This window comes from Chryseobacterium subflavum (assembly GCF_055762745.1).
Window position 1 is genome coordinate 115,344 of record NZ_JBVTMR010000003.1, and the last position, 57,671, is coordinate 173,014.

55 protein-coding genes and 1 riboswitch (1 of these 56 only partly in view) are annotated in these 57,671 nt (G+C 35.1%); of the genes, 18 read left to right on the plus strand and 37 right to left on the minus strand.

What is annotated here, in order from left to right:
- The first annotated feature begins 408 nt into the window (after positions 1-408).
- The 3 genes from AC0INN_RS14040 (at position 409) to AC0INN_RS14050 (ending at position 1,132) form a co-directional block, all read left to right on the plus strand.
- Positions 409-552: a transposase gene (locus AC0INN_RS14040; protein ID WP_373428021.1), complete on the plus strand. Its 144-nt coding sequence runs from the start codon at positions 409-411 to the stop codon at positions 550-552.
- Between the two features lie 214 nt (positions 553-766).
- A complete protein-coding gene (locus AC0INN_RS14045; protein WP_373428022.1) occupies positions 767-943 on the plus strand; it encodes a DDE-type integrase/transposase/recombinase in 177 nt (58 codons plus the stop codon).
- Positions 944-955: 12 nt separating this feature from the next.
- Positions 956-1,132, plus strand: coding sequence for an integrase core domain-containing protein (locus AC0INN_RS14050; protein ID WP_373428023.1), 177 nt, complete (start codon positions 956-958; stop codon positions 1,130-1,132).
- A 1,842-nt stretch (positions 1,133-2,974) separates the two neighbouring features.
- Here the strand turns inward: AC0INN_RS14050 and AC0INN_RS14055 are convergent.
- From AC0INN_RS14055 to AC0INN_RS14090, 8 genes are all read right to left on the minus strand, one after another.
- The gene (locus AC0INN_RS14055) at positions 2,975-3,367 is read right to left on the minus strand and encodes a helix-turn-helix domain-containing protein (RefSeq protein ID WP_306613749.1); all 393 of its coding nucleotides are present in this window, start codon (positions 3,365-3,367) and stop codon (positions 2,975-2,977) included.
- 100 nt (positions 3,368-3,467) lie between these two features.
- Positions 3,468-4,613: a site-specific integrase gene (locus AC0INN_RS14060; protein ID WP_306613751.1), complete on the minus strand. Its 1,146-nt coding sequence runs from the start codon at positions 4,611-4,613 to the stop codon at positions 3,468-3,470.
- Positions 4,614-4,722: 109 nt separating this feature from the next.
- Positions 4,723-5,346, minus strand: a complete 624-nt coding sequence (locus AC0INN_RS14065; protein WP_306613752.1) for a helix-turn-helix domain-containing protein — start codon at positions 5,344-5,346, stop codon at positions 4,723-4,725.
- A 261-nt stretch (positions 5,347-5,607) separates the two neighbouring features.
- The gene (gene mnmE, locus AC0INN_RS14070; protein ID WP_172279482.1) at positions 5,608-6,993 is read right to left on the minus strand and encodes a tRNA uridine-5-carboxymethylaminomethyl(34) synthesis GTPase MnmE; all 1,386 of its coding nucleotides are present in this window, start codon (positions 6,991-6,993) and stop codon (positions 5,608-5,610) included.
- 100 nt (positions 6,994-7,093) lie between these two features.
- Positions 7,094-8,020 (minus strand): DUF4421 family protein, encoded by a 927-nt coding sequence (locus AC0INN_RS14075; protein WP_306613754.1) that lies wholly within the window; start codon positions 8,018-8,020, stop codon positions 7,094-7,096.
- A 133-nt stretch (positions 8,021-8,153) separates the two neighbouring features.
- Complete coding sequence (locus tag AC0INN_RS14080) at positions 8,154-8,621, minus strand: NAD(P)H-dependent oxidoreductase (RefSeq protein WP_306613756.1); 468 nt, start codon at positions 8,619-8,621, stop codon at positions 8,154-8,156.
- Positions 8,618-9,637, minus strand: coding sequence for a saccharopine dehydrogenase family protein (locus AC0INN_RS14085; protein WP_306613758.1), 1,020 nt, complete (start codon positions 9,635-9,637; stop codon positions 8,618-8,620). The genes AC0INN_RS14080 and AC0INN_RS14085 overlap by 4 nt, the downstream gene beginning before the upstream one ends.
- 56 nt (positions 9,638-9,693) lie before the next feature.
- Positions 9,694-10,260, minus strand: coding sequence for a Crp/Fnr family transcriptional regulator (locus AC0INN_RS14090; RefSeq protein WP_306613760.1), 567 nt, complete (start codon positions 10,258-10,260; stop codon positions 9,694-9,696).
- 426 nt (positions 10,261-10,686) lie between these two features.
- Between AC0INN_RS14090 and AC0INN_RS14095 the strand changes: the two genes are divergently transcribed.
- Positions 10,687-10,863, plus strand: a complete 177-nt coding sequence (locus AC0INN_RS14095; protein WP_306613761.1) for a hypothetical protein — start codon at positions 10,687-10,689, stop codon at positions 10,861-10,863.
- Between the two features lie 38 nt (positions 10,864-10,901).
- On the opposite strand, the gene AC0INN_RS14100 is transcribed toward AC0INN_RS14095, so the two are convergent.
- Positions 10,902-12,671, minus strand: a complete 1,770-nt coding sequence (locus tag AC0INN_RS14100) for an aminopeptidase P family protein (RefSeq protein WP_172279494.1) — start codon at positions 12,669-12,671, stop codon at positions 10,902-10,904.
- Between the two features lie 326 nt (positions 12,672-12,997).
- Between AC0INN_RS14100 and AC0INN_RS14105 the strand changes: the two genes are divergently transcribed.
- Both AC0INN_RS14105 and AC0INN_RS14110 read left to right on the plus strand, forming a co-directional pair.
- Positions 12,998-13,435, plus strand: a complete 438-nt coding sequence (locus AC0INN_RS14105) for a DUF6526 family protein (protein WP_273648622.1) — start codon at positions 12,998-13,000, stop codon at positions 13,433-13,435.
- 202 nt (positions 13,436-13,637) lie between these two features.
- Complete coding sequence (locus tag AC0INN_RS14110) at positions 13,638-14,741, plus strand: DNA topoisomerase IB (RefSeq protein ID WP_172279495.1); 1,104 nt, start codon at positions 13,638-13,640, stop codon at positions 14,739-14,741.
- Positions 14,742-14,745: 4 nt separating this feature from the next.
- On the opposite strand, the gene AC0INN_RS14115 is transcribed toward AC0INN_RS14110, so the two are convergent.
- Positions 14,746-15,231, minus strand: coding sequence for a hypothetical protein (locus AC0INN_RS14115; protein ID WP_273648624.1), 486 nt, complete (start codon positions 15,229-15,231; stop codon positions 14,746-14,748).
- A 343-nt stretch (positions 15,232-15,574) separates the two neighbouring features.
- Between AC0INN_RS14115 and pruA the strand changes: the two genes are divergently transcribed.
- Positions 15,575-17,200: an L-glutamate gamma-semialdehyde dehydrogenase gene (gene pruA, locus AC0INN_RS14120; protein WP_172279497.1), complete on the plus strand. Its 1,626-nt coding sequence runs from the start codon at positions 15,575-15,577 to the stop codon at positions 17,198-17,200.
- A 73-nt stretch (positions 17,201-17,273) separates the two neighbouring features.
- Here the strand turns inward: pruA and AC0INN_RS14125 are convergent, their stop codons facing one another.
- The 10 genes from AC0INN_RS14125 to AC0INN_RS14170 form a co-directional block, all read right to left on the minus strand.
- The gene (locus AC0INN_RS14125) at positions 17,274-18,332 is read right to left on the minus strand and encodes a diphosphomevalonate decarboxylase (RefSeq protein WP_273648625.1); all 1,059 of its coding nucleotides are present in this window, start codon (positions 18,330-18,332) and stop codon (positions 17,274-17,276) included.
- Positions 18,333-18,425: 93 nt separating this feature from the next.
- On the minus strand, positions 18,426-20,189 hold the full coding sequence (locus tag AC0INN_RS14130; protein WP_273648626.1) for an AMP-dependent synthetase/ligase: 1,764 nt from the start codon (positions 20,187-20,189) through the stop codon (positions 18,426-18,428).
- The gene (locus tag AC0INN_RS14135; RefSeq protein WP_273648627.1) at positions 20,190-21,203 is read right to left on the minus strand and encodes an NAD-dependent epimerase/dehydratase family protein; all 1,014 of its coding nucleotides are present in this window, start codon (positions 21,201-21,203) and stop codon (positions 20,190-20,192) included. It lies immediately after the preceding gene.
- 311 nt (positions 21,204-21,514) lie between these two features.
- Positions 21,515-22,522 carry an MvdC/MvdD family ATP grasp protein gene (locus tag AC0INN_RS14140; protein ID WP_273648628.1) on the minus strand — a complete coding sequence of 336 codons (1,008 nt, stop codon included), beginning with the start codon at positions 22,520-22,522 and terminating at the stop codon, positions 21,515-21,517.
- Positions 22,515-23,471, minus strand: a complete 957-nt coding sequence (locus tag AC0INN_RS14145; RefSeq protein WP_273648629.1) for an MvdC/MvdD family ATP grasp protein — start codon at positions 23,469-23,471, stop codon at positions 22,515-22,517. The genes AC0INN_RS14140 and AC0INN_RS14145 overlap by 8 nt, the downstream gene beginning before the upstream one ends.
- Positions 23,472-23,558: 87 nt before the next feature.
- Positions 23,559-23,762 carry a microviridin/marinostatin family tricyclic proteinase inhibitor gene (locus AC0INN_RS14150; protein WP_273648630.1) on the minus strand — a complete coding sequence of 68 codons (204 nt, stop codon included), beginning with the start codon at positions 23,760-23,762 and terminating at the stop codon, positions 23,559-23,561.
- A 76-nt stretch (positions 23,763-23,838) separates the two neighbouring features.
- The gene (locus AC0INN_RS14155) at positions 23,839-24,090 is read right to left on the minus strand and encodes a microviridin/marinostatin family tricyclic proteinase inhibitor (RefSeq protein WP_306613767.1); all 252 of its coding nucleotides are present in this window, start codon (positions 24,088-24,090) and stop codon (positions 23,839-23,841) included.
- 113 nt (positions 24,091-24,203) lie between these two features.
- Positions 24,204-24,983 (minus strand): alpha/beta fold hydrolase, encoded by a 780-nt coding sequence (locus AC0INN_RS14160; RefSeq protein WP_273648631.1) that lies wholly within the window; start codon positions 24,981-24,983, stop codon positions 24,204-24,206.
- Between the two features lie 79 nt (positions 24,984-25,062).
- Positions 25,063-25,782 (minus strand): pyridoxine 5'-phosphate synthase, encoded by a 720-nt coding sequence (locus AC0INN_RS14165; RefSeq protein ID WP_172279506.1) that lies wholly within the window; start codon positions 25,780-25,782, stop codon positions 25,063-25,065.
- Positions 25,783-25,869: 87 nt separating this feature from the next.
- Positions 25,870-27,132: a mechanosensitive ion channel family protein gene (locus AC0INN_RS14170; protein WP_273648632.1), complete on the minus strand. Its 1,263-nt coding sequence runs from the start codon at positions 27,130-27,132 to the stop codon at positions 25,870-25,872.
- 274 nt (positions 27,133-27,406) lie between these two features.
- Between AC0INN_RS14170 and AC0INN_RS14175 the strand changes: the two genes are divergently transcribed.
- From AC0INN_RS14175 to AC0INN_RS14185, 3 genes are all read left to right on the plus strand, one after another.
- Positions 27,407-28,594, plus strand: coding sequence for a carboxypeptidase-like regulatory domain-containing protein (locus tag AC0INN_RS14175; RefSeq protein WP_273648633.1), 1,188 nt, complete (start codon positions 27,407-27,409; stop codon positions 28,592-28,594).
- Between the two features lie 73 nt (positions 28,595-28,667).
- Entirely contained in the window at positions 28,668-29,159 is a 492-nt protein-coding gene (locus AC0INN_RS14180) for a DUF456 domain-containing protein (protein WP_273648634.1), read from the plus strand.
- A gap of 12 nt (positions 29,160-29,171) precedes the next feature.
- Entirely contained in the window at positions 29,172-29,657 is a 486-nt protein-coding gene (locus AC0INN_RS14185) for a hypothetical protein (RefSeq protein WP_172279511.1), read from the plus strand.
- On the opposite strand, the gene AC0INN_RS14190 is transcribed toward AC0INN_RS14185, so the two are convergent.
- A complete protein-coding gene (locus AC0INN_RS14190) occupies positions 29,644-30,285 on the minus strand; it encodes a uracil-DNA glycosylase (RefSeq protein ID WP_172279513.1) in 642 nt (213 codons plus the stop codon). The two genes, AC0INN_RS14185 and AC0INN_RS14190, sit on opposite strands and share 14 nt — an antisense overlap.
- 78 nt (positions 30,286-30,363) lie before the next feature.
- The gene (locus tag AC0INN_RS14195; protein ID WP_273648635.1) at positions 30,364-30,867 is read right to left on the minus strand and encodes a GNAT family N-acetyltransferase; all 504 of its coding nucleotides are present in this window, start codon (positions 30,865-30,867) and stop codon (positions 30,364-30,366) included.
- 116 nt (positions 30,868-30,983) lie between these two features.
- On the opposite strand from AC0INN_RS14195, the gene AC0INN_RS14200 reads away from it, so the two are divergent.
- The 3 genes from AC0INN_RS14200 (at position 30,984) to AC0INN_RS14210 (ending at position 34,898) form a co-directional block, all read left to right on the plus strand.
- Complete coding sequence (locus tag AC0INN_RS14200) at positions 30,984-33,131, plus strand: endonuclease MutS2 (RefSeq protein WP_273648637.1); 2,148 nt, start codon at positions 30,984-30,986, stop codon at positions 33,129-33,131.
- 236 nt (positions 33,132-33,367) lie between these two features.
- Positions 33,368-34,168 carry a hypothetical protein gene (locus AC0INN_RS14205; RefSeq protein WP_273648638.1) on the plus strand — a complete coding sequence of 267 codons (801 nt, stop codon included), beginning with the start codon at positions 33,368-33,370 and terminating at the stop codon, positions 34,166-34,168.
- Positions 34,169-34,223: 55 nt separating this feature from the next.
- A riboswitch (cobalamin riboswitch) is annotated at positions 34,224-34,401 on the plus strand.
- Positions 34,402-34,514: 113 nt separating this feature from the next.
- The gene (locus tag AC0INN_RS14210; protein ID WP_089027276.1) at positions 34,515-34,898 is read left to right on the plus strand and encodes an acyl-CoA thioesterase; all 384 of its coding nucleotides are present in this window, start codon (positions 34,515-34,517) and stop codon (positions 34,896-34,898) included.
- A 36-nt stretch (positions 34,899-34,934) separates the two neighbouring features.
- Here AC0INN_RS14210 and AC0INN_RS14215 read toward each other — a convergent pair whose 3' ends face one another.
- Both AC0INN_RS14215 and AC0INN_RS14220 read right to left on the minus strand, forming a co-directional pair.
- Positions 34,935-35,525, minus strand: a complete 591-nt coding sequence (locus AC0INN_RS14215; protein ID WP_273648639.1) for an HD domain-containing protein — start codon at positions 35,523-35,525, stop codon at positions 34,935-34,937.
- A gap of 5 nt (positions 35,526-35,530) precedes the next feature.
- Entirely contained in the window at positions 35,531-36,217 is a 687-nt protein-coding gene (locus AC0INN_RS14220; protein ID WP_306613774.1) for an FG-GAP repeat protein, read from the minus strand.
- Between the two features lie 294 nt (positions 36,218-36,511).
- On the opposite strand from AC0INN_RS14220, the gene AC0INN_RS14225 reads away from it, so the two are divergent.
- The 5 genes from AC0INN_RS14225 to AC0INN_RS14245 all read left to right on the plus strand — a co-directional run bounded on the left by AC0INN_RS14225 (position 36,512) and on the right by AC0INN_RS14245 (position 41,079).
- The gene (locus tag AC0INN_RS14225) at positions 36,512-36,841 is read left to right on the plus strand and encodes a PadR family transcriptional regulator (protein WP_089027279.1); all 330 of its coding nucleotides are present in this window, start codon (positions 36,512-36,514) and stop codon (positions 36,839-36,841) included.
- Between the two features lie 11 nt (positions 36,842-36,852).
- Positions 36,853-38,568, plus strand: coding sequence for a PspC domain-containing protein (locus tag AC0INN_RS14230; protein WP_273648644.1), 1,716 nt, complete (start codon positions 36,853-36,855; stop codon positions 38,566-38,568).
- 310 nt (positions 38,569-38,878) lie between these two features.
- Positions 38,879-39,475 (plus strand): 1-acyl-sn-glycerol-3-phosphate acyltransferase, encoded by a 597-nt coding sequence (locus AC0INN_RS14235; RefSeq protein ID WP_306613777.1) that lies wholly within the window; start codon positions 38,879-38,881, stop codon positions 39,473-39,475.
- A 15-nt stretch (positions 39,476-39,490) separates the two neighbouring features.
- Entirely contained in the window at positions 39,491-39,919 is a 429-nt protein-coding gene (locus AC0INN_RS14240; RefSeq protein ID WP_172279531.1) for a PaaI family thioesterase, read from the plus strand.
- 185 nt (positions 39,920-40,104) lie between these two features.
- Positions 40,105-41,079: a chorismate-binding protein gene (locus AC0INN_RS14245; RefSeq protein WP_306613779.1), complete on the plus strand. Its 975-nt coding sequence runs from the start codon at positions 40,105-40,107 to the stop codon at positions 41,077-41,079.
- 814 nt (positions 41,080-41,893) lie between these two features.
- Here AC0INN_RS14245 and AC0INN_RS14250 read toward each other — a convergent pair.
- The 13 genes from AC0INN_RS14250 to AC0INN_RS14310 form a co-directional block, all read right to left on the minus strand.
- Entirely contained in the window at positions 41,894-42,088 is a 195-nt protein-coding gene (locus tag AC0INN_RS14250) for a hypothetical protein (RefSeq protein ID WP_172279535.1), read from the minus strand.
- A gap of 5 nt (positions 42,089-42,093) precedes the next feature.
- Entirely contained in the window at positions 42,094-42,696 is a 603-nt protein-coding gene (locus tag AC0INN_RS14255) for a MarC family protein (RefSeq protein ID WP_172279537.1), read from the minus strand.
- A 43-nt stretch (positions 42,697-42,739) separates the two neighbouring features.
- Complete coding sequence (locus tag AC0INN_RS14260) at positions 42,740-44,440, minus strand: BatD family protein (RefSeq protein ID WP_306613782.1); 1,701 nt, start codon at positions 44,438-44,440, stop codon at positions 42,740-42,742.
- 32 nt (positions 44,441-44,472) lie between these two features.
- Positions 44,473-45,222, minus strand: a complete 750-nt coding sequence (locus AC0INN_RS14265; protein WP_228456973.1) for a tetratricopeptide repeat protein — start codon at positions 45,220-45,222, stop codon at positions 44,473-44,475.
- A 96-nt stretch (positions 45,223-45,318) separates the two neighbouring features.
- A complete protein-coding gene (locus AC0INN_RS14270) occupies positions 45,319-46,326 on the minus strand; it encodes a vWA domain-containing protein (protein WP_172279541.1) in 1,008 nt (335 codons plus the stop codon).
- Positions 46,326-47,318 (minus strand): VWA domain-containing protein, encoded by a 993-nt coding sequence (locus AC0INN_RS14275; RefSeq protein WP_306613784.1) that lies wholly within the window; start codon positions 47,316-47,318, stop codon positions 46,326-46,328. The genes AC0INN_RS14270 and AC0INN_RS14275 overlap by 1 nt, the downstream gene beginning before the upstream one ends.
- The gene (locus AC0INN_RS14280) at positions 47,311-48,207 is read right to left on the minus strand and encodes a hypothetical protein (RefSeq protein WP_373428024.1); all 897 of its coding nucleotides are present in this window, start codon (positions 48,205-48,207) and stop codon (positions 47,311-47,313) included. The genes AC0INN_RS14275 and AC0INN_RS14280 overlap by 8 nt, the downstream gene beginning before the upstream one ends.
- A gap of 38 nt (positions 48,208-48,245) precedes the next feature.
- On the minus strand, positions 48,246-49,109 hold the full coding sequence (locus AC0INN_RS14285; RefSeq protein ID WP_273648649.1) for a DUF58 domain-containing protein: 864 nt from the start codon (positions 49,107-49,109) through the stop codon (positions 48,246-48,248).
- A 57-nt stretch (positions 49,110-49,166) separates the two neighbouring features.
- The gene (locus AC0INN_RS14290) at positions 49,167-49,646 is read right to left on the minus strand and encodes a GNAT family N-acetyltransferase (protein WP_306613787.1); all 480 of its coding nucleotides are present in this window, start codon (positions 49,644-49,646) and stop codon (positions 49,167-49,169) included.
- Positions 49,647-49,663: 17 nt separating this feature from the next.
- Positions 49,664-50,668, minus strand: a complete 1,005-nt coding sequence (locus AC0INN_RS14295) for an AAA family ATPase (protein ID WP_306613789.1) — start codon at positions 50,666-50,668, stop codon at positions 49,664-49,666.
- 206 nt (positions 50,669-50,874) lie between these two features.
- A complete protein-coding gene (locus AC0INN_RS14300; protein WP_273648653.1) occupies positions 50,875-51,417 on the minus strand; it encodes a hypothetical protein in 543 nt (180 codons plus the stop codon).
- A 4-nt stretch (positions 51,418-51,421) separates the two neighbouring features.
- Positions 51,422-54,895, minus strand: coding sequence for a DUF6443 domain-containing protein (locus AC0INN_RS14305; protein WP_273648655.1), 3,474 nt, complete (start codon positions 54,893-54,895; stop codon positions 51,422-51,424).
- A 6-nt stretch (positions 54,896-54,901) separates the two neighbouring features.
- Positions 54,902-57,671, minus strand: partial view of a hypothetical protein gene (locus AC0INN_RS14310; RefSeq protein WP_273648657.1) — the 3' portion only. Its footprint extends 227 nt past the window's final position; 2,770 of the gene's 2,997 nt are visible here — the last part of the coding sequence; its start codon lies beyond the right edge, outside the window — the gene reads right to left on this strand; the stop codon is at positions 54,902-54,904.

The window sequence follows — 57,671 nt, forward strand, 5'->3', positions numbered from 1 at the left end:
GATTTTAATTTGTATTTCTGTAGCAATTTTCGCATAAACACATAATCAAATTACTTCATAAAAATAATTTTTATCTTATACTTTAGAACATCAATAAAATAATCTTTAAACTCGTAAACAAAAAGCCTCTCATATTGAGAGACTCGAAAAAACACAAATGATAAAAAAATTACCTTGTAAAGGTAGGGCTTCGTAAGCAATTAAACTTTTTTAAATTATATATTTACTTTGAAATCTATAAATATACTTTAAAACCATCTCTTGTAACAAAATGTAATGTTAATGAAATAAGTGACTACAAGAATACATGCACAAAGATAATCTCCTAAAAAATTATAATGATGGTAATTGTCCCAAAAAATCAGACAGCTTAAAACTGGACATAAATGTTTAGAGTTAAGTAATAAGATGAAAAAGACTCGTTTTATAGAAACACAGATTATGCGAGCACTCAAAGAGGGAGAAGAAGGTCGTAAGACTGATGATATCTGCCGAGAGCTTGAGATCAAAGCCACCTTTATAACTGGAAAGGCAGTTTACGGTGGCATATAAGCATCGGATGTCAAGCGCCTGAATGAACTTGAAGAGGAAAATGCATGCTTAAAAAAGATATATGCCGAACAGATTATGAACCATGATATCCTAAAAGAAGTCATCACAGAAAAAGGTTGGGGCTTCGGTAACAAAAACAGTTAACCCAGGAGATTCTCCGAGATCACGGTTTGAGTGTAACCGGAGTCTGTAAATTGACAGGTATCTACATTTATTGTGTATCGAAATAGCTACTTCTTTTTCTTTTTTGAGGGTAACTCGGGCACTTGAAAAAATCATAGACTGGCGGGGCAAACCCTTCTGTCTACACGTAGATAATGGGCCTGAATTCACCAGTCATCATTTTGAGCTCTGGTTTAAAGATCAAGGTATCGCTATTCAATTTATCTAACCCGGTAAGCTTATGCAGAACGGTTACATCCAACAGTTCAAGCGAAGTTATCGCAAAGAAATTTTAAATGATTATTTATTTTTTAACTTGTCAGAAGTAAAAGAACATACCCAGACACGGATGAATATAATAACAACAGACCCCATGAAGGGCTTGGGAATCTCACACCAACGGAATTATCAAAAATAATTAGACACAAAAAAAAATAAATCAATTAGTAACGTAAATTAGAAAAGTCCAATCCCAGCTAACAAAAAAAATAGGGTACTTACAAATTCATCACATAGGTTTCTAAGTTTTCATATATTTCTGTATTTTGAGTACTTCATACAATCTAAAATTTACTCCTAAAAGAGTCACATACTAGTATTAGTTTACTAAGTATAACCACCCTATCATTACACTATATAACAAAAAATCTAATTCAGCATAAAATAAGCAAGTTTTTGAATAATTCCTGATACCCAAATTTCTACTCATTAGCTATCTTCGTATTACAAGTTTTACTATTCTTTAATAGTATAAAAATAGTATAAATTGTTATGGTTCAGCCGGTATAGTTAGTTTTCTTACCGGCTTTTAATTGATCACTTATTACTGTTACATATTATTATCAGTAGCTGGTATGAAAATTTAATCATACCAGTTTTTTTGTACATCAAGTACTATAACAAATAATAGCAGCATAACTTGTACAATATTTTTAATAATTCCAGTAAGTATTTAATATCAATAACTTGCTAATATTCAATAATTCTGATAGAAGTAATCATCTAATAATTTTGTTTATGCCTACGAAGGCCTGCAGTTTTCCAATTGAATTGCAGGCTTTTATCTTTTAAGTCTATTTGTACAGATTTAAGATCAAAACTAAAAATTTCAACAAGTTTTCAAACCACGGTATCTTCTTTATAAGTAAATAATTTTATAGATTGAATAAGAGATATTGGACCTCAAGAAAAACGGAATAAATTAAAAAAACAATTAGATAATCTGAATAAGCTTTTGGAGACAGTAAAATATAACTTTGCTGTAAGGATATAAAAATTGGAAACGTGATGATATGAGTACCTTACTTAAAAGTACACTGTTATCAAAAACATTCCTTCACCGGTATCTTATATACCGGTTTTATATTGATCAAGTCATCTTTCATTATAAACACAGGTTATTCAGGCCTGGTATAATCCAGGCCATTTACTGACTTTTTCAAAAAAACGTTATAAATAATAATTTTCATATCTTAGTTTTGAGTCTGCATTATTTTTAAAGTGTGCAGACTCTTTATTATCCACCAGTGTTTGACCTATTTATCAAAACAACTCACTCCTATAATAGAATTTTAAGAATACTTTGAAATTCTGTTTATATTAAAAATATCCTTCATAATAATAAACAATGATATTTCAAACTTTAAATTCTTTATTAAGCACATTTAAAATTCAGTCAATACCACTACGAAATTGGTTCGCAGATAATCCTGTTAAGTTCGCATTACAGAATTTTTATAAAATTTTATAAATGTATCTTAGATCGTATTTATTTTATTGGGCGTCACCTGAGGTAAGGCTTTTCACTACAATCTTTTGCAATAACTAAGAAGTCAAATAACAGAAGTTTGAAAATACTTAAAATTCTAAATTAAAATCCTTTGTCAAATCTCTTTAATAGAGTAACTTTGCTTTAGTTATTATCAGTTTGTTTGAGAATGGCGGTCAAATGTCCCCTGTAATTGTTAGTCAACTGTATATCAAGCAGGTTCATTTTCTGTATAGGCAAGTAAAAAATATAAGCAACACAAACCAAAACAAACCAAAGTCCTAATTACTAAGCTTTTATATAATTTCAGTATTATTGACGATTTTATCACTTTCGACTACTTTTATAATTATTTGTCCCTCTATTGTCCCCTGAACTTAAGAATTTTTGGAAATTTAAAGATTGGGGAAATTATTTCGCTTAGTGTATCTTATTGTACCTTAATGCTACTTAATGTATCTTATTGTATCTAAAATCATATTTTTGACTTCTTCATAGAAAATCAATTTTATCTGTCCTAAATCTTTGACAATGGTCAAATTTAATACCGTTTTTTTTTTCAAAATTCTTGGCAATTTCAAGTGCTTTTTCATTGATTTCATTCACAGATTTTTTTCTCCCATCAGAAATCCATAAGAGCAGTTCCGATTTAGAAAAATGTAATCGATTGCCTTTTTTGAAACATGGGATTTCACGTAGGGACACTTTAGAATACAGGGTAGGTAAGGATAGCTTAAGAATTTTACATGCTTCTTTAGCACCAATAAAATCATTTTGTGATGATTCCGCAATTGGAAGTGTAAGTAAGCATGTCTCTATATTTTGTAATCTTAACTCAATATTTGCTAAAACGTTAAGTACTTCTTCAAATGAATCTGTTTTCATGTTTTTTTTATAAAAATAAATGGGTGTACTTATCTAGTACCCCATCATGTTTTTTGAAACCTAAATTTTCCTGTAGTTTCCTTTTGCTTTAGCCTATATTTTAAGGGGCTGAATTAACTACGATGTTTTGTCCGATATTAAATGTATTTAGCTTGATTTTTTCTGAAGCTTCCTTTTTAAGACTGTCAACAATCTTTGCATATATTTCTGTTGTTTTAATGCTTTTATGACCAAGTAATTTTGATACCGTATAGATAGAGGTTCCAGCAGCTAATTGTAGCGTAGCAAAGGTATGTCTGAATCCGTGAAAGGTGAAATGCTTTTCAATCTTAGCACTAAGGAGCCATTTCTTCAATTCTTTTACAGTGTGATCATACTTCAGGCCATTAAAGACTTTCTCATCAGGATGACAAGGACTTCCGAGTAATTGAATCGTTTGATCTGAAACTGGAAAATACTCTGCTTTTTCAGTTTTCTCCTGGTTATAAAGAATATAATAGTTACCAGGACTTCCATGAATTTCTTTCCAGAGCAGTGTGGATACATCGGAGTAACGAAACCCTGTCATAGCTGAGAATAATCCCGCTTTCTTTACAATTGGATTATCACAAGGAGCATCTGCCATTCTTTCCAATTCCTCCATGAATAAAAACGGACGATGTGTTTCTTGCGGTGCTAAGCTCTCAACAATATCACCTAAGTTAATTGGTAGAAAACGTTTTTTAAAAGCTGATTTAAGTGTTAAAATAAATCTACCAAAATAAGCTACAGCTGTATTTTTTCCGATTTTTCGCTTTGCCCTTCCAATGCTTGGAGAAGAAAGTAAGTAGTCAGCAAATTCTTCCGCTACTGTTTCACTTAGTTCAGTAAAAGGAAGCTGTTCACCAAAACAAGCTTTAAAGTATCTGACAGACATAATCCAGTTATAGCAACCTTTTCTCTTAGCAGCTTCTTCTTCAAAGAAATCTATAAAATTAGACTTCATTTTTGAATCAGAAACAAAATCAAATCGCCTGTTTTGTAAGTCAATCTGTCGTTGAGCTCTTATATATTCAGCAAGTGCCATTGTTTCCTGATTATAGTTTTTCTCTACCTCGGTTTTCGGACGTCTGTATATATGAAGCTCTAAATAATGTTTCCTCTTCATTTTACCAGTATCAGGATTATAAATGGGAGGATATATATCTAAGTATAAAGATTGTTTACCATTTGAGATATTCTTCTTTCTTAATTTTACTTGTGACATGTTGTAAGTTTTAACGGTTAATATGAAATATTTAGATCACCTCATCATTCAGAGGTGTTCTGAATAGCCAAAGTTTGCTTTTAAATGCCTATAGTGAGGCTTGAATATTTTAGCCGCAATATTGATCTGATTGAATTTTGTTCAGGATCGGTTGAATTAAGCTTTTGGGAACATATACGAATTTACCCTTCTGAAATTTTGGAATTTCATGACGCCGGATCAAGCTTTGTAAACTAGTTTCCGATAAGTTGTATTCAGACTGGATATGGCCTATCGTAAAACAGTCCTTTAAAGGCGTTTCTTTAATCGACTTATGAATTGTAACTTCCTGTATTAAAGTCTTTATTGGCTGGGGTGCTTCAAATAGAGCATCTATATCTTTCTTTAAAATCCTTGTTTTTCTTTGAGAAAGATTAATTGAAGGGAGCCTTTTGGACTTCACCATGAAATAAATTGTCCGACAGTCGCATTTTAAGAGTACTGCAGCTTCTTTAACTGTTAAATAGTCTAATGTTTTTAAAGCAAAGTATGAATTGGGATCCGCTTTAGGTTTTATTGATTGTTTTTGTATGGCGAGCTGTTTCTCACTTGATTTGATCTTCTGATCTTTAACTTTTACTTTATACGCTTTTTTAGCGCAGGTTTCCCCACAATATTTAGTGACCGTGGTTCTAGCAATAAATTCTTGCCCGCAGTGCTGGCAGATTTTTTTGATTCTAATATTTGAACTCATAATATTTATTTTAGAGGAGTTCAAACTTCACTTTAGATGCAATAAGGTACGTTAAGATACATTAAGGTACAATAAGATACACTAAGCGAAGTAATTTCTCCTTCGTTTCAAAAAATAAATAATTATCAGTTTGGGGGACAACTGGGGGACAAGAAATAACAAAACAAACCAAAATAACAATAACTAGTACAAAACTAAAAGTATTATAATTATTTAATTATCAGATATTTGGTTTGTTTGAGTTTGTTTTACTTTTTGTATTTACTTGCCTATACAAAACTTAGAAAAAATATTCCCCAGCACTTCATCATTCGTAACCTCTCCGGAGATCTCTCCTAAATGTTCCAATGCATTACGAAGTTCATACGCCAATAGCTCTGTGGAAATCCGGAAAGTGATTGCTTCATTTACTTTGTGTACTGCACTCAAAGATTTGTGTAACGATTCGAAGTGACGCTGGTTGGTGATCACCACATTATTTTCGAGGGATTTCAATTGTTCAACATAGGATGACAATTCATTTTTCAGGTCCTGGATATTCTGATTCTCTACTGCTGAGATTTTGATGAAATCAAATTCGTGGTCGATTTCCTTTCTGAAAACATTTTCCACATTCTCATATTTTGTAGGTATAACCTCATCAATTTTAGTGGCACAAATAATCAGCTTTAGATCTTCTCTTATCAAAGACCGGATCATTTCAATATCTTCTGTGAAATCTTCTGTAGCGGCGTCTGCCAGATAAACGAGAATATTGGCATTTTCAACTTTCTCTTTGGCTTTTTTAACGCCTATTGCTTCAATTTCGTCCGCTGTTTCACGCAATCCTGCGGTATCGATCAGGCGGAATGCATGTCCTTTAATATGTAAAACCTCCTCGATCGTATCTCTGGTGGTTCCTGCAATACTGCTGACAATCGCTCTTTCTTCTTTCAGGAGGGCATTCAATAATGTGGATTTACCTGCATTCGGCTTACCAATGATAGCAACAGCAGTCCCGTTTTTAATTGCATTACCGTATTGAAAGCTTTCAATAAGTGAATTTAATTTTAATTCAATTTTGCTTAAGAGCTGATTGAGGGCTGACCGGTCTGCAAATTCCACATCTTCTTCTGCGAAATCCAATTCCAGCTCGATCAATGAAACGAAATTCAGCAAATCAGTTCTAAGAATTGATATCTCGTTGGTAATTCCTCCCTTTAGCTGGTTGATGGCTACTTTCCGGGATGCTTCATTCTCAGAAGCGATGACATCTGCAATAGCTTCTGCCTGGGAAAGATCGATTCTTCCGTTGATAAAAGCACGAAGTGTAAATTCTCCCGCCTTTGCCATTCTTGCTCCGTTTTTGGTAAGGGTTTCAAGAATACGTTTTCCAATATGCGGAGATCCGTGGAATGCTATTTCCACAGAGTTTTCAGTTGTAAAACTTTTGGGTGCCAGGAAAATAGATAACATCACCTCATCAATAGCCTCTTCCCCATCCATAAAATACCCGTAATGAATGGTATGCGATTTTTGCTTCCCAAGATTTTTCCCGGGAAAAGACTTCTGTACCACAGATAAAGCATCGTTACCCGAAACTCTGATAATGCCTAAAGCTCCTACTCCATTGGCCGTAGCCAACGCACAAATGGTATCGTTATTCATGCTGCAAATTTACGTTTTTTAATGGAAATCTTTATGCTAAATGCTTATACGGATTGTCTATAATAACGATTTGAAACCACGGCCATAAACAGTAAAGATTTTATTTGTTTTTGGATTTAAAAATATGATCCAGATGTTTAACATAGGAAAGCTGCATGGTAATGGCAGTAAGACTTAGCTCTTCTTTTTTTACGGGATAGACGGTTTTATTGTTAATGAGGATCGCAAAAGAAATACCCCAGTTATTTTTATGATAATTTCCGGCAATCCGGGCAAATGCAGTAGGATATACTTCAACCCTGCCTTTTTTCAATGATTTCAGAGCATTCCCAAAATTAGCCCCTGCCTGAATAGTTCCTGTCATCATCCAACGCTCACTCATGACCCAGGAATAAGCATATCCTCCATTAATTCCCAATTGAAAATTTTCTAATCCGTACGTTCCTTCAGAGCCGCTTCTTTCCATTCCCTTCAACTGATAATAATAACCACCGCCTCCTACCAGCCAGCTTCCGGCAGAATGCCGCTGTATTTCGTCCAGATCAAAAGCAGCCTTGGATGAGAAGCGTTTCCCATTAAAAAGGTAGGTCGCTTCCATACCGATCTGCTTCACCGACATTTGCTGATAGATATCCGGATTCTGGTCTTTATCTTTCTCCACATAAAATCCCCTGTAGTCCTGGAAGAATATATCGAATATCATCTTCCTGCCATAGTGATGGATCTGGAAATCACGCGTTTTCGTTTTTCCGTATTTCTTTTTATCCGTTAAAGGAATAAAACCATATCCCAGCTGAATTCCCACGATCGTATTTTTAATCGCGAATCCAACACCTGTATTCAAAGGGTAATTGGGAGTATAATGCCTATCCGTATCGTCTACCTCTAAAGAACTGGTAGAAAGATATCCGGATATCCTGTATTTCTGTGGATAGGACTTGATGTACGATGAATCGATCTCCTGGGCATGGATATATGAAACGGAAAAAATAGCTGTTAATCCGGTTAAAAACTTCTTAAGACGCATACATTAAATGATTCCATTATATTCTACTGTTTTTGCTATCATTTTTCTTTAATGGACAGCAATTTAAGTATAATTTTCAGTTTTTAACCTATCAGAATCATTTAAGCTTTATTATGAATATTTAATATACATCCTACTTTTGCCTTTGTCCTGCCTTTTGTATTTTTTTCAGCCATTGGACACGCTGCTTTTCATCAGAGGTCTTGATGATTCCGACATAGCTCACTTTGTGTGCCGTCTTTCCTTTCAAAAGTTGATCCCACCACAGCGAATTTTCTCTGTATTTAAAAGCCATACCCGGAAGAAAAAGCCGATCAATGAACCCTTTTGTAATAGCTGGCAGACCTCCCCACCAGACAGGATGAATCCAAACCAGATGATCCGCCCATTGTATCGCCTCCCATGCTTTCAACAGATCCGGTTCCAGTTCCATTCTTTTCTGATAACCGAATGTAAGATTAGGATTAAACTCCAGATCTGAAATAACAATTTCTTTAATTGCTGCTCCGGAATTAACAGCTCCTTTTTTATAAGCACTTGAAAGTGCAAAACAAAATGAACTCTTGTGAGGATGCCCGTTGATAATTACTATTTTTTTCATCCGATTGTTTGTATATGGATACTTTCGTAAGCATTTAATGAGCTCATTAAATCATGGGGTTCATGCAGCTGGTGACTAAAGTAAATCCTGTTATCATGTTTTTCACTTCCAAGCAATTTTTCAGCATGGAGAACAGCAGATAATGCCGTTAATTCTGCCTGGCCGTTTGTACTTTTCAGGCTGATTGTTTTATTATCCGTATGGCCTGAGATTACGATATCGAAAACAGATTGATCTCCCTTTCCGCTTGATCCAAAGATCATCCTGCGTTCTTTCAACGATAAAATACTGAAGATCCTCATAGATTGAAAAGCGCCCAGCAGCCAGGTAACAAATTTTGAGTTATAGGTCATTTTAACCGTTACATCCGGTATTTTCTCAATTTTATTTAAAATATATAAATCCGGCACGTCAAAATTGTAGGCAGTTCTTTTCCCTATTCCAAAGGAATACTCAAACAATTCGGAGTTTAAGAAATGTTTGACAGAAAAAGGTTGATTATTTTTATACATAAAGAAAGGTTTAGCCACATTTTCAGCCATAAAATGGGCTGAACTCTCTCCGGCAAGATCTTTTATAGAGTAATAAACGAAAAGCTGCACCTTGTTTATCTGGCCCGGCAATGTATTGGTTAATCCACTGACTATACCTCCCATCCAGCCTGAACTAAAAACAATCCTGCTGTTGATCTTTTGTTTTTTCGCCAGTTCATAGGCATTCATAAGGTCCGGTGTAGGTTTGGTAATATCCAGGTAATCAATTTTATTTTCTATGGCAAACCGGAGAATATAATCCTCCTTGTCATTCACGGAAAGAATGATCAAATGGATCTGATGATCCAGAATCGTTTGAAAAGTATCGGGTTTGGTAACATCCACCAATAAATCATTTGCGGATTTTCCTGTTCTTCGGCCTCCTATAAAAACTTGATGGTGAGGATTTCTCGATTTGAAAATACGGGCAATGGTTTTCCCTACTGTTCCATTCCCGCCGATAATTAAAATATTTGACTGCATCTCTGATTTTTTTGACAAAACTAGAGAGCTGGAGGATCATTTAACAGGACAAATGTCTAAAAAGAAATTTCTTTTCGGATACGGCTTAAATGTCTTTGTGTAATTCCAAGATAAGAAGATAAATATTGAAGAGGAATATCCTGGATATAATTAGGATAGTTCTTCAGCAGAGAAAGATACCTTTGTTTAGCATTATCCCTTTGCAGTTCAAAAAAACGTTTTTCCAGCTCCAGGTACTCCTGTTCAGCAATCATTTTTAGGAATAAGACCCATTTCGGATTCCCGTTAACTAATTTTTCTATCTTCTCTTTTTTCAAAACTAAAAGATGAGCTTCTGAAATAGCCTGCATACTTTCAACGCCCGGATTTCCCGAAATAAATGAAGAATAAGAAGCGATCCACACATTAGGAAACCTGAAGCAGTATGTATTATCTTTTCCCTCACTTGAAGTATAATAAGACCTGAAAATACCGGATTCTATAAAAGCTATTTCCTTGCATTGATCTCCCTCATGAACAAAATAATCATTTTTATTGAGTCTTCTCACTTCAAAAAGCTGCAAAATGCCTTCAATTTCAAGCTCGGTAAATAAATTAAAGCTTCGAAAATATTCCTGTATCATTTTTGATTATCTGGTCATTACAATTACAGCTCAAAGGTAATGAAAACCTGATTATTCCTATACTCAACAAAAAAAATCATCTCATGACTGAGATGATTTACCGTTTAAATTTATTAAATGTATATATGAAGATATGAAAATGGTGTCTCTTTTTGTTATTTCAAAGATAGTTTCCATCATTTCGAAAATCATCAGGGGAATCCCTAGAAATATATCCGTAAAAATACGGTGGTGTAATTCAGATATTATTTTATATTTCCGGAAAACCCTTGAAAAGCAAAATTGATACATGGGAAATATCCGGCCATTGACGGGTTATTTGGCTACGATTGCTGTTGGCGGAAGGATTTTTAAATCTCAACGGGCATAAAAAAATCATCTCAGGAACGAGATGATTCAACTGTTTGTGTTCTGAAAATATATAAAATGAAGTGGTGTCTGGTTTTAATTGATACAAAAATAGACGGGATGGCATTTCTAATTTTCAGGGTAATCCCTAGAAATGCACCCGTAAAAATACGGAGAAGCTTTTTGAGATTACTGACAGGATTTACAACGGGAGGTAATAAGACCGGGATAAATAATTATAAAAAAGCCCCGTAAATAATATTCACAGGGCTTTTCAGTTGATCTAACAATTTTTAAAGCGGGCTTACCAATTGTAAAAACCACTCTTTAACGTCACCTTCTAAATAAGGAGACAGTTTCTGTTCACATGTGCTGTGATATTGATTAAGCCATTCAATCTCTTTTTCAGAAAGAATTTCTTTTACGATCGTATCTTTGAAGAAAGGACAGAATGTAAGGGTTTCAAAATCATAGAAAGTTCCTGATCCCGTCTTTTCAGCTTCTTTTACTGCAATAAGGTTTTCGTGACGGATTCCGTACTCTCCTTCCAGATAATATCCCGGTTCATTAGAGCAAACCATCCCCGGAAGAAGTTCCTGCGGATTAAGGTCCTTTCTGATATTTTGCGGTCCTTCGTGTACATTCATAAAACTTCCAACCCCATGTCCGGTTCCATGATTAAAATCTTTTCCCTCCATCCATAGCGGAAGTCTTGCAATGGCATCCAGCTGTACGCCTTTAGTTCCCTTTGGAAACTTTACCATGGATAAACGGATCATTCCCTGTAGTACTAAAGTTGAATTTCTCTTAAATTCCTCAGAAACATTTCCTAAGGCAAAAGTTCTTGTAATATCAGTTGTTCCTTCAAGGTACTGACCTCCGGAATCAACCAGGATACTGGCATCATTCGTTACTTCTTTACTCCCTTCACTTTTTGCAGAATAGTGCATGATGGCTCCATTATCTTTGTACCCGACAATGCTTCCGAAACTTTCTCCAACAAAATTTTCTCCTTCTGCACGGAACCCTAGGAGTTTTTCACCGATAGAATATTCTGTCATTGCTTCTTTTCCTGCGTTATGAGTGAGCCAGTAAAGGAATTTCACCATTGCGACTCCATCTCTTACCATCACCTTTCTGAAACCTTCCAGTTCGGTTTCATTTTTCTGAGCCTTCATTAAATTACCCGGAACAGGAGCTTTTACAAACTGATTATCTGCTTTTAATGTTTCAAAAATAGACTGGTTGCTGTTTGGAGATACCAGGATTTTTTCGTTCTTAACTGTTGTAAGGTAGTTATAAAACTCTTCATAAGGCATCATTTTTACGAAAGAATCGTCCAGTTGTTTTCTCGCTTCTACCTCCAATTTTTCAAGATCGGTAAACAGGATCGCATCATTTTTTGTAATGATGATATAGCCTAAAAATACCGGATTGCTTTGTACATCACTTCCTCTCAGATTAAGCGTCCATGCTACGTCATCAAGGCTGGAAATGATATGATAGGTAACTTCCTGTTCTTCCATTTTCTGACGGATGGCGGAAAGCTTATCAGTCACGGATTTTCCGGATCTTTCTACCGGTTGAGTATAAATCGGATTTTTTGAAGGTGTTCCCCTGTCCTTCCATACTTCCTTCAGTAAAGGAGCGTCTGCAAGAACGATATTTTTATTTTTTAATTTTTGAGAAAGGAGTTCCCAATTGGCGTTGGATGTGGCTACTGCATTAACAGCTACTTTCCCGCCAGCAGGAATTTCGGAAATAATCCAGTCGATATAATTAGGCGTCCCTTCAATTCCATCTTTAAAAAGATCAATCCCCGAGTCCTGAAGTTCTATTGCAGCCTGGGTAAAATACCGTCCGTCCGTCCAAAGTCCGGCTTTGTTTTGGGTAACCACCACAAAACCTGCTGACCCGAGAAATCCTGAGAGCCATGCTCTCTCCTGCCATTCTTCCGGTAAATATTCACTCATATGCGGATCTGCAGAATATACTATAAATGCATCAACATTATTTTTCTGCATTTCTTCACGAAGCGCAGCTACTTTTTCCCTTGAAGTCATTTTTTAATTTTTTAAAACCGAAAGTTACAAAAAATTTGAGCTTCCGGATTCAAATTATTAACCGTTTTTTCCCGAATTAAAGGTTATTTTTTATTTTTTCACTGATCATAAAACTGAGAGATTCTCATTCGTTTGACATAAAAGTTCAATGTCCCGTCTACATCTGAATGATTCACAGCTAAAAAAATTTATGTAAGAAAAAAAGAATTTAATGAATACATAAAAAATAAATCATTTAAGCCAAAAACAAATACTTTAAAGCATGAAAACAACAATTATTATTAAAAATATTCTATTTTGGAAAGATTCTTGCTACATCATATCCTATGGGAAAGCAGAATTATAAAAACCACAGAAAATTTTATCCTCCACATCACTTCATTTATCTTCCTCTGCTGTTTATATTGGAATGCGTAGGAATTTATAATATCTGGAATGATGGTGAGAACAAACTTACCTGGATCCTATTTTCTATAATCATTTTTCTGATTCTCTATTTAGCCATTATGCTGCGGCAGCACTATGCACTCGGCAATCAAAACCGTATTGTAAGATTTGAATTCAGACAACGGTACTTTGAAATTTTTAATAAAAGATCCGATGAGGCTTATGAAAAATTAAGTTTCGACCAGATCGCCGCTTTGAGGTTTGCTGATGACGATGAATTTAAAGAGCTTTTGTATAAGGCTCTGAATGAAAATATTTCCGGAGATCAGATCAAGAAGTCTATCAAAAACTGGAGACCTGATCACCATAGAATTTAAATCAAACACTAAAAAAATCAATATGAAAAAATTACCCTTATACAGTATTGCAATATTCAGTTTATTGTTACTAACAAGTTGTGAAGCCGTCGAGACTATCTTTAAGGCTGGAATGTGGTGGGGAATTTTGCTCGTTGTAGCGGTTGTCGTTATTCTATTATTAATTTTTTCGAAGGGTAAAAACTCTTAACCATGCTTTATTATGGATAATGACGACTTTGAATTGATCTCCCACCTTAAACCTTCTAAGATTGTTAAGATCATGAAAGATCCGGTGGCTTCTGCAAAGGCAGTAAATCTTATTTACACCTCCGATACAGAAACCGCCGGAATTATTCGTAAAAGAAGGGGAAAAAAGTATTCGTACTTTAAAGACGGTGAACGCATTAAAGACAAAGATGAGATCACCAGGATCAATAAACTGGTAATTCCTCCTGCATGGGAAAATGTTTGGATCTGTGCCTTGGACAATGGACATCTGCAGGCTACAGGATTTGATATTAAGAAACGAAAACAGTATAAATACCATTCTTTATGGAGTGCCTTAAGAAATCACACCAAATTTTACAGGATGCTTCAGTTTGGATATGCCCTACCTGAAATCCGCCTGCATGTGGAAAAAGATCTGGCACTGAGAAATTTTGAAAAAAGAAAAATCCTGGCTCTGATCGTAAGCCTTATGCAACGTACGAACATCAGGATTGGTAATAACGCGTATGAGAAACTATATGGCTCATTCGGTTTAACCACCTTAAAAGATAAACACGTAAAGATCAACGGACAGAAAATGACCTTTTCTTTCAAAGGAAAAAAAGGGGTGATGCACAATGTCGATCTGAAAAGTAAAAGGCTGGCAAGACTTGTTCAGAAATGTAAAGATATTCCGGGGAAAGAGCTTTTCCAGTATTATGATGATGAGGGCAACAGACATTCCATTGATTCCGGAATGGTGAATGATTATATTAAAGAGATCAGCGGCGAAGATTTTACGGCTAAGGACTTCAGAACCTGGTCGGGGACCGTCAGTGCTTTAATCGCATTCAAAGAAATCGGCTATGCGGAAAGCAATACGGAATACAAAAGAAAAGTAAAGGAGGCATTGGATATTGTAGCTTCACACCTGGGCAACACCAGCACGGTGTGCAGAAAATACTATGTTCATCCGCTGGTGATCAACCTTTACGAAAATAATACGATTAAAAAATACCTTGACGAGCTGGAAGACATTGAAGTAAATGATGGCAAGGCAGATTTAACACAAGAAGAAAAATTAGTGCTGAAAATTCTTGAGAACGAAAAAATGTAATCCGCTATTGAGAAACAGAAGTACTCGGCGGGTAATCATACTCTTTAATTTCAATAACGGACTCTTTTTCATCATATAGAACATCCAGATTACTTTCTAAGAAGGTGATCAGGCTTTCCATGCATTTCTGATTTGTTTGGGAATTTACTACAAACGGGCGATGACCAAAAGTGACTGCAATCTCTTCAGTTTTCCTGAGAATCTGATAAGTCCCTTTTACGATGCTTTTACAGTCTTTCTGATTGATATTCATTTGGAAATTCTTAGCATCAACAAAGTATAAAACATCAGGCTTCATCTTATCTTTATCCAACAGGATGTGAGAATTATCAAGATCCTTTAAATCAAAATTCCATTTTGACTTTTTAAGAACATTATTCAGAAGTTCGTCTGTTGAAGATGAACTGCCAGACTGTTTTACATTTTTCTTGGTATGCTGAGCAAAAACGACCTGGGAAAAGCATAAAACGATAAAGAATATTATTTTCATAAGTTACTGTTTTAAAACACATTAAATATACTTATTCTTTCTAGTATACAGGTTTATCTTTTTGTAAAAACTGAATTCGATCATAGGATTCTGCATTATTTCAAACTGGTATAAGCTGTGTCCGGGCAATATTAATTAATATTCAAATGAGATACAGATCCTTCACTCATTATAAAATCGAAACAAAAACACCACAAAACGATTTATTTTCGCTGGTAAAATACCGTATTTATTATAGAGTATATGAATGTAAAGGATAATTTATAAAAACTATGGTTTATTTTTTCTTTGTCTGAATTATCGTAAATTTGTAGTACAGACTTAATTAAAACAATTAAAATATATGTCAAAAGCAATTTCGCAAGTTCCACTTGCAGTAAATGAGCCTGTAAACTCTTATGTACCAGGTTCAGCTGAAGTAAAAAGCCTTATTGCCACATACAAAAAAATGTGGGCTGAAAAGATAGAAATCCCAATGGTCATCAATGGAAAGGAAGTAAAAACCGACGAGAAGGTTCAGCTTCAGTCTCCACAGGATCATGCTCACGATTTTGGATTTTACTACAAAGGAACAATGCAACATGTGGATGATGCGATCAATGCTGCATTAGCTGCAAAAAAAGAATGGAACGAGCTTGGATGGGAGCAGCGTGCTGCAATCTTCTTAAAGGCTGCTGATCTGTTGGCAGGACCATACAGAGACGTGATCAATGCAGCAACCATGATCGGACAATCTAAAAATGTACACCAGGCTGAAATTGACTCAGCTTGTGAATTCATAGATTTCTTAAGATTCAATGTTGAATTTATGACGGAAATGTATTCTGAGCAGCCTATCTCTGATAGTGGGATCTGGAACCGTGTAGAGTACAGACCATTAGAAGGATTCTGCTTTGCAGTAACTCCGTTCAACTTTACTGCAATCTCAGGAAACCTTCCTACCTGTATGGCTATGCTTGGAAACGTAGTGGTTTGGAAACCTTCAGATAAGCAGGTGTATTCTGCAAAAGTAATCATGGATGTATTAACGGAGGCAGGTCTTCCTGCAGGGGTAATCAACATGATCTTTACAGACGGTAAAGAAACTGCTGAGAAAGTATTGGCACACCGTGATTTTGCAGGACTTCATTTTACAGGTTCTACAAAAGTTTTCCAGGGAATGTGGAAAATGATCGGAGATAATATCCATAACTACAGAACCTATCCAAGAATCGTTGGAGAAACTGGAGGTAAAGACTTTGTTATCGCTCACCCATCTGCTAACGTTGAAGCAGTAGCTACAGCTTTAGTAAGAGGAGCTTTCGAATACCAGGGACAGAAATGTTCTGCGGCTTCAAGAGCATATATTCCAAAATCTCTTTGGGCAGATGTAAAAAAAGTAATGGAAGCTCAGATGAGCACAATTAAGATCGGTTCTCCGGAAGATCCTTCAAACTTTGTCAATGCTGTTATCGATAAAAATTCTTTCGAAAAATGTAAAGGATACATCGAGAGAGCTCAAAACTCTAATGAAGCCAATGTAGTGATCGGAGGAAAATGTGATGATTCAAAAGGATGGTTTGTAAATCCAACCGTTATTGAAACTACAAATCCTCAATACGAAAGTATGGTTGAAGAAATCTTTGGCCCTATCTTAAGTATCTATGTTTACGAAGATAAAGACTGGAAAGAAACTTTACAGCTGGTGGATTCTTCATCTCCATATTCATTAACAGGTTCTGTTTTTGCTCAAGACCGTTATGCGGTAAATGAAGCTTTCAAAGCTTTAGAAAATGCTTCAGGTAACTTCTACATCAATGATAAACCAACAGGAGCTGTAGTAGGACAACAGCCTTTCGGAGGAGGTAGAGCTTCAGGAACCAATGATAAAGCAGGTTCTAAAATGAATCTTCTGAGATGGACTTCCGTAAGAAGTATCAAAGAAACTTTTGTTTCTCCTAAAGATTACAAATATCCATATTTAGGATAAAAAAATGAGTAATCATTAATATATAAAAAATGCCCGAAAGTTTTACTTCCGGGCATTTTTTGTATGATATATTTTAAAACTTCATCACATCTTTTACCACTCCGTTCTTTTGGGTATGTGGCAATAGTTCAGATTCAATAAAGGTCTTGATCTTTTCTTCAGCACCATTATTCGGAAATAACAGATGAACATTTGCTCCCGCGTCCAAAGTAAAAAATAAAGGTAACCCCGTCTCCTTTCTGAAATCCCATATTTTATTGATGACTTCCAGAGTTCCTGTTTTCATCAAGATAAATGCAGGATCGCTCATCATCATCATTGCATGAAGGGTAAGGGCCTCATGTTCAACCAATGTAATAAACCTTTCCATATCCCCGTTTTTAAGAATCTCTTTCATCGGAATAAAGTTTTCTCTTGCTTCCTGAAATCTTCTTTCTGCATAAGGATTTGTATTCATCAAACCATGACCTACTGTAGAAGAAACACTTTTCTGTCCTTCATGGATCAGCAGGACCCAGTCATTAAAATCTTTGAAAATAGCATGAATATCTTCATCCGGGTATCGGACTGCAAACAAATCGGAACTTCCCTCAACCACATCAGAACTTCCCCATACGACCAATCCGTTATATAGACTTCTGCATGCACTTCCACTTCCCAGTCTGGCCAGAAATGACGCTTTCCCTAAAGATTCTTCTTCCGATCCTTTCCCTGAAAAAAGTTCATCGAGCGCCATAAGACATTTTGCAATGGCTCCAAAACCCGAAGCCGAGCTTGCAATCCCTGAACTGTGCGGAAAAGTATTTTCTGTTTTAATAATATACCTTCCTCTTAAAATCCAAGGTAAGTACTGTTCTATATTTTTAAAATATTTTTCTATTTTTTCTCCGAATTTTACCTCTTCATTTCCTGACAGAAAAGTTTGAACTGAAAAGGGCTGATCCGCTAAGAACTCTAATATTGTATTTGTTTTACAATGGTTAAGGGTATAGCTGATACTTGGGTTGGCTGGAATCTGATCTGCATATTTCCCCCAATATTTAATCAAAGCAATATTTGACGGACAGCTTTCCGAAACCGTTTGTGAAGTAACTGTATAATTTTCTTTTCCTAGAAATTCCTGTGTTGTCATAATTTAATTCAAAATGATGAAGCCTGATTTATTCCCTACGAAAAAGTTCTAAGATCAATTTGAGTATTAAAACTTCATAGGATCAAATTTCATCTAGTACATTTTTTCAATAATATCCTCGTATTTCTTTAAAACCACATTCCTTTTAATTTTCAATGTCGGAGTAATTTCACCGGTATTGATATCGAATTCAGACGGCATTAAAGTAAACTTTTTCACTTTCTCAAAGTCCGCAAGCGGCTCCTGTAATTCTTTAATTTTATCTTTATAGAGACTGATAATTTCTTCTCTTTTTACAATGTCCTCCCAGCTGGTAAAAGGAATATTGTTTTTCTTGATATAATCTTCCAAAAATTCGAAGTTTGGAACAATTAAAGCGGAGACAAACTGTCTTCCCTCAGCAATTAATATAATCTGCTGGATATAATTGTTATTGGTCAGAAGATTTTCAATTTGCTGCGGGGCAATATATTTTCCGTTTGAGGTTTTCATCAGATCCTTGATTCTGTCGGTAATGATCAGATTTCCTTTATCATCAATCTTTCCGGCATCTCCTGTTTTGAACCATCCATCTGATGTAAATACAGCTCTGGTTTCATCCGGTTTATTGTAATACCCTTTCATAATTCCGTTTCCTGTTGCCTGGATCTCATCATTTTCCCCAATGCGGATCTGAACACCTGGTAAAGGTCTTCCGCTTGTTGCGTGCTCAAAATGCGTTAAAGGAAACAGCGTCAGAGTAGCAGTCGTTTCAGTAAGCCCGTAACCAACCGTTACATGAATTCCTACAGACTCAAAAAAGCGTGTTACTTCCGGAGAAAGCGAGGCTCCTCCACAAGGTAAAAACCATAGTCTGCCACCCATCTTCTCTTTGATTTTACTAAAAACAAGCATATTGGCAATAGATTCTTTTATTTTAAGTCCTAATGGTGCAGGCTGATCATTTCTCCTTAATTCGGCAGTCTGCTTACCGGTTTCCAAAGCCCAGTTAAAGATCTTTTTCTTTAGTGAAGAGCTTTCTGTCACCATATCATTCACTCCCGCATAGATCTTCTGAAAAAACCTTGGGACCGCACACATCATAGTCGGCTTTACTTCAATCAAGGCTTTTGCTATATTTTTCGGATCCTCCAGAAAATATACTCTGGCGCCGCCATATAATGAGAGTAAGCTCCAGCTTCTTTCAAAAACATGACTCAACGGCAAAAAGGCTAATGACAATTCCTCTTCAAAGTTTTTAAACCTGAAAAACTCAAAATGGGCATCAAAAGCTTTTATAAAATTCCCGTGGGTAAGCATAACTCCTTTGGGCGTTCCCGTTGTTCCCGAAGTGTAGATCAGTGTGGCAACATCTTCATATTCTTTTTTACAGAACTCCGGCTTTGCAGTAGCTTTCGCAATAAAATCTTCCAGATAAGAGGCATCTTCTTTTTTAATCCACACCGACTTTTTAGAAACCACAATACCCTGAAGGCTACTGCTCTCTTTTTTTAGAAGTTCAAAACATGCATCATATTGAGCCTGATTCCCTACTAAAACAATTTTAGACTGAGAATCATTGATGATGTATTCTGCCTGCTCAGCATTATTGGTAGAATAAATAGGAACTGTAACAGCTCCGATTGACAGGGAGGCAAGATCAAAGACCATCCATTCTGCAGAATTATCGGAATAAATAGCGACCCTGTCACCCTCCTGAATTCCCACCTCTTTGAGTGCATTTGCTGTTTTAAAGATCATCTCACTGAATTTCTTCCAGCTCAACTCTTTCCAAACCTCTTTCGTTTTAAAACCAATCGCTGACTTTAACGGGTGTTTTTCTATATTTTTACTGATAATAGCCTCTGCAAGATTCATTTATTTATTCCCCTTTTTGTCGTTAATATAATTATTGAGATGAAAATCAATACTTTCCTCAATAGGAATGAACTGATAATTCAGCTTTTGCTTAATTTTTTCGTTGGAAATGGTATTAAAGGATGTGATGGATTCAATATTAGATTTTGTAACCAGCTTTAATTGTGGAATCAGCCACCCAAAAAGGATATTGGCTATTCTTCCCGCATTAAGTTCTGCTTTAGACAATATTCTGGCATTTTTCAATCCCAGTTTTTTACGAATATAATTCCCTGTTTCGGCATATCGTTTATTCTCCGAGACCAGAATAAAGCGTTCTCCAAAAATATTATTTTCCATCAGCTCTACAGAAATCCGGGCAACATCCCGGACATCCACGTAAGACGATCCCCCGGAAAAGGTAAAATTATTTTTTTCAAAAGTCGAAAAAAGTTCACCACTGCTTTGGTTCCAGTTTCCACTTCCTATGATAATTGCAGGATTGATGATGATGGTTTTCAGGCCCTCGGCTGAAGCTCTCCATACTTCCATTTCAGATAAATGTTTTGAAATGGCATAGGCAGGATGGTCAACCTTCGGATTAAAATCAGATTCTTCGTCAAGTTCCCCTTTTTCATTATAACCGTCCAAAACAGCCACAGAACTCACATGAAGAAATTTAGTAACAGACGAACCTTCACAAGCAAATAAAAGATTTTCTGTACCCTTGATATTCGTATGGTACATTTCTTTCTCATCTTGTGGATGAAAGCTTACTTTTGCAGCACAATGATACACTTCTTCTACGCCTTTCAGGGCATCTTCTAAAGAGTTCATATCATCAAAATCTACATCTACCCATTCAATTTTATTAAAAAAATCATCAGAGTTTTCTGTATAAAACTGATATGAATGCTTTACTTCGTTTAAATTACTTGTTCTCCTTTTGGCAGCGCGTACTTTTTTTCCTCTTTTTAAAAGTTCCAAAATAATTACACGACCCAAAATTCCGGTTGCTCCCGTTACAAAAACCATCAATTATATTCCTACTTGGTTGTTGACTAAATTATAATAATATTTTTGATTCAGCAATTCTTCAATGTATTGAAAAATCATGTAAAATCATATATGCAAATTTGCGATTTTTAAAGGACAATTTTACTTTAGTTTGTTATTTAATTACACTCAAACATAATAAGATCATTGAAAAATACTCTTTTTCAGGTTTTGGTTAAAGCCAAGTGTTTGATTAAAATGATAAAAACGGGCTAAAGCCCGTTTTTTATATAATGAATTAACATGTGATGACAAATTAATAAATAGTGGTTACATATAATAATCATATTCTAAGCTAAGACCATATTATTTCTTCGTGGTGCTTTATCACATAAAAGATCAGCAATGCTCTTCGAAATAAGATTTTCTTCCGTAAGATTATCCAGCCAGAAAAATTCTCCGGCACCATTAATTTCAATAAAATAATATTCATCTTCAGGAGAAACAATGATATCCATTGCTCCATAATCAACATTATATACATCCAGAAGCTCTAAAACTTTAGCTTCAATATCTTTGGGAAGATCTGTTCTTACCCATTTATCGATCAGGTTTACACCATCCTTTCTCCAGTCTACTTTTGCATCTTCAAACTGTTGCGAATCAATTTCGAACGCATATACATCCTGCCCTACTGCGGTTACTCTTAGCTCTCTTTTCTTTTCAATTTTCTTTTGGAATTGCATAGGGCAATACAACAGCGAATCCAGATCATCCAGCTTGTCCTCTTTAATCACGTTGGTAAATACAACACTTTCCACCCCATCTTCATAAATAGCAAAACCCGACTGCATCTTTCCGATAACATTCTGATGTTTCAGGATAAAATTTCTGGCTTCTTCAGGATTATTGGTAATACAGGTTTCCGGAATTTTAAATCCTATCTTATCCGCAATTTTTAACTGCTCCTCTTTACTGTCTAATCTTCTGTAAACACTTGGCTTACCCAGAGCATACACATCTATGGATTCTAAAAATCCAAAAAGGGTTGTTCGTATTTCACCCATCGCAGCACCATAGAATTTGGCATCTAACTCTTCCTTTAGCCCATCGCCCATATTGTAAGCTCTTCTGTACCACACCGCAGCAATATCATCTAAACGATGTTTAGCATCCGGAGTTTCGAGAATACTGATCCATTTTCCATCTTGGAAAGTAGTCGACAGTTTATTTTGTAAGGGATATAAATCGACATCAAAGCGGATGACCTCAAAGTTATTTTTAATAATATACTCCGTTACTTTTTGTATTGAAAAATTGTCCCCGGTATGGGTGATGATTAAAATTTTGTTATTCATTGGTTTTCATTCTTTTGATAAGGTTATCGGCAATTCTTTCCGCAATGGGAAAGTTAAGTTCTTTTTGTAACATTCCCCACTCTCCTTGTGGATTAACTTCAAGAAAATAGTAATTTTCATCTCTTCCTTTGATCATATCGATCGCTCCCATGTAGAGCCCCATTTCTTTCATCATTGAGGTAAGAGAAGACTTAATATCTTCCGGCAATTCGTAAGCTGACCAAATATAATTCCCTTGATTAACACGCCAATCGGCATGTTCACTATTATTAATTTTACCCGTAAAAAACTCACCATCAACATACATGATCCTTAGTTCATATTCTTTTTCTATATACGGCTGAAAAATCATAGGACAATACGCAATATCTGCCAGTGATTCTAAATTATCTTCTCTTATAATCGTTGTGGATAGCATATTTTCACCTCCCATAGATTTGGCAATAACTCCATGCAGCTTTGCCACAGCTTTCCCATTACAATATGTATGAAAGAAGGCTGTAATCTCTTCTTCATCGTTTGAGAAAAGTGTTTTCGGTATCGTTAATTTATTTTTTTTAGCAATTTTCAGTTGATATAATTTGTTTCCATCCGTTTTCTTTTCAGCTTCAAAAGGATTGATCCAGGGAACATCTTCAAGAGCCGTGTAGAGATTATAACGAAGATTTCCATATTCATTGATGAAAATTTTCACATAGTCATCATCAAGCTCTTCAGGAATACTGATACGCCATCCTTTTCTATGCCACACTGCCTTGATATCGCTGGAACGGAACGTATTTCCAAACTCGTCAGTCAATTCAAACGAATGGTAAGTAATACTAATTTTCTGAAGGTAATTCAGGTGGTCTGAATTTAACCTGAAGTAGGGAATATTTTTAGAAGTAAGATATTCAAAGAAAATATCTATAGTATAAAAGTCATTGGAGTGCGTGATACAAAGAATCATTTTTTGCTTTTTATTAAAAAAGGAAACTTAGAGTGTAAGTTTCCTTTCTTATGATTGTTATGTTTTATTTTTCTTTAAAACAATTCACTATAATGGCACTGTTGGTGAATCATCATCTCCATCTGATGGATATTTCAATGTATGAGCCATATCCAAAGTTGGCTTAGTAACAACATCTCTTTCAGGAATTGTGATATCTGGTCCACCTCCTGTTACAGATTGAGGATCTTTCAGTTGTTTTTCAAGGAATGCTGCGAAAAATGGTTTTTTCTTTGAACTCTTGTTTTTCATAATGTTTTAATTTGGTTTAACTTAGTATTTTGTTGAAATTATTAAAAAATGATCGATTGATACAAATGGATCTGATCTATAATTCTATATGATCTAAAGGTCCACCCTCATCACTATCAGAAGGATATTTCAAGGTTACATTATCATTTCTTACCGTGGTAACATTGTCAACCAAAACGGAAGTGATATTATCCTTGGAAGGAATCGTAATATTGTCTGAATTAGGTGAAGTAATAATTTCCCCACCTCCGGTTACTTTCTCAGGCTCTTGAATTTGCTTCTCCAAAAAAGAAGCAAAGAATGGTTTTTTTAGTTTTTTTGGTTTCATAAGTAAATATTTTTAACTTTTTTGATAAATCTAAAGTACAAAATTTCCCTTATGCAAAAAAATATATCACTCTTTTAAGAAAATTTTAACAATACAACAAACAGAGAATCAAATCAATCCAAACCCAAAAAATTCTTTACTACATGACTAAACTCTGTAGGGTTGTCAGCCTGTACCCAATGAGCTGCATTTTTAACAACGACAATTTTAGCCTTAGGAAACTGTTGTTTAATGGCAAATTCATCCTGTGGGAGAATATAATTGGATTTTTCCCCGGAAATAAATAAAGTTTCACCCTCAAACACTCCAAATTTTATTGCATTGGATACAAACTCATTATATTTTTCGGATAAAGTCTTAAGGTTAAACCTCCAGTTTAGTTTTTTGTTATCGTCCCAATATAAGTTCTTTGTTAAAAACTGAATGGTCGATTTCTCAGGAATATACTGACTAAGAACTGCTTCCACCTCATTTCTCGAGCCTACGTTATTGAAATCCACCGTTTCCAATGCTTTAATAATTCCCTGATGGTGCGGAGGATATGCTTTTGGAGAAATGTCAACTACAATAAGCTTTTCTACCTTTTCCGGATACCTTATCGCAAATTGCATTACTGCTTTTCCGCCTAAAGAATGTCCCAGAACATGAGCTTTCTCTATTCCGTAATGATCCATATAATGCGCAATATCATCAGCCAGATCATCATGTGACATACTCTCCGAATGAAAACTTCTTCCATGATTTCTGAGGTCCAGTAAATGAACAGGAAGATATTCCCCTAAATCTTTTCCAAAGCTTCCCCAGTTGTCAAGCATTCCGAACAATCCGTGAAAGACCAATAAAGGAGTAGACGATTTATCCTCGCCAAATATTTTTGAATGTAAAATTTCCATAATTTTTATATTAGATATTAGGTGGTAATTGCAATGTGAAATGATGAATATTCTATTAATTCCCAAAACACAGGAAATCTTACCACTTAGCCAATCTCTTCAAATAAGCCTGAATCGTATTTTCCATACCCATATACAAAGCTTCCGAAACTAATGCATGTCCTATGGAAACTTCCAGCAAATTTGGTATCGTATCCGCAAAGTATTTTAAATTATCAAGACTAAGATCATGCCCCGCGTTAACTCCCAGGCCGAATTCGCCGGCAGCTAAAGCCGTTTCAAGATATGGCTTTATTGCCTGTTCTTTATTCGCGACATAATCCTTTGCATAAGCTTCCGTATACAATTCTATCCTGTCAGTTCCGGTTTTTGCAGCGTATTCTACTAATCCAGGATTAGGATCAAGAAAGATTGAAGTACGGATTCCTGCATTTTTAAATTCGGCAATAACATCAGTAAGAAAATCTAAGTGTTTTTTTGTATCCCAGCCGGCATTAGAAGTAATGGCATCATCTGCATCAGGAACCAATGTTACCTGCTCGGGTTTCACTTCAAGGACCATATCGATGAAGGCACGGTGTGGATTCCCTTCAATATTGAACTCCGTAGTTACCAAAGGTTTCAGATCATAAACATCTTTTCTGGTAATGTGTCTTTCATCAGGTCGAGGATGGATGGTAATCCCCTGTCCTCCGAATTCCTGAATTTTAATTGCAGCTTCTGTTACACTTGGCAATTCGCCTCCTCTTGCATTTCTTAAAGTTGCAATTTTATTAATGTTTACACTTAGTTTTGTCATTTTTATAAGTAGATATTAGAGCTTAGATCCTATATGTCAGATAAAATCCATTGAATATCCAACATGTAAGGTCTAATCTCTTATTTATTAAACTTTCACTGCAACCTGCATTACCTGCAGGTCAAATTCTTTTGAAGCAACCAACAGATGGTCAAAAATATCTGCCTGGATTTGCTCAAAACGCTCCCATTTGGAGTCGTTGGCAAAGCAGTATATTTCCAAGGGCAGCCCATGCGGAGTAATATCCAGCTGACGAACCATCACCACTCCTTTTTGATCAATATCCGGGTCATTTTCTATATATTTCTGGGCGTAATACCTGAAGACTCCAATATTGGTCAGTTGTCGTCCGTTCACAATTTTATCATTATGAGCCAATGATTCTTTTTCCTTTCTGATTTCTATACTTTTTCCTTCCAGGTATTCGGAGATGAGATTGATATCCTTTAGACGAGTGATTTCTTCATCGTTTAAAAACTTAAAAGAATTGATATTAAAATAAATTGATTTTTTTATCCTTCTGGTATTCGATTCGGACATGATCTGAAGATTTTTGATCTCGGTAGTTAACAGATCGTAAGTAGGAATCGTAGAAACCGTTTTATCAAAATTGGTGATTTTGGTCGTTAACAGACTGATATCTGCTATATTACCTTCGATATTGTATTTGGGAATACCAATCCAGTCTCCCACTTTCATGTTTTTAGAAGTGGCAACATGAAGCCCTGTTACAAATCCTAAAATAGTATCTCTGAAAACAAGTACAAGTACAGCAGTGATAGCCCCCAAACTTCCCAAAATTGTTCCTCCTTTGATTCCGAAAATCACACAAATACCAACTACAGTAAGAATAAAAATTCCAAATATCTTGACCGATTCTGAAATAGCATTTAAAGCCATTATCTTATAAAAATCCTGTTTGATAACAAAATAATTCCTCAATGCTGTTAATGCCCTGAATAACATCCCGGCAATAACAAAAATGATCGCTACACTAACAATTAACCCCAATAATTCAAAACTTTTCGGATGTCTCCAAAAGACTGATTTAAGAGCATATTCAGCAAAATTCAATGCACCTAGATGAACTATTGAGTTTGTAATTCTTGACTGATAGATTGATTTTAGAACAGGATATTTTTCTTTATCAAAAAAGAATTTGAATATTGTATTGACAAGAATTTTAAAAATAAAATCTATTACATAGACAAATCCTGCCAAAAATAAAAATTTAAGGATAATCTGACAGGTAAGTACCAAGTCATTGGGCACATTTGCGCTTACAAAATAATGGATCTGATCACTTATATCCTGTAAAAAGTCTTTGGTGTCTTGTAACTCGTCTTTCATTATCGCAAATTTATGAAATTTAAGGATCATTTTAATTAAAACCTATCCATCAATTTTTATCCCAAAATGGATTTCATTTCCATTTTTAATAAAATTTTAAAATCATTATTTTAAAAAATTATTAATTTACTTAAAACATCAATAAATAGGTAAAAAATTAATTAAAAAACATTATTTAAAATAAATAATACTCAAAATTTATCATATTATATTATTTTATATTTAATTATTTATTAAATTTGGTTCAAACTAACCCCATAAAAATCAATCAGATATGAGAAAACACTACTTATTTATTTTATTGTGTGTATTCACACTGTTTATCAACTGCTCCGGAGGAGATGATTCTGCAACACCTTCCGAAAACGTTGGACCAACTGCTATAAAGACAGGAAAACTTACCGGTAAAGTGATGTCACAAAATGGCACTAAACCTATTGGAGGTGCTTCAGTTTTTACATTTGACGACCAGTATAAAATTTATTATACCACTTCAGATGCCAACGGTAACTTTACATTGGATGCTCCGGCTGGAAATCGGACTATCCATATTCAGACGGGTAATGGTAGTAATTTCCGTACGGAAATTTCCGCAACTGTAAAAGATCATGAAACCTTAAATCTCGATGTCAGCCAAACCAAGCTCAATCAGGTTGCAAAAATAGCTTATGTAAAGGGAACGTATGATAAAATTGAGGATATCATTCAGACTTTAGGCTATAATGCCACCGAAATTACTAATGCCGATCTTGCCAACTTAACTGCTATTGCACAATATGACATTATATTTCTCAACTGTGGTTCAAGAAATAATTACTCTTCAAATCCGGGACTTTATACTGTAATTGATGCTAATCTAGCCACTTTTGTTGCTAATGGCGGGAGTATCTATGCTTCGGATTGGGATGTTTCCTATCTGGTAGGTGGGACAAGCAATACGAGTAACTGTTCAATGACCGGAGGGTTTGTTCCTGATACCAAGTTATGTTCTAAAAACATCGGAAGCACAGGTACCCTGGATGCTACGGTAAACAATGCGGGACTTACAACGGCTTTAGGATTTAATACACTTAATATCAACTATGATTTAGGGGCATGGCAAAAAATAATTAATTACGACCCTACTTACTGGGAAGTGTTGGTTAAAGAAACCTCATCAAATGATGCCCTGATGATCAGAACCAATCATTTCACTGCAACAGGCATTCCTACCACTCCAATAGGAAACGCTCCCAATTCAACATTTGTAACGGTTTGTATTACTTTACCAGGCAACATTCAGATCAGTATTTCAGTTCCTCAGGTACTGGTTCCTTATTTGGTAGCGTTAGGGGCCACAGTAGGGCCTTGCTCGGGATCTTCAACCAGTGGGTATATTTATTATACCACTTTCCATAATCATGCTTCAGGAAACATTGGCAACGCAGGTGTAATTCTGCAATATGTAATCTTAAACTTATAGAAAATTCTCAACTTATATGAAAAGGTGGCTTTTTTAAGGCCACTTTTTTTATATTGCATTATATTTTTAAAGAATGGATACTACATTAATTAATACTCTTTGTCTTATTTTACTTGTCCTGGGTATACTGGGCACCTTTCTCCCGGTTCTGCCTGGACTGCTACTCAGCCTTTGCGGATTGTTGATTTACAAATTCGGTACAGATGCGGATCTACCGATGTTGTATATCTGGGTTTTCGGGATTCTTACCGCAGCTTCTGCTGTTCTAAATTATGTGATCCCGGCCAGAACCAATAAAAAATATGGCGGCACAAAATGGGGAAGCATCGGTTCAGTAGTCGGAACTATTGCAGGTATGTTTATTCCCATCCCTTTAGGATTTCTGATCGGTATGTTTGCAGGAGTATTTATTGGAGAACTTCTTCACGACAGTAAGGACATGGATAAAGCCCTGAAATCCACAAAAGGAGCCTTTATTGGATTCATATACGGTACGGGATTCGGTTTTGTGGTAGGTGTGGCAATGTTTTTGGTAGTAATATTGAATATGCTTGATTATATTTAAAAAAGAAATACCATGATATACAAAACCATTGTACTCAGTTTAGGAATGCTTGTGCTTACCAATTGTAATGCACAAAAGGGGTCTAAGCCATCCGCAGCAACTAACACAAAAGAAAAAACAATGAATAAGGAAGGAGACATTATTTACTTCAATGAGGGAGAAAACAGATTCCTCAAAGAATATCAGATGAATGTTACTTTTACCAATATTTCCGAAGACAGCCGTTGTCCGGAAGGCGTTAATTGCATTTGGGCAGGTGTCGCGGTGGCCAATGTACTGGTTATGGGGACTACAACGAGACCTGTAACGTTAACATTAGCCACAATGGATAATCCGGGAAGAAACTATGTACAATCTGCAGAATTTAATGGATATACCATCTCATTAAAAGATGTTACCCCCTATCCGACTGCACAAGAAGGAACAAAAGGACTTCCGGGAAAATACAAAATTGGAATTACCATCAAAAAAACAGGCGAAAAAACTACCACGAAATAGGTTTCTTCCCTTTTGAGATAAGATATTCATTAATTTTTGAGAAAGGCTTGCTTCCAAAAAACCCCCTGTATACGGAAAAAGGTGAAGGATGCGCCGATTTCAAAATAAAGTGCTTGGCCGGATCAATAAGTTCGGCTTTTTTTTGTGCAAAAGCTCCCCAAAGCACAAAGACTACATTTTCTTTTTTATCTGAAATCTCCTTAATGATAAAGTCTGTAAATTTTTCCCATCCCAAATCTTTATGGGAATTGGGAGAATGAGCACGTACTGTTAATGTTGCATTTAGCAACAGTACTCCCTGTTTTCCCCAATCATCCAGCTCTTTAGAAGTCCTTACTACTCCAAGGTCATCTTTCAATTCAATAAAAATGTTCTTTAGAGAAGGTGGAGCCGCCACCTGCTCTGAAACAGAAAAGCACAATCCGTTAGCCTGATAATCATTATGATAAGGGTCCTGGCCAATAATCACCACTTCAATATCATCAAAAGGTGTAATTTCCAGTGCCCTGAAAATTTGATTTTTCGGGGGAAATACTTTGGTGGTTGCATATTCTTGTTTTACCTTCTCCCAAAGGTTTTTAAAATATTCAGTACTTTTTATAGGTGCTAAAACTTCTGTCCAGGTCATTGTTTCAATTCAATAATTTGAAAATGGGTTAATTTATTGATTAAATGCCTATTGGCTAATTACTCCGCTACAGGTCAATTATTTCTTTAAGCTAAAAATAATTCCCTCAGGAAAATCTTCATCTTTTTTATCCTGTTCTAAAACAAAATTATATTTTAAAAGCAGGGTTTTTGAACTATTATTATCTTGATGGGTAGTAGCTATAATCTCCTGCAAATTTAATTCATTAAAACCAAAATGTAAAACAGCATCCAATGCTTCAGACATAATTCCCTGTCTGTGATAGTCCGGCAAGAGCTCATAGCCTACTTCTGCTATCTTTCTGTCTTCAGAAAAATTCCACAAACATATCGTTCCGATAAGGTTGGGTTGATCTTTATATGAAATACCCAGATATACAGTTTCGTTATTTTGGGTATTTCTTTTTATCGTTAAAATAAAATCCAGTGCATCATAATTCGTTTTTGGTGAATTACGCAAGATGTATCTGTTGATTTCTTCATTGCTACGGATCCTAAGAATGTCTTCAACATCGGTTTCTTCAATATTTCTTAAAATCAAACGATTGGTTTCTATTCTCATATTTCAAATGTACTAAAACATTCATTTAAAAAAGATCAGGACCATAAAATTTTCAAAATATCTCATTTTCAAATTATCATCTCATCAAATTCACAATTTCTCACTAAATTTGCATTGTGTATATAAATAAAGAAGATTTAGACGAATTAGAATTTCCGCAATTGCTCGCGGAAATTTCTCCTTTTGCGTATTCTCCGAAAACGAGAGAAAAAATTCTTCAACTTCGTCCTATGGAAATCGACGAAGCAGAGCTTTCTTTGAAAAAAACTTCGGAATATCTTTCAAGTTTTGAAAGTTCAAATGCTATCCCATTTGATGAATATGAAGATATTGAAGCGGAACTGAAATTAATGCTGATTGAGAACTATCGACTGGAAAACAGCGCATTCATCAAGATAAAAACACTCACGGAACAAATCGGAAAGCTACAAAAGTTCTTTCCCACCATGCCGGATACTTTTCCCAATCTTCTGGAAAATGTTTCAGTTCTTGAATTTAAAAAAGAGATCATTGATAAGGTTGATAAAGTCTTCAACCGTTTTGGAGAGGTAAAAAGCGAAGCTTCACCCGTTCTAAAAACATTACGGACAGAAATTCAGCATGCCAAAAAAGCAATTCAGGAAAATTTCAACCGGGCCTTGTTCAATTATGGGCAAAGTGATTTTCTGGATGACATCCGTGAGAGTATTATAGAGGACCAAAGAGTTTTAGCAGTAAAATCTGCGTATAAAAAAAGGGTTTCCGGAAGAGTCTTGGGACTTTCAAAAACCGGATCCATTACCTATATACAGCCGGACAGCGTAGTCAGCCACTATTTTAAATTGAAGGAAGCTGAAGAGGAGGAAAAGAAAGAAATTGATAAGATCCTGAGGAAACTTACAGCTGAATTAGCCGAATTTCAACCTCAGCTCTGGAGGTATCAAAAATACATTTTTGATCTTGATTTAACGAGGGCAAAAGCCAAATTTGCAGAATTAATCCATGGAGTACTGCCTAAAATCAACCGCCATAAAACCCTGAGATTAAGAGAAGCTTTTCATCCATTGTTATGGCTAAGGAATAAAGCAGAGAACAAAACGATCCACCCACAAACATTGAGTCTGACGGAACATAACAGGATCATCTGTATCTCCGGTCCCAATGCAGGGGGAAAATCAATAACCTTAAAAACGGTAGGATTACTACAGCTGATGATCCAAAGTGGAATCCTCGTTCCCACTCACCCGAAATCCGAAATGTTTTTCTTTGACAAAATCATGACTGATATTGGAGACAATCAGTCTATAGAAAACCATCTTTCGACATATTCTTCGAGATTAAAGAAAATGTCCGGAATCATCAGGGAATCAGACGCCAATACGCTCCTGTTAATTGATGAGTTTGGAACAGGTTCCGATCCGGAACTGGGAGGTGCCCTGGCAGAAAGTTTCCTTGAATTTTTCTACGACAAAAAAAGTTTCGCGATTATCACCACACACTATACCAATATCAAACTGGTGATAGAACAACTCCCTAATGCTGAAAATGCGGCGATGCTATTCAATGAAGAAACTCTGGAACCGATGTACAAACTGGAGGTAGGCCAGGCAGGAAGTTCCTTTACTTTTGAAGTTGCCGAAAAGAATAAAATTCCCAGATTCATTATCCATTCTGCAAAGAAAAAGGTAGAACACGATATTGTAAACCTTGATAAAACCATTGTTAAGCTACAGCAGGAAAAATTTGAAGTTGAAAAGCTTAAAACAGATCTGGCTGAAAGAAAGGAATCGGTAGAAGATAAACGGGATAACCTTCAAAAGCTGAATGAACAACTTCAGCAAAAATTATTCAATTTTCAAAAGCTGTATGAAGAAGAACATCGGAAGCTTCAGTTCGGGAACAAAATCGAATCTTTTATCGAAAGCTACGTTAAGGGAAAATCCAGGAAGGATGTGGTAAAAGATTTCGTGAAGATTTTAGAACAGGAAAAATTCAGAAAAATAGGTGCTGATAAAGATGAAACCAAACGTCTTCAGATTGTAAAAAGAAAGATCACCCAGCAGCTGAAAAAAGAAGAGGTTATTGAAAAAATCGCAGAAACCAACGAAAAAATAGAGGAAAAACGCAAAACCGATCGTGAGATCTGGATGAAAGTGGGACAACGGGTGCGTATTACAGGAAGTACCAGTGTCGGCACGATTGAAAAAATTTCAAGAAATAAAGTGATTGTCAATTATGGAACCTTTAAAACAACCATTGATGCCGATGAGCTTGAAAGAATTTAAAAATTGATTTAATAATAAATGAGAGTGCTTTTAGCACTCTCTTATTCTTTACTCTTTACTCTTTACTCTTCCTTCTTCCCAAAAAATTTCGCCTTACCGAATTTCTATCCTCCTCCAACCTAACAGAATAAATTCCTTTTGTAAAACTTTCTTTAGCAAATAAAGAAGATTTAGGAAGCTATAATTATGTTCCGAAATGCTTTTAATTTATATATTTGAAGTATCAAAAATTTTTCATGATGATTTCCGTAAACAAAGCATTCTATTTATCTGCCTTCAGTTTATTTTCATTAGCCTTCCTAAAAGGGCAGCAAAAAATTCCTTTTGGAGTTGTAAAAGCAGAAGAAGGCTATGCCAATGTACGGGTGGCAAAGGATAATTACAGAAAAATTGTAGACAAAATCAGAATGCGTAAAGGGGATGTTTTTCTTTATGTAAAACCGGCTCCCGGAGAAACAGAATGGCTATGGATCAAATATCCCGATAAGCAGGATACTGAAAAGCCTTTTGTGAGATATGAAAATCTTGATAAGGAAGGTATGGTGAATAAAGACCGTGTAGCCTTTATTGATCAGTTGCCTCAATACACACCTTCCAAATCCAAAAACGGAAGATCCCTCATTTTCACAGATAATAACAACCCCAAAATACCTACCGCTCAAAGGAGTAAAGTAATCATCGATATTTATCCTTCTAATGCCAGCTACCGTAAACAGGAAAAAGATACGGATGGAACGATATTAACCATTGATAAAGTTAAACCCTGGGGAATAAGCAAAGAACTTCCGGAAGGGATGACCGAAATCAAATCGATCCGGGTACAGCAGGTGGGGCGTGGCTCTGTCTTTGTGAGAGAAGCCATCAAAAATATGTTCCAGCCTACTATGGATTTCAATAACATCAGTGTAGCTGCTATTGATAATGATAATATTTTCCTTTATATGGTGAACGGATCAGGTGAAAACAGGTATACCACACTCTGGACAATCAAACAGGGCCGGGTGGCTCATCAGATTATTTTTAAAAATCCGGAATAATTCACCTTACTTCTCTGTATTATCCTTATTTTTGCACCTGAAAAAGTCTTACCACTTATTCATCACAGGAATGGGTTCTGCCTAACGCAGATTAAAAGGGAATCGTGTGAAAATCACGAGCTGTCGCGCAACTGTAAGTAACAAAAGTCTTTATGTAGGATCCACTGTGCCATGCATGGGAAGGGATTAAAGATGTTACAAGTCAGGAGACCTGCCTTTTCTTTGAACAAGAAACTTTCGCGGCCTGAAGTTTATTGATCTGATGGATGTTTTCAGGAATATACTAATTCCTAGATTATTCTGTTTATTTCAATAATTTCATCCCGCTTTAATTTAATAATGAAATATGACTACAGAAGAAAGAATTCAAGCATCTGAAACCAGAATCTTTAAAGCGGTTTTCCCCAACACAACCAATCATTACGATACCCTTTTTGGTGGTACAGCGATGCAATTGATGGATGAAGTGGCATTTATTACCGCTACCCGCTTTGCAAGAAAACGAGTGGTAACTGTAAGCAGCGACAAAATTGATTTTAAAAAGCCTATTCCTGCAGGAACTATTGTAGAATTGATAGGAACAGTTTCCCATGTCGGGACTACCAGTATGAAGGTAAACGTAGAAATTTATACAGAACAGATGTATTCGTATGAAAGAGAAAGAGCTATTGTTGGAGATTTCACTTTCGTAGCTATAGACGAATTTAAAAAGCCTGTACAGATACTATAATCAGAAAAAAACGCAAGCCTTCGGCTTGCGTTTTATTTATCTTAAAACTTTTTCTGTTTCTAAACTTTTACTAAGTAAAAACTGGAATGCTTCTCCCATTTCATCAGAAGCCCGGCTGATGGCATTTTCCAGCATATTCCTGATCTGGCTTTCTGTTACCTTAGCTTCTGTCCAGCTTTTTCCTGAAGTATGCGAATTCAGGATAAACGGCATGATCCTGTCTATTGCACAGGCAAAAATAGCATCAGGGGTCTGTTCTTCTTCAAATTCCAGCCACAAATTAAAGAATTCCGAACGCAAAGGTTCATCAAGAATCCCGAAAATTTTCTGGGCAGACAATTTTTCTCTTTCAAATTTGCCCACCATGGCTTTTTCGTCAAATAAAAATGTATCTCCAGCTTCTATTTCTACCAGATCGTGGATAGAAAGCATCCGTATCACCCTTAACAGATCGATATCAGCCCTGTTTTTAGCATAGGGGAAAAGTACCTGTGCTAAAATAATGATCTGCCATGAGTGTTCAGCAGTATTTTCTCTTCTTGAATCATCGGCATTATAATTCCTTCTCTGTACATTTTTTAATGCATCTACAGCAAGAATAAAATCAATTTCCTTTTGTATTTTCATGTTTCCTATTCTTTATAATATTCTTTGATTGGATATCTCTTTGTTTTTATGATCCATTTATTTTTAATCTTTTCGCGTCGGGTTACTTTTACAGATTCATCATTCATGGCATCTTCTTCCAGTTCAAAGACCTTATCAAGTCCTTTTCCGGGCAGCACTCTGTATTCTGTGGTTAAATGCCAGCAACAACCGGATTTAGAAAATGTTATGAGTCTTTTCCTTTTTGGATCTGTCTGAAACATTCCCAGATTTTCGCGGGCAAGATCAGTTAATTCCTCACTGATCACGAATTGCTTTCTTGTCGTATTATAGACATATACGTCATAGGAAGGACCACCATAGCTGCTTTCATTACCATTTCGGATAGCAATATCTTCAAAACCGTCAAAGTTAAAATCTTTAAATATCAGCGGGCTCTGTTCATCATAAAGCTGAATAACATTAACACTAGGTTGTTGATCCTTACCAAGGTAAAAATAAAGATCATCAGAAGTGAACTCCTGTAAAGTCCGCGAGGTCCTTTTATCTTTCAGTATAATTGTACCATTTCCACTACATTTATCAGCATCACAATCCTGAACAGTGATATCCGCATTATACAATAAGGATCCATCTTTAATTTCAAAATGCTGCTGACCGGAGCAAAAAGATCCTAAAATAATAAAGATGATCAAGATTACAGAACTATTCAAAATTAACTTTTTTGCTCAGTATACAGATGACTGAAAATTTCCATAACAAAAATAAGAATAGCGTTAAGAATGACCATCATTTATCTTCTATTTTAATTGATTTTAGTTTTCTTAAAAAAATAGATAAAATTTATTTAATTGAAAATCAGTTAATTAAATAAAAGTAAATAAAAATTCCACTACTTTGTATTGCATAATACCATTTTAATTACATATCTTTGTAATGTAAAATAAGAATAGGTTCAACTAGCTAGGAACCGGATTCTAAATATAACTAATTAAAACCTTATTAAGATGAATACTGAAAATACCAAAGCGCAAATGCGAAAAGGGATTCTGGAATTCTGTATTTTAAGTCTTATCAATCATCGTGAAATGTATGTTTCCGACCTTATAGATGAACTAAAAAAAGGAAAACTGGATGTAGTAGAAGGCACACTCTACCCTCTTTTAACAAGATTAAAAAATGGTGAGTTTCTCTCTTACAGATGGGAAGAATCAACAGGAGGCCCACCGAGAAAATACTACCAGATTACAGAAAAAGGAAAGTTGTTTTTAGGTGAACTTCTCAATACCTGGAACGAATTAACAGATTCAGTAAACCAAATCACTCAAAAAAATTAAAAAACAAAGCTATGAACAAGACACTCTCAATAGGACTCGCAGGTTTTTCTTTTACAATAGAGGAACACGCATACATAAAGCTAAGCGATTACCTTAATGCACTAAGAAGCTCTCTGGATGCTTCAGAAGCAGATGAGGTAATGCATGACATAGAAATAAGAATGGTTGAAATCTTCAGAGATTCATTAGGAAAAAGAGAAGTTATCAACGATACTGATGTAGAAGGAGTAATTGCACAAATCGGAACACCGGAAAAAATCGAAGAACAGGAAGAAGCATATTATTCAGAGAAAAACTCTAAAAGAACAAGCCACTCAGGCGCAGAATATTCAGACAAAAGACAATTATTCCGTGATCCTGAAAGACAAAAGATCGCCGGTGTGTGTGCAGGTCTGGCCCATTATGTAGGAATGGATATTACTGCCATGAGAGCAATCTGGCTTGGAGTATTTATCCTGGGAATATTTACAGCTGCTATATCCTCTTCACTTATTGCATTACTTTATATTATTCTGTGGATCGTACTTCCCAAAGCAGAAACTGCTGCAGATTTTTTGAAAATGAAGGGAAAGCCTATGAACTTCGACAATCTTAAAAATGAATCGAATAAGCTGGTACAATTTGCCAACGAATCTACTCAGAGAGTCGGAGAAATATACATCGAAAACAAACCTTACATTAATAATGCAGGAAGCGGGATATGGAACGTAGTGAGATATGTTCTTGGAGGAATCTTCGCACTGATCTCTTTTTCTTGTCTGATCGGAGTATTTGTAGTCTTCGGATTTATGGGAACTAATGATTTCCCTCCTATTAACGAAATGAATTTCTATTTCGACAATGACGGAATGAAGTATACCATTATGGCCATGATCATTTTAGGAAGTTTAATTCCTGCCCTGTTATTTGCCTTATTAAGTATCAAATTAATTTCGCCTAAAACAAAATTAAGAAATACGGGTTGGGTTTTGGGAGCATTATTCCTTGGATTGATCGCATTATCTACTTATTTTGGAGTGAGTATGGCAAGAAAAGACATGTTTCTAAAAGGCCACAAAGAAGACACCGAAGAGGTATCTATCAATACAACATCAGATAGTGTTTATGTAGACCTTAAACAAATTGTTATTCCACAAAACTTCCTTGGATATGACGATGACCTTTACTCAGATAAAGTAAACGTTTTCAAAAAGAACTGGATCCATGTTGACGTAACAAGAAAAGCCGATATAAAAACCCCTTACTTAATCATTAAAAAAGAAGCAAGAGGATATAATATCCCGTTAAACGTAAGTGTTCCTGTAGAAGTTGTAAATAACAAGGTGATACTTCCTAATTACATCAAATATCCATATGAACATCGTTTCAGAGATTACAGTATAGAATATGAGCTTGTAGTTCCACAGAATGTAGTGGTACTTCCAATCAAAAAAGACGGAATTAATTTCGACGGGGACCTGAACGGTGACGGAATAGATGACGATGATGAAAATTCTGATGATGATCAGGCAAATATCAGAATCGAGAAAAATAAGATCTCCGTTAATGGTTCTACTATAGAGTACAACTCCAATGATAAGGATAGCATCATTATCAACGGAAAAAAAGTTCCAAACTCTAAAGCAGAAAAGATAATGGATTCCGTAAAGTCTGACATCAAGAAAAAAGGTAAAGTAGACATCCAGATCAAGGATGGAAAAGACGAAATTTCCATAAAAACCAAATAATAAACTGCAGAGAGTGGCAGAAGGTGTGAATGGAAGACAACAGTTTGAAATTCACACTCTTCTTCTCTCAAAAGTGACAAAAAATATTATTTATTAGTTCTTTATGTTAAAAAATTGTCATACCTTCGTATAGTTATTTAATTCATAACCAAATCAATTAAAAAAACCTCAACCATGGTACAAGTAGCATTAGAAATTATAATGAAAATCGTAGATTTAATCAGCGGTTTATTTTAAGAGCGATAATATTTCAATATATTTGTAAAGTATAACCTTTTGGTTATACTTTTTCTGTTTTAATACGAAATCTATGAAAAAACTAATCGGCAAAATAATGTTGAAACTGATGGGTTGGAAAGTCGTGCTTCAGGGCGACGTCAACAGCCTTAACAGGTGTATTCTTGTAGTAGCACCTCATACCCATAACATGGAATACATTTTAGGGAATTTTGCTTATTGGTCTTTGGAAAAGCCATTGAAGATAATCATTAAAGATGCTCATACCAAAGGATGGTATGGCGGAATCGTGAAAGGTCTGGGAGGAATTGGTATCGACAGAAGTCAGAAAAATGATCTTGTTAATTTTGTTGCCAAGCAATTTGCAAAGGAAGATTTCAGTTTGGTTATTACTCCCGAGGGAACCAGAAGTTGGGTTCCGAAATGGAGAAAAGGTTTTTACCATATGGCTTTAGCTGCAAAAGTTCCTATTGTTCTGGCTGCCGGGGATTTTAAAAGGAAGATTATTTATCTCGGATATACGATCCCTTATGAAAGAATTGCTTCGGCTCCTTTTTCAGAAATTATGGATGAGATCCAGAATTATTATATAAAAAATGATATTGTCCCGAAAGTTCCTGCCAACTGGAATCCCAATATCATGGGAACAGAAAATGGAGCACAATCATAAAATAATTACCGCTATATGAAAGATATGACCAAAGAGGAGTTATTGAACTTTCTTAACAACTGGGGTGAAGAAACCTTAGCAAAAGCACTTGAAATAAAATTTATCGATATTGATCAGGAAAACGAAGTCCTTACGGCAACAATGCCGGTTTTACCCAGAGTACATCAGCCATTTGGAATTCTCCACGGCGGAGCAAGTTGTGTATTAGCGGAAACGTTGGGTTCAAGCCTGTCCAATATTTTTATCGATGGTGAGAAATACTATGGTGTCGGTACCAACATCAACTCCAACCACTTAAGAAGCAAAAAAGATGGAATTATTACCGGCACGGCACGTTTCATAAGAAAAGGAAAAACAATGCATGTTTCTGAAATTGAGATCCGTGACGAAAAAGGACAACTCATCAACCACACCACAATGACCAATAACATCATCAACCGGTAATTTCATTACTAATAAAAATACAAAGGCTCAAGTATATTTGAGTCTTTTTTATGATATAGCGCAAGAATTTCAAAAAACAATCCAATTGATTTTGACGTTTCTAAGACTAACAATACCTTTGCATAACGGAAAAGCAGCTTAACATTTTTATTTTTCCTAGGCATTTTTCTAAAAGCAGCAGACTCATGATTTACTTCAAATTTCCTTTCAACGAAAAGCTATATACCACCAATAAAGAATCTTTAAAGAATTCAGTAACCGTTTATCCATTTCATAACTCAGGCCATCTCCGTTTCAAAGGTGATATCATCGAAGTCAAAGCAGAAGATTTTCATAATCGTACAATCACAGAATTTTCTTTACCCCGCGATCCCGATGGTTATACCGGCGAAACTAAAGATGAGTATCTGGATAAACTGGACAAAGTCATTAAAGTAATCAGAGAAAACAATCTCCCAAAAATTGTTCTTTCGAGAAGAAAAATTATTAAAAACTTTTCTGAAATCAATGTAAAAGAAAGTTTTAAAAATCTATGCAATGCTTATCCCAATGCTTTCAGATATGTTTTTGTGAATGGAGATAATTCCTGGATGGGAGCTTTTTCAGAGGTATTAGGAAAGTTTGATAAAACTACCCATACTTTTGAAACGATGAGTCTGGCAGGCACACTACCGGTGTCTGAAACCTGGTCCGAAAAAGAAATTGAGGAACAAAAACCGGTTTCAAACTATATTCAGGATATTTTTGAGAAGTATGCCATATTGGGTCATATAGAAAGATCTGCAACATATGATCATATTTCAGGAAATATTAAACATCTCAGAACAGATTTTAAAGCAAAGATCAAACCTGAAGATGTAGACCATATCATTAAAGAGCTGCATCCTACTCCTGCCGTTTGTGGAATCCCTAAAGACTTCTGCAGGGAAAAGATCGAAGAATATGAAAAATTCCCCCGTGAATTTTATGCCGGGTATATCAAAATCGAGACTGAAGAAACCATACAGTATTTTGTGAATTTAAGATGTGCAAAACTTTATAGTAACTCAGTGCATTTATTTGTAGGGGGTGGAATTACGGCACAAAGCAATCCTGAAAAAGAATGGCAGGAAACAGAATTAAAATCTGAAGCTGTTTTAAAAAATCTGATGATTTCTTAAATCCGAACCTTCACACAAATAAGAATATGGCGCTCTTTGTTGTTGCTTATAACAAGAACAACAGTTCGTATAAAACCAAGACGAAAGCCACCCTATCCTGAAGGCTACTACCAGATACTTTTCTTTAGGACCTACCCATAAATCCTATGTTGATCAAGGGTTAAAAACGAATACATTAAGTAATCGCTTACTAAGAGATCAAAAGTTTTTGAAAATTAAATAAATTATTGTGTAATTGCTAGGTTAAATTAAAAACTAATATTCAATTATATGATTTATTGGAAATTTTCCTAATAAAACATCTACAAACAACAATATAAACATTTGATAATCAACAAATAAAATACGATTCATTTATTTTTTTGTAATTTTGCATAAAACAAATGAATGAAAAAATCTATCTATTATCATAGGAGGAAGATCCCTGATGCTCTTATTTCATTAATATCCTTCCTCACTTTCGCAAATTTTACTGAAATTCAAAAAATGTAGTTCAAACTATATCCATAACTGATTGAACTAACATATGTACTTAAGATAAGGCTTTGCTATTATCCTGAGATCTGATGTGACTAATAAAACAAAAAAACAAAATGATGTTAAAAAGAAGTAATAAAATTACAAAAGCTATTGTATTTCTAATGATCGTATTATTAGCTGGTTATGCAATACAGTATTCACCTTTAATTTTAAAGCCCATATTTACTTTAGTAAATCAGGAAAAATAGGCTTCAGCACAATCCATAAAATATAGGAAATAAAAAACCACTTTCGAATTTTATTGAAAGTGGTTTTTATATTTATTTAAAAAAGATTATTTCTTTACTCCTATCTTACTCCAGGTATTCAATACGAAAAGTAAAATGAGACCGATCACCGCGGAAGCAATTGAAAAAACAAACTTTAGGTTATCTTCAGATAAAACTTCTGACTGCCAGTCCAACGCGTAAAGATTAATTGCGATGAAAACGATAAATAGTATTAAAAATACTTTATAAAACTTCTGCATAATTCTTAAAAATTAAAATAGTTTTGCACCAATTGGGCAAAGTTAGCGGTAAATAATTTAATTGAAATAGCTAAAAGGATAATACCGAAAACTTTCTGTAGAACAGCTAATGTAGCTTCTCCCATTTTCTTCTCCAGCCACTTAGCTGATTTCAGCACCAAATATACGAAAATTGTATTGAGAATTATTCCACAGATAATATTAATATCATGAAATTCAGCTCTCAAGGATAAAGTCGTCGTTAATGTTCCTGCTCCTGCAACAAGAGGAAAAGCGATAGGAACAATAGATGCTGACTTGGCCTCCGTTGTTTTATTGATTTCAATTCCCAAGATCATTTCTATAGCAATAATGAAAATGACAAATGCCCCGGCAATGGCAAAGGAATTAACATCCACTCCAATGAATTTCAGGATTTTATTTCCTACAAATAAAAAAACCATCATGATAATCCCTGCTGTAATTGATGCCCTTCCCGCTTCAATCTGTCCGAATTTCTGTTGAAGACTTACAACAATAGGAACCGACCCGATAATATCAATAACAGCAAAAAGAACCATAAAACAGGTTAGAACTTCTTTCAAAGAAAACTGATCAAAAATTTCCATCTTTCGTATTTAATAATTTCGCAAAAATATGAAAAATAAATAACTATTTGCTAATCTTTGAATACAAATTAACAATAGCGATCAACAGCTCATCCATTCCTTCTGATGATTTCACAGGAGAGAACTTTTCTATCTGGATCTTTTGTGATAAAGTTCTGTATTCTTCAGCAACAGCCACCCCTTTATAGCTTTCAAGGAAACTCACAAAATCTTTTGAAGAGCCCTGGAAACACTCTTTCCTTACTTCTGCATCCAGTTCATCAACCGTCTGAAAGAATTTCTGGTAATCCTCACTGTCTTTAAGATTTTCCAGATAACTGAAATAATCATTAACATCAGTTTTAAGCCTTTGTCGTATCTCCTTTTCTGTTTCCGCTACAGATCCCAGAGGTTTTACAGCTACAGTTTCTTTAATCAATTTACGCTTTTTTTGCCAAGTCTTGAATAACAGATATAGAACAAACAAAGTAAGAAGAATAGCAATGTTCGTTAAAAGAATATTCCAGTGAAACTTATTCTTTTCTTTAACTTTAAACGTTGTCGTCTTAAGAACTGGTGTATTTACCGTTTCTAAAAGACTGTTTGTGTACTCATTTACTCTTTCAACCGTAGATCGGGCTTCCATGATCTGGTCATGGGAGAAAGCGTTTACCGATAATGTTTCCTGTCCCAGGTCTACATATTCTTTACTTGTCGGATTAAAGAATGCAAACTGTTCCGTTTTAATTGAGATGGGTCCTGCTTTCTTAGGAATAACAACATAATTTGCCAGAATTTCACCTTTAATCCCTGCTAATCCGGGAACTACCTTAGTTGTAATCTTAGGCTTAAAAACTTCATAGTCCGGAGATTCCGCAATCGTAGGTAAACTCATATCCGTTAAATTCCCTTCTCCTGAAACCTTTATGATCACATTCAACGGTTTTTTAACTTCAACTTTTTCTTTAGTCGCATTAAAAACACTCACGTTAAAGTTTCCTACTGCATTTTTAAAGCATTCCGGTGAGCCTTCAGGCAATCTTTTTACATTAAGTTTTACTTTATTGGAAAGTATTTTATTTTTATTGGCATAGCTGCTTAATGAGGCTGAAACAGAAGGAACTTCCACATATCCTGCTTCATTAGGGAATATCATAAACATGGCTAAAACCTGTGAAGCCATATTTCCATAGTCAGAAGGATCAATTTCAGATCTGTTGAAATTAATTGCGTGAACATTGATGTTTCCCTGGTTGGGAAGACGAATATTTTTTACCCTTCTGAAATTATCAATATTTCTGGAATAAACCTTTAATACAGCAATGGTGGGCTGATCCTGATATACTTCCCTGTCTTCAATTTCCATATTAAGATATACATCATTTGAAGCGCTGGCTACGGACTTTTTCTCCACATCCCTTACAAAAATATCGAACGGTTCGGTTTTATAGATTTTATTGTTGATGGTAACCAGTACGGAACCGATTTTTACTTTCCCTTTTTGTTTAGGCTCCAAAGCTACCCGGGTCACGTATTGTGTAATAACCGTATTGGTTTCGGGATCCATATAGCCACTGCTAACAGATCCGCTCCCAACCATATTGAATTTGGATAAGTCGGGTAAACGCAGTGGAGTCTGCTGGTTATATTCACTCCCGTTCAATTCAAGAACGATGGTGAGATTTACAATATCCTTGCTGCTATAATCCGTTTTATCAGGAGTTACGGAAATATTAACCTGTCCGTAAGAAATTACGGAAGTCAATAGAAGTATTATGTAAATCAGTTTATGTTGCATCACCAATCTTTCTCGTTGCTTTCGGGCATCGAATAAGAATCTTTATTTAAAATTCTTCTGGCGGTTTCTTTTTCTTTTTCGCTTACTTTATTTAATATTGCGTTTTCAAGATTTTTGGGCATTTTGCCTTCATTATTCTTCTTCTGGTCAGGGTTATTTCCCTGCTGGCTTTCTCCCTGATTTTGCTGGCCTTTACCTTGGTCTTGCTTTTGATCTTTTGGATTACCTTTCTGATCATCATTTTGTTGTTGGTCTTTGCCGCCACCGCCTTTTCCAGATTTATTCTGTTGATTCTTCTTTTCCTGGCTTTCTTTTTCCTTCAACTTCGCAATTTCATAATTTTTTCGAGTAGCTTCGTTATAGGGGTCCTGTTTTAAGGATTGCTTATACAATTCTGCTGCCTTATCCGGCTGGTTTGTCTGCATATAAGTGTTCCCTAAATTATAAAGAGCCGCTGCTTTATCCGGCAGGGTTTGAGAGAGCTTTTGTGCTTTTTCAAATTCAACCCTTGCCTCTTCATATTTTTTACTTTTATACAACGCATTGCCTAAATTATAATGGGCCGTAAAATCTTTATCATTGGATTTTATAGCCTCCATGTATTTAGAAGATGCTCCATCATAATTTTTACCGTTGAATTTCTGATTGCCCTCATACACCAATGTTCTGTAATTTTCCTGAGCAAACAGGGAATTTGATGTGAGAAAAGCAATTATAAACGATAAAAAAATGATTTTAGTATTCATCATATGCAAAATTATTCCTTTATATGTTAATAAACAGGCTTTTATTTGTTAAAATTCGGTTAAAGTATCTTTTAAAAATACTGGAAAAAATGGAGAAAATTAAACATTAAAATCTCTCTTTGGATTAAAAATGTAAATTAAGAAAAAAAACAATATAGATACCCCTAAAAAGTACTGATAGTAGTGATTGGCGTTTTGCGATTTCACAAGGGTTTCTGATGATGACATTTTTTTATTCAGCGCATCAATAATCCTGTCCGGAGCTTCATTAACGTTATTTCCGTCAATATATGATCCACCGGTAGATTCAGCCATTTTTTTCAAAGCGCCGGTCTGTCTTTTTGAAATAACAGTTTCTCCGGTCCTGTCGGATTTATATCCCATCAATTGTCCGAAAACATATTCCGGAACAGGAGCGCCTTCGTCGGATCCGATCCCCACGGATGTTACCATAATCCCTTCCTTATTGGCAAGCTTTATCGCAGCGTTATCATTTCCTTCGTTGTCTTCACCGTCACTTAGTAAAACAATCTTACGGGCTCCCTTACTTACATTTTTAAACTTATTCACGGCTGCCTGCATGGCTTTCAGGAAATCCGTTCCCTGGATTTGCATAGAACTCGTTTCAATAGCGTTAATATAGGTTTCAGCAGAAGTATAATCTGTGGTTAGAGGCATAATGGAAGTAGCTTCGCCTGCAAAAATTACAATCCCCACTTTATCGCTTCTCATTTTTTGCATGGTATTGATCATGAGGTTCTTTGCTTCAGTCAAGCGGTTAGGATTAATGTCTTCCGCATTCATCGAATTGGAAACATCCAAAACAAAAATGACATTATTCAATTTCTGATTGGTCTTGATTTCCTCAGAACCATTTAATAAATCGATGATCGCAAAGATTAAAAATAATGTTCCTAATAGATACAGCGTCGGGAAAATCTTTGTAAAGCCTGATTTTTTTTCGAAAAGCTCCTCATGAAACTTATGATCTGCAAAGATGATTTTCCTTTTATTCTTCCATTTAAGATAGCGAACCAATAAAAATCCGAGCAGCGGCAAAAGCAACAGCAACAACAAAAACCAATAATTTCCTAAATACCAATCCATCAGCTCAAAAATTTATAAAACATCCATCTTAACAATGCATCCATAACAAGCATTCCCAAAGCGATCCAAAGAAATATTTTAAAATACTCCTGGTAATTATACAGCTTGGAAACCTTTACATCAGATTTTTCCAATTTGTTGATTTCATCATACACTTCTTCAAGACTGCTGTTTGATGTAGCCCTGAAATATTTTCCTCCCGTAGTCTGAGCAATTTCCCTTAAAACAGGTTCATCTATCTTCACCTCAGTTTCGGTAAATACAAGATCTCCGAAAATATCGGTTTGGGTAGGCATCAGTGCATATCCATTCGTTCCAATTCCTATACAATAGACTTTGATGTTATTATTCTTAGCCAGTTCAGCACCAACTTGTGTAGGCATAGCATTTTCGATCGTATTCACACCATCTGTCATAAGAATAATAATCTTACTCTTTGCCTTACTGTTTTTTAAGTGATTCACCGCTACGGAAAGCCCTTCACCGATAGCAGTTCCGGGTTGAAGCTCCAATGGATTGAGATTTTTCAATTCATCGATGACCACCTGATGATCAGAAGTTACAGGAACCTTAGTAAATGCCTCTCCCGAATAGGTAACCAGCCCTAATCTGTCATTAGGCCTTTTTTCAACAAATTTTACAGCAATATCTTTAAGTGCCGTTAGACGGTCGGGAGTCAAATCTTTAGCAAGCATACTTAAAGACACATCTACGGACATCATAATATCAATTCCCTTTGTATCATCTCTATCCTGTGAAATCGTAAAGGTCCTTGGCCTTGCCATCGCAATAATAAGTGCCGAAAGTATGATATATTTTGAAATCTTAAGTAAAAAAAGCACAGCAAGAATACCACCGCTGTTATCCATATTTTTTACAGTAGGTACTTTTATACCTTTTTTCTTCTGTTTGCTCACATCCCTGAATAAAAGGGGAATAAACAACAGGAAAAGCAGCAAAAACCACGGACTATAAAACTCGAAATTAAACATCCTTTCTTAAGTTTTCAAATTCAAGATCTTTGGAAGATCTTTTTACAAATTCTCTGATATCTGCAAGATCCCTTTCCATGGTCTTCTGATCGGGGAATGTTTTAGCAAATTTCACCAGATCTCCTCTGAAAAATACCTCTTCCACTATCTTTTCATTTTCCAGAGATATGGTATTATTCTGTTTCATAAGATTCACCAGATCATCCGTAAGTAATACATCAGCTGGTAAATGATATTGTTTGGTAATAAACTTCCTGGAAATATCAATAAGTTCTACATAAAAAGAACGGTAATTGCCTTCTTCTATATATTTTTTCTTTTTAAGTGAATCCAGCTCTTTCAACGTTTGGTTTGTTGCTACAACCGGCTCACTTTTTGACTTCCTGCCCCATTTAAGGTACATAATAATCGCAATAATCAATGCAATTAATGCCAAAGCAGCCAGTATATACCATTTATAGAGCTCCCAGTAATCCCTGGTTTCCAGTTTTACTTCCTTATTCTTCATGATATCATTAATCTGATCTCCTTTTTGAGCCGTATTAATAACATCTATTTCATAGGGAATGGTCTTTAGGATTTTATCTCCCACTTTAAATTCCAATACCGGAATAGTAAATTTTCCCTCTTCAAAAACCGCAAATTCTATCTTTCTTTCATAAGTATTTGCATTCGTTCCGATGCTGTCCTTCACCTCTTCAAAATGAAAAGGCAGGAGCTCATTTTTAGGAGCTGCACCCACCGGCTGATTATTGAGATTATCAATTTTGATCACAAAGTGATTAACCTCTCCCAAAGCCAGTGTCTGTTTTTCGAGGTGCGAAGAAAGTATCTGTGAAAAAGCATTAACACAGATGAGAGAACATAATATAAAAAGTATTTTTTTCAATTTCAATTCAATTTTGGCTGTAAGCCCCTTTAATTCAATTATTTCTTCTGAAAATAATTATACAATAGTTTTGAATAATCCTCACCTGCAGCTACATTCATAAAACTGGCAGAACTATTGGCAAAATCCTCTTCTATGGCCCTTACTTTCTGTTTCTGGGCTTCAGCAAAAGTATATCTCCATCTTGCATTTGAAGTATTGGCCCAAACCTGCTTCCCTGTTTCAGAATCATAAAATAATGCATAGCCTACATCCGGAATCTCGTTATCTTTTTCATCATAAATCCTCATTCCTAACAACTGGTGTTTTTTAGAGGTCACCCTAAGCATTTTAGAATCATAAGCATCTTCAAAATCAGAAAAAAGAAACACTAAGGATTTCCTCTTGAAAATGCCCATCATATATTCCAGAGCTTTATCTATTTTCGAAACAGCAGGAACATAATCTGCGGTTAAAATATTACTGATAATAGAAAGGATATGCTTTCTTCCTTTTTGCGGCGGAATGACTTTGTATACTTTATCAGCAAACAGGATTAGGCCAACTTTATCATTATTTCCAGCCGCTGAGAAACCCAGACTGGCAGCGATTTCCGCCACATATTCTCTCTTTAACTGGGTTTTTGTCCCATAATCCATGGAAGCTGAAATATCGACCAAAATCATCATAGTAAGTTCCCGCTCCTCTTCCATCACTTTTACAAAAGGCTCACGGAAACGGGCTGTTTTATTCCAGTCAATTCTTCTGATCTCATCTCCAAACTGATAAGGCCGGACTTCTGAAAAGGTCATCCCCTGCCCTTTAAAAGCACTGTGATATTGTCCCATCAAAGTAGCTTCCGTCTTCTTTCGGGTACGGATCTCTATTTGTTTTACTTTTTTTACAATATCTTTTATCTGCATACAATACTAGAAAATTTAACGTTCATGGCCTGGAAGAAAATGTAAAATTTCAAGCATTTAATTTTCAACTTCATGTTCCTTATTCCAGCTTCCGTCTTTGAAATCAATCGAGACATTCAGCCACTCATTATCAAATTTAGGATGGTATTTTTTATAGAAATTAATTGCAGGCTCATTCCAATACAATACCTGAAACATCATTCCACTGTAATTATTGGATTTTCCAAATTCCACGGTTGCATCAAATAATTTTTTACCGATCTGTTTACCTCTCATCCTTTCTGTAACCACAAGATCTTCCAGATACAACCTTCTTCCCTTCCATGTTGAATATCTGTTATAGTATAAGGATATTCCGACAATTTCAGCATTTACCTCTGCTACAAAAGCTCCCCAAACAGGTGCATCTCCAAATCCGGCATCAATAAATTCTTCCAGAGTTACCGTAACTTCATGCAAAGCCTTTTCATATTCGGCAAGTTCCCTGATCAGCTCCAACATAGGAACACAATCTTCAAGGACAGCTTTTCTAATCACAACATCATTCATAAATATTAAGGTGCCTGGATTTTTGCTAAGATCCTGTGAACAATTTCTTCCGATGATATCTCTTCTGCTTCTGCTTCGAATGTTAAACCAATTCTATGTCTTAAAACATCTTTGGCCAATTCTTTTACATCTTCAGGAATCACAAAAGCCCTTCCTTTAAGAAAAGCATATGCTCTGGAAGCAATTGCTAAGTTAATGGAAGCCCTTGGAGAGGCTCCGAAGCTAATATAGTTTTTAAGATCCGCAAGACCGTAATTTTCAGGATAACGGGTGGCAAAAACCATATCAAGAATATATTTTTCGATTTTTTCATCCAGATAAATCTGGTTGATCAGTTCTTTAGCATCTACAATATCCTGCAGTGAAATGACAGGCTGAACAGATGGTTGATGAGAGGTGGAAACCATTCTCATCACCTTTCTTTCATCTTCAAATTCAGGATAATCAATTTTACATTTCAGCATAAAACGGTCGCTCTGTGCTTCAGGTAATAAATAAGTTCCCTCCTGGTCAATAGGGTTCTGGGTAGCCAATACCAAAAACGGCTTCGGAAGCTTCATCGTTTCATCTCCTATCGTCACCTGCTTCTCCTGCATTACCTCCAAAAGAGCTGACTGCACCTTGGCCGGAGCTCGATTGATCTCATCCGCAAGCACAAAGTTGGCGAATACCGGACCTTTTTTTATAGAAAAGTCATTGTCTTTGATATTAAAAATCATGGTTCCTACCACATCCGCAGGAAGCAGATCCGGAGTAAACTGAATCCTTGAAAAATCACCGTGAACGGCATCAGCCAAAGTTTTTATCGCTAAAGTTTTAGCCAATCCAGGAACACCTTCCAACAAGACATGCCCATTTCCTAAAAGACCCACCAAAAGCCGGTCTATCATATATCCCTGTCCAATAATAACTTTATTGATTTCCTGTCTCAGAAGCGTAAACAAATAATTCTTTTCCTTTACTTTCTCCGTGAGCTGGCGAATATCTTCTGCCTGGTATGTATCTGACATAGCTTAATTTAAAATAGTTGGTAAATTTCTAATAAATACTTGCATTAATCAACATAATGAATGCCATTTTTGAGTTAAAGTTTGTTAAATATTTTCGGGATTTAACAGAATATCTAGAAAATCTATCTCAGTCTAATTTTTAAATCAATTAAGCAGATAATAAAAAAATAAAGTATTTTATATTGATATTTTAATATTAATTAGTATTAAAAACACTCATAATGATCCACCCAGGTTTTAGAATCTTTAATATTATTTTCTTTATCAAAAACAAGAAGGTATTTATGAACACTTCCACAATATTTTAATCCATTAGGTGAGTTAGAAATAACGTCTATTCTTAAAGAATCATTTATTGATTTTGTGAACACTGCAATATGAGAGGGACCTTTGAATTTTTCTTGTTTGAAAGCTTCTGGATTTTTATAATAATCCGATGATTGCCAAGATTTTTGCCAGTATAGTTTACTTATTTTCGACAAACATTTATCTTTCTTTAGAACTTTGTCACTACTTTTATCAATGTTTAACCACTTTCTATAATCTTGAGTTGTATTAATAGGATATAATCTACTGTAGACCGTTATTCCATAAGCTTTAGCAAGGAGTATTTCATTATAAGACTTTTCGACTCCCTTATCTTTAAAGTCTTGTTTTATAAATTCATACCCCTTCTTATATTGATCACAATTACATTGCCCCAACAAAATATTAAAACACAATGTTAATAATACAATTATATATTTCATTTTCTTAATTTCTTGGAGTTAATATGTATAAATTTTTCTTACGATCAATCTTTTTAAAATCTCCGTCCATAATTCCGGATTCAAAGGGACTAAAATTATATTTCTTACTATTTAGAAGAATACTTGCAGGACTATAAGATTTTCTTTGACCAAATGGTAGTTTAAAAATTTTTGTTGCATCTAATTCTGTCCTAATAGTATTTATAACTTTTTCATTTGCCCCAGGCAAACCATAAATTACATTTTGATCCTCAAGACCATTATACATATGACTTACTTCATGTAAAGTTGTCATTCCATATCCCATTGTTAAGGGATTTAAAGCTGAACTTGCACCACTAATAAAATTATCAACTTGATTTGTATTGATGTTCAGGTCGAAAACTTGTGTATATCCTGCTTTTCCATCAATAGTTTCACCTCTTCCCTGTATTTCTTGTATTGAGGAACCTCTCGTATTATCTGAATTAATTTGGTAATCTGTCCTATGATTATCAATAGCTCCTTTTAACATATCACGAGCTGTTTTACTTCCTTCTGCATCAGCAGACTCTTTATAACTTAGCTTTCCGTCCTCACTAACTGATAATTTTAATCCTGTTTGTTGTTCTAGATCACTTACAATTTTATTTCTTGTTTCTTCTGAAATATTTTTACCAAATGTAATATCCTTATTTTGCATACCATCCGGATCAATAAATCTAATCGGGTTATTGTAAGCATAAACATATGTTGACCATCTTCTTGAAGTTTCCGCCAGCGGATCTACTACACCCCATCTACCTAAATCAGGCATATACATCCTTGCTCCATAGTCATACATTCCTGTTTCAGTCTGTAACTCTTTACCGTTGTACTTATATTGATACGCTGGATTTCCGGCTAAGCCATTATATCCTTCATGTTTCAATCCAAACGGATAATAATTATTTTCTTCAATAATCTCTATTCCTGATATCCCTTTCTTATAGCCCAATCTAACATTTCCTAAGTGATCTGTATAATTGTAAATATAAGAATTATTTGTAAAATCATAATAACCTTCAGCAGTAGGAACAAACTTCAAATCTAATGTTGGCTTTGGACACTTTGGACAGTTTACTCCCGGAATAGATTCCATAGAATATTGAAATCCATCGAAGTATTCTATTGAAGATTCGGAAACATCAAAACCACCAGTTGGATTTTTTTGTTGATAATTGTACTGTTTTCTTAATTTACTTCCATCTGCCCTATACAAATATGTACTTGTACTGGTAAATATTCCTGATCCTTTATCTATTTTTATATTAGTGGGTAAATTTAGAAAGTTATAGGTTATATTTTGAATACCTTTATCCTTATGACTTGTCATATTTCCATTATTATCATAAGTAATTTCATTTGGAGTTGCAAAATAAGGATATCCTGATGAATTCTGAGAAGCTTCTGCGACTTTTGATAATCTGTTTCCAGTGTATGAATACGTAAGATTATCTATCTGCATGGCAAGGCCATTGGTTGTATTTTTTGTATTTCTGTATAATCTTGTAATATTTCCATTTAAATCATATTCCGAAGATTCCCCGAAATGATTTTCCTGTGGTACTGTACTATTAGGTTCAGAATAATGTCCGTAATTAAGTCTGTTTAAAGTATCATAGGAATAAGAATATCTTCTTAATACGCTATCTACAGAAGTTTTCCAGTCTACTTCTGCAATATTCCCATTGTATCTTGAAATAGCAAATAACGTATTAACTGGATTATTATACCTAACCTCGTACCCAAAAAGTTTTCCATTGAGATTTGAAGGATCGTTAATTTTAGTCATCCAACCTCTAATGTTGTATTTATAATCCACTTGCTGCAATGGAGTTGTAGTACTTACTCCTCCTACTTTTTTAGATTCTAACTGGGAAATTTCATTGTATTTGTTTTGAGCCAGATATTCAATAACACCACCATTAACCTGATGGGTGTGGGTTAATAACCTATTTTGCGGGTCATAAGTGAAATTCTCGACAATAACCTTTTCAGTATCTGCGGCTAATCTTTTATGCCTTGTTATAAGCTGTTTAACTGTGCCGGCAAAGTCCAGTTCAGTTTCTGTTTTAGTGTATCCTCCCAGGTGATTAACGGAGTGAGTTCCTACCACTCTTCCTTTGCTATCATAATAGGTATAATTACTGGTCCAGTTATCATCTTCTATATTTTTAACCACACTCATCACAGGAAGACTTTTGGTACTCACTGGATTTGATGTGGAACTATCTGTTATGACAGGTGTCCCTAAAATATTGGTTGGAAAGGTTGGATTAAAGCTGTATACAGGATAGGTATCATAATAGTTGATACTTAAAAGAGTGGTAATGGTATTAGGATAACTTGAAGCATTATTCGTGTAATAAGCTCCCCGGCCTCCCACAATAAATCCTACGGAAGTAGTTCTTGTTACGTTGTTACTTCCCACAGCATCGGCCTTTACTTGCTCAGCAGCCCTCCCTATTGTTCCGGAGGTTTCTGTGGAGGTGTAGATTCCTGTATAAGCAACTCTTCCAAACTGATCATACTTGGTAAAAAGCCACTGTTTATTAGCTCCCATTACAGCATCCTGGGTCATGATCAGCCGATCCTGCTTATCATACACCATAAACTCATAATCCTTACCCGGAAGTTTCTTAAGAATAAGCCTGTTTCTTCCATCATACCGGTAAATATAACACAAACTTCCCAGCACCGTATTAACGTCAGCAACCACAGCCGCTTTAGGAGGAATGATAAAGGCTAACTGATCAAATTCGTTATAAACATAATAAGTATCTGCATTTTCAGTAGGGCTAATAACTTTTCTAACCAGAATAGTCTGACCTTTTCCATTCTTAAACTCTATGGTCTTATTGCCATCTTCATCTGTGATTGTATTTTTATACAATTGACTCGCGCCATAGTTTACTGATTGGCTGATGGCAGAAGACGTGGTTCCACTGGCCCAACTTGTTACTGTTACGTATTTTTTAACTTCTGTTGCGGTGTTGGTTCCATATTCAAACCTTACAGGTTTATCATTCCACGCTGTTCCTACTTGTTTTTGTTCTAGTAGCCTATCCAAAGGAGAATTTTCCAATGTCTTTTCAGCATAGATCTTCTCCTGTCCGTAAGGAGTATTTATGACATTGGCTAAAGGGTTTGAAACAATACCTCCGTTTAAGGTCTGTCCCTGAGGAATAGGTAAATAATCTTTTATCTGCCTTCCAAAGCCATCATATTCAATAGGGGTAACCACATCTTTTCCCTGGGGAGATGCTTTTATATTCACAACCTGCTTAGGTCTACCAAGACCATCAAAATACTGAACGGTTTCTGAAGTTTTAATCGGCTGATTATTGGCATCATAATCAAGAATGGTCTTTGAATATACATAGTTTTCCGTTGGAGAAAGCTGGGCTTGAAGCATTCCTGTCACAAGCACTCCAATAGGAATTATTATTTTTTTCATCGTGTGTTAGTTTTTGTAATTGTACTTGAATTCTTTAATCAGGTTTCCTGTTTTAGAATCCTGTCTTATTTCCTTTAATCTATTGGCCGTATCATAGATATATACTTCCCGGATCCCTGATGGAGGAGTAATACTGGTTACTCCGATTAAAGGATCATAAGTATACGTGGAAATCTGATATGCAGACAAACCAGAATTCTTTCTGAAATTATCCAAGGCTGTAATTAGTGCCGGTTCATTAGCTGGATTAGCTGCATCCTGATCTGAAGCATCTACTATCGCTGTAATCAAACCTAAACTTACCAATTGAGCATAAGTGGCACCTTGTACTTTGGCAATAGGTTGTGTATTATTATATCCCCAAACGACAGATGTCGGAATTCCGTCTTTGGTGGTGTACTGTTGGATATTTCCTTTAGAATCGTATTTATTATAAGTAACTTCTGTAGATGGGGTATTGTTTTGGATGTCATACGATAAGCTAGATAGGGGAAGTATTAAACTTCCTGTTGCTACAGTGGGTAGTGATAGAGGATACAATACTTCTATTTTAGAAATTGTTTTATCATTCAGCTTATTGTCTATGCTAATAGGAATGCCTACCATATAAGCATTCATCATTGCTTGATTACTAATATCAAATGCGTATTTATAATTAGTCTTATAAACATTTCCATCACTCTGTGTTGTCCAGGTTAATGTAGGAACATTATAAATATAATTATAAAAATTTTGCTCGGTTGTTTCTACATTTTCAAAAATTGTTTTTTTTTGATTTAGGAAACTGGTATTAAAATTCACATAATGTGCGTCTAAAAGAGAACCATATGTAATACCATCTAAAAGGACAAACGGAGGATTACTAAATTGTTGACCAAATTGTTTATAACTAAAGGTATATGATTTTATATAATCAATATGCTTTAAATAAGAGTATGTCGTTTCAGAGATTTTCTTAGTAGATGAATATAAAATTTCTCTACTAGGCTTTCCTCTCATGAGGGAGAATGAAGTATAAGGTAATTGTTTGTACATACCTATATTATTCCATCCAAAATAAGCTATTCCTGCAGTATCATTAAAATCCGAATTATCAAAATTAGTAAAATAGGTTTCTTTTTTTCCACCATTATCGTCTATCTCAGTCACTTTACTATAACCTATAGAATTGTCTTCGTCTTTTAGCCTCTGATAGGAATGAGAAGACCATTCCCAAAAAGACAAATTAGGTGATACTTCACTACCTTCAATAATATAAAGAGGTTTGTATGGTAATATACCGCTCGATCTTCCGTCGTCATTAAGATATGAGTAATTTTTTTGAAAACAATTATTGTTTTCATTACAGGATTTAATTTTTTGAATTCTAAGTCCCCCTGCAAATTCATCATTAGCAGTTGAACTTATTTTGAGAGGACTTTGTGTTATTTCTTTTTCTCCATATTTTGAATAAGTGTTCAGCTCATAAGTAAAATATGTACTCCCACCAGTAGGATAAATTACCTGTTCTAAAGTACTTGCTCTAGAAAATGATAAACTCGGCGCTTTAGATTGAGGATAATTATTTTTAAGAAAATCCCTTAATTGTTCAGGGGATAAATTAGATGTGTTAGATGATAAAAGTGTATTTCCATTGTAGTATCCCCATTCATCTGTAGAAGTACTTAGATAATCAGGAAGTTTTTGTGCATTGTACAAAAATTTATATTTCTCTATTCCATTTATTATCAATTCATTTAAGAGTAAACGATCGCTTGGAATATTATTATAATTAAACAGAATACTTTTAACTACATGCCCCATCTTGTCTTCTATGCTTATATTATCTAATTTATACCAATGTTTAAAATTACGATAGCTGCTCATATGATGAGTATAAAATCCACCCCAAGTCCCAATGGCATAATCAAAATCTCCATATTCTTTTTGATTGGAAAGACTTTTATTAAATCGGATTATAAAATCTTCACCCTCAATTTTATCTAAATAGGTGTTATGAAGCCTATTCGTTCCAATCTGATTAAGGTTTCCACCTGATGAAGAATTGTTTGTCCAAGGACCAGCATCTTTTTTATTGTAGAATACGTATCCCCCTTTATTATTTAAAAACACAGCTCTTTCATCTCTGACATATGAAAATAATATTTTTTTATTATCAGTAAATTTTATTTCTTTTAAATACCAATTACTTACAAATACTTGAGGATTAAATGTATCAATATTTTCATCAGTTGATGTAAATTCTAAAGCATTATCATCATTTCCAAATACAGCTTCAGTCCCATCATCAAAAATGATAGTAAAACCATATAAAATTCTTTTTATTGTAGTTGTTTTGGGAGCAATATAATCTCCTCCTAATATAGCTTTCTCATTGAGTTTAAAATCATATTTATAACCATATGTAATTTTAAATGTTCTACCGTCTCGTGTTCTACCAATCCATTGACCTTTTTCATTTAAATAAAAGCTACCCGTAATTCCACAAAAATTTAAAATAAATTCATCTGGACCTGGAACTACTCCCCACTCATTACTTGCAATATATTGAAGATTGTTTTGACTATAAGTTTGTAAAGCCTGCTGACTAGCCCAAGAAGGATTGTCTAAGGTTGAATAATTATCTAAATAAGAAAATTTGTTATAAGGTGGAATATTATTTTGATAAACTTCGTCCACTCCGCCGTTCACAATTCTTGAAATAGTCCCTCCAACTTCTAGATTCCATCCTAACCCTGTCCAAGTAGGTATTATTTCTGGCTTTACAGATTTAACA

Coding starts and splice junctions, on each gene's coding strand:
- AC0INN_RS14040 (WP_373428021.1), top strand. CDS start 409: ATGAAAAAGACTCGTTTTATAGAAACACAGATTATGCGAGCACTCAAA.
- AC0INN_RS14050 (WP_373428023.1), top strand. CDS start 956: ATGCAGAACGGTTACATCCAACAGTTCAAGCGAAGTTATCGCAAAGAA.
- AC0INN_RS14055 (WP_306613749.1), bottom strand. CDS start 3,367: ATGAAAACAGATTCATTTGAAGAAGTACTTAACGTTTTAGCAAATATT.
- AC0INN_RS14060 (WP_306613751.1), bottom strand. CDS start 4,613: ATGTCACAAGTAAAATTAAGAAAGAAGAATATCTCAAATGGTAAACAA.
- AC0INN_RS14065 (WP_306613752.1), bottom strand. CDS start 5,346: ATGAGTTCAAATATTAGAATCAAAAAAATCTGCCAGCACTGCGGGCAA.
- mnmE (WP_172279482.1), bottom strand. CDS start 6,993: ATGAATAACGATACCATTTGTGCGTTGGCTACGGCCAATGGAGTAGGA.
- AC0INN_RS14075 (WP_306613754.1), bottom strand. CDS start 8,020: ATGCGTCTTAAGAAGTTTTTAACCGGATTAACAGCTATTTTTTCCGTT.
- AC0INN_RS14080 (WP_306613756.1), bottom strand. CDS start 8,621: ATGAAAAAAATAGTAATTATCAACGGGCATCCTCACAAGAGTTCATTT.
- AC0INN_RS14085 (WP_306613758.1), bottom strand. CDS start 9,637: ATGCAGTCAAATATTTTAATTATCGGCGGGAATGGAACAGTAGGGAAA.
- AC0INN_RS14090 (WP_306613760.1), bottom strand. CDS start 10,260: ATGATACAGGAATATTTTCGAAGCTTTAATTTATTTACCGAGCTTGAA.
- AC0INN_RS14095 (WP_306613761.1), top strand. CDS start 10,687: ATGAAGTGGTGTCTGGTTTTAATTGATACAAAAATAGACGGGATGGCA.
- AC0INN_RS14100 (WP_172279494.1), bottom strand. CDS start 12,671: ATGACTTCAAGGGAAAAAGTAGCTGCGCTTCGTGAAGAAATGCAGAAA.
- AC0INN_RS14105 (WP_273648622.1), top strand. CDS start 12,998: ATGGGAAAGCAGAATTATAAAAACCACAGAAAATTTTATCCTCCACAT.
- AC0INN_RS14110 (WP_172279495.1), top strand. CDS start 13,638: ATGGATAATGACGACTTTGAATTGATCTCCCACCTTAAACCTTCTAAG.
- AC0INN_RS14115 (WP_273648624.1), bottom strand. CDS start 15,231: ATGAAAATAATATTCTTTATCGTTTTATGCTTTTCCCAGGTCGTTTTT.
- pruA (WP_172279497.1), top strand. CDS start 15,575: ATGTCAAAAGCAATTTCGCAAGTTCCACTTGCAGTAAATGAGCCTGTA.
- AC0INN_RS14125 (WP_273648625.1), bottom strand. CDS start 18,332: ATGACAACACAGGAATTTCTAGGAAAAGAAAATTATACAGTTACTTCA.
- AC0INN_RS14130 (WP_273648626.1), bottom strand. CDS start 20,189: ATGAATCTTGCAGAGGCTATTATCAGTAAAAATATAGAAAAACACCCG.
- AC0INN_RS14135 (WP_273648627.1), bottom strand. CDS start 21,203: ATGGTTTTTGTAACGGGAGCAACCGGAATTTTGGGTCGTGTAATTATT.
- AC0INN_RS14140 (WP_273648628.1), bottom strand. CDS start 22,522: ATGAATAACAAAATTTTAATCATCACCCATACCGGGGACAATTTTTCA.
- AC0INN_RS14145 (WP_273648629.1), bottom strand. CDS start 23,471: ATGATTCTTTGTATCACGCACTCCAATGACTTTTATACTATAGATATT.
- AC0INN_RS14150 (WP_273648630.1), bottom strand. CDS start 23,762: ATGAAAAACAAGAGTTCAAAGAAAAAACCATTTTTCGCAGCATTCCTT.
- AC0INN_RS14155 (WP_306613767.1), bottom strand. CDS start 24,090: ATGAAACCAAAAAAACTAAAAAAACCATTCTTTGCTTCTTTTTTGGAG.
- AC0INN_RS14160 (WP_273648631.1), bottom strand. CDS start 24,983: ATGGAAATTTTACATTCAAAAATATTTGGCGAGGATAAATCGTCTACT.
- AC0INN_RS14165 (WP_172279506.1), bottom strand. CDS start 25,782: ATGACAAAACTAAGTGTAAACATTAATAAAATTGCAACTTTAAGAAAT.
- AC0INN_RS14170 (WP_273648632.1), bottom strand. CDS start 27,132: ATGAAAGACGAGTTACAAGACACCAAAGACTTTTTACAGGATATAAGT.
- AC0INN_RS14175 (WP_273648633.1), top strand. CDS start 27,407: ATGAGAAAACACTACTTATTTATTTTATTGTGTGTATTCACACTGTTT.
- AC0INN_RS14180 (WP_273648634.1), top strand. CDS start 28,668: ATGGATACTACATTAATTAATACTCTTTGTCTTATTTTACTTGTCCTG.
- AC0INN_RS14185 (WP_172279511.1), top strand. CDS start 29,172: ATGATATACAAAACCATTGTACTCAGTTTAGGAATGCTTGTGCTTACC.
- AC0INN_RS14190 (WP_172279513.1), bottom strand. CDS start 30,285: ATGACCTGGACAGAAGTTTTAGCACCTATAAAAAGTACTGAATATTTT.
- AC0INN_RS14195 (WP_273648635.1), bottom strand. CDS start 30,867: ATGAGAATAGAAACCAATCGTTTGATTTTAAGAAATATTGAAGAAACC.
- AC0INN_RS14205 (WP_273648638.1), top strand. CDS start 33,368: ATGATGATTTCCGTAAACAAAGCATTCTATTTATCTGCCTTCAGTTTA.
- AC0INN_RS14210 (WP_089027276.1), top strand. CDS start 34,515: ATGACTACAGAAGAAAGAATTCAAGCATCTGAAACCAGAATCTTTAAA.
- AC0INN_RS14215 (WP_273648639.1), bottom strand. CDS start 35,525: ATGAAAATACAAAAGGAAATTGATTTTATTCTTGCTGTAGATGCATTA.
- AC0INN_RS14225 (WP_089027279.1), top strand. CDS start 36,512: ATGAATACTGAAAATACCAAAGCGCAAATGCGAAAAGGGATTCTGGAA.
- AC0INN_RS14230 (WP_273648644.1), top strand. CDS start 36,853: ATGAACAAGACACTCTCAATAGGACTCGCAGGTTTTTCTTTTACAATA.
- AC0INN_RS14235 (WP_306613777.1), top strand. CDS start 38,879: ATGAAAAAACTAATCGGCAAAATAATGTTGAAACTGATGGGTTGGAAA.
- AC0INN_RS14240 (WP_172279531.1), top strand. CDS start 39,491: ATGAAAGATATGACCAAAGAGGAGTTATTGAACTTTCTTAACAACTGG.
- AC0INN_RS14245 (WP_306613779.1), top strand. CDS start 40,105: ATGATTTACTTCAAATTTCCTTTCAACGAAAAGCTATATACCACCAAT.
- AC0INN_RS14250 (WP_172279535.1), bottom strand. CDS start 42,088: ATGCAGAAGTTTTATAAAGTATTTTTAATACTATTTATCGTTTTCATC.
- AC0INN_RS14255 (WP_172279537.1), bottom strand. CDS start 42,696: ATGGAAATTTTTGATCAGTTTTCTTTGAAAGAAGTTCTAACCTGTTTT.
- AC0INN_RS14265 (WP_228456973.1), bottom strand. CDS start 45,222: ATGATGAATACTAAAATCATTTTTTTATCGTTTATAATTGCTTTTCTC.
- AC0INN_RS14270 (WP_172279541.1), bottom strand. CDS start 46,326: ATGGATTGGTATTTAGGAAATTATTGGTTTTTGTTGTTGCTGTTGCTT.
- AC0INN_RS14275 (WP_306613784.1), bottom strand. CDS start 47,318: ATGTTTAATTTCGAGTTTTATAGTCCGTGGTTTTTGCTGCTTTTCCTG.
- AC0INN_RS14285 (WP_273648649.1), bottom strand. CDS start 49,109: ATGCAGATAAAAGATATTGTAAAAAAAGTAAAACAAATAGAGATCCGT.
- AC0INN_RS14295 (WP_306613789.1), bottom strand. CDS start 50,668: ATGTCAGATACATACCAGGCAGAAGATATTCGCCAGCTCACGGAGAAA.
- AC0INN_RS14300 (WP_273648653.1), bottom strand. CDS start 51,417: ATGAAATATATAATTGTATTATTAACATTGTGTTTTAATATTTTGTTG.
- AC0INN_RS14305 (WP_273648655.1), bottom strand. CDS start 54,895: ATGAAAAAAATAATAATTCCTATTGGAGTGCTTGTGACAGGAATGCTT.